The 57,340-nt window shown below is 71.4% G+C and carries 43 protein-coding genes, 2 tRNA genes and 1 pseudogene (1 of these 46 cut by a window edge); 13 read left to right on the forward strand and 33 right to left on the reverse strand.

Translation table 11 applies throughout. The annotated features are described in order from the left end of the window. The coding region (locus AC6H2I_RS00005; RefSeq protein ID WP_497498414.1) for a methyl-accepting chemotaxis protein at nt 1–1,101 on the forward strand (1,101 nt) is incomplete at its 5' end. A 128-nt stretch (nt 1,102–1,229) separates the two neighbouring features. Continuing rightward, nucleotides 1,230–1,305 (forward strand) — tRNA-Ala (locus tag AC6H2I_RS00010). 142 nt (nt 1,306–1,447) lie between these two features. Here AC6H2I_RS00010 and AC6H2I_RS00015 read toward each other — a convergent pair. From AC6H2I_RS00015 to AC6H2I_RS00025, 3 genes are all read right to left on the reverse strand, one after another. Then, nucleotides 1,448–2,269, reverse strand: a complete 822-nt coding sequence (locus tag AC6H2I_RS00015; RefSeq protein ID WP_497498415.1) for a phasin family protein — start codon at nt 2,267–2,269, stop codon at nt 1,448–1,450. A gap of 201 nt (nt 2,270–2,470) precedes the next feature. After that, nucleotides 2,471–3,502, reverse strand: a complete 1,032-nt coding sequence (meaB, locus tag AC6H2I_RS00020; protein ID WP_497498416.1) for a methylmalonyl Co-A mutase-associated GTPase MeaB — start codon at nt 3,500–3,502, stop codon at nt 2,471–2,473. Between the two features lie 10 nt (nt 3,503–3,512). Next, entirely contained in the window at nt 3,513–4,085 is a 573-nt protein-coding gene (locus AC6H2I_RS00025; protein WP_497498418.1) for a biliverdin-producing heme oxygenase, read from the reverse strand. Between the two features lie 154 nt (nt 4,086–4,239). Between AC6H2I_RS00025 and AC6H2I_RS00030 the strand changes: the two genes are divergently transcribed. Continuing rightward, nucleotides 4,240–5,454, forward strand: a complete 1,215-nt coding sequence (locus tag AC6H2I_RS00030; RefSeq protein ID WP_497498419.1) for an MFS transporter — start codon at nt 4,240–4,242, stop codon at nt 5,452–5,454. A gap of 4 nt (nt 5,455–5,458) precedes the next feature. Here AC6H2I_RS00030 and AC6H2I_RS00035 read toward each other — a convergent pair whose 3' ends face one another. Continuing rightward, on the reverse strand, nt 5,459–7,351 hold the full coding sequence (locus AC6H2I_RS00035; protein WP_497498420.1) for an ABCB family ABC transporter ATP-binding protein/permease: 1,893 nt from the start codon (nt 7,349–7,351) through the stop codon (nt 5,459–5,461). Between the two features lie 119 nt (nt 7,352–7,470). Between AC6H2I_RS00035 and AC6H2I_RS00040 the strand changes: the two genes are divergently transcribed. Continuing rightward, complete coding sequence (locus AC6H2I_RS00040) at nt 7,471–7,635, forward strand: hypothetical protein (RefSeq protein WP_497498422.1); 165 nt, start codon at nt 7,471–7,473, stop codon at nt 7,633–7,635. 420 nt (nt 7,636–8,055) lie between these two features. Further along, the gene (locus AC6H2I_RS00045; protein WP_497498423.1) at nt 8,056–9,450 is read left to right on the forward strand and encodes a Do family serine endopeptidase; all 1,395 of its coding nucleotides are present in this window, start codon (nt 8,056–8,058) and stop codon (nt 9,448–9,450) included. 114 nt (nt 9,451–9,564) lie between these two features. Here the strand turns inward: AC6H2I_RS00045 and AC6H2I_RS00050 are convergent, their stop codons facing one another. The 4 genes from AC6H2I_RS00050 to AC6H2I_RS00065 all read right to left on the reverse strand — a co-directional run bounded on the left by AC6H2I_RS00050 (nt 9,565) and on the right by AC6H2I_RS00065 (nt 16,609). Beyond that, nucleotides 9,565–10,500, reverse strand: coding sequence for an NHL repeat-containing protein (locus AC6H2I_RS00050; protein ID WP_497498425.1), 936 nt, complete (start codon nt 10,498–10,500; stop codon nt 9,565–9,567). Nucleotides 10,501–10,814: 314 nt separating this feature from the next. Next, complete coding sequence (gene clpB, locus AC6H2I_RS00055) at nt 10,815–13,445, reverse strand: ATP-dependent chaperone ClpB (protein ID WP_497498426.1); 2,631 nt, start codon at nt 13,443–13,445, stop codon at nt 10,815–10,817. A 169-nt stretch (nt 13,446–13,614) separates the two neighbouring features. Continuing rightward, nucleotides 13,615–15,660 carry a tetratricopeptide repeat protein gene (locus AC6H2I_RS00060; RefSeq protein ID WP_497498427.1) on the reverse strand — a complete coding sequence of 682 codons (2,046 nt, stop codon included), beginning with the start codon at nt 15,658–15,660 and terminating at the stop codon, nt 13,615–13,617. Next, nucleotides 15,647–16,609 carry a hypothetical protein gene (locus tag AC6H2I_RS00065; RefSeq protein ID WP_497498428.1) on the reverse strand — a complete coding sequence of 321 codons (963 nt, stop codon included), beginning with the start codon at nt 16,607–16,609 and terminating at the stop codon, nt 15,647–15,649. Before AC6H2I_RS00065 ends, AC6H2I_RS00060 begins: the two co-directional genes overlap by 14 nt. Nucleotides 16,610–16,814: 205 nt before the next feature. Here AC6H2I_RS00065 and AC6H2I_RS00070 point away from each other — a divergent pair, with 205 nt between their 5' ends. Continuing rightward, nucleotides 16,815–17,342 carry an NUDIX domain-containing protein gene (locus AC6H2I_RS00070; protein WP_497498430.1) on the forward strand — a complete coding sequence of 176 codons (528 nt, stop codon included), beginning with the start codon at nt 16,815–16,817 and terminating at the stop codon, nt 17,340–17,342. 66 nt (nt 17,343–17,408) lie between these two features. Next, a complete protein-coding gene (locus AC6H2I_RS00075; protein WP_497498431.1) occupies nt 17,409–18,167 on the forward strand; it encodes an MOSC domain-containing protein in 759 nt (252 codons plus the stop codon). Between the two features lie 111 nt (nt 18,168–18,278). Here the strand turns inward: AC6H2I_RS00075 and AC6H2I_RS00080 are convergent, their stop codons facing one another. The 10 genes and pseudogenes from AC6H2I_RS00080 to AC6H2I_RS00125 form a co-directional block, all read right to left on the reverse strand. Next, nucleotides 18,279–18,728: a DUF4167 domain-containing protein gene (locus AC6H2I_RS00080; protein WP_497498433.1), complete on the reverse strand. Its 450-nt coding sequence runs from the start codon at nt 18,726–18,728 to the stop codon at nt 18,279–18,281. 253 nt (nt 18,729–18,981) lie between these two features. After that, the gene (gene prmC / locus AC6H2I_RS00085; protein ID WP_497498434.1) at nt 18,982–19,845 is read right to left on the reverse strand and encodes a peptide chain release factor N(5)-glutamine methyltransferase; all 864 of its coding nucleotides are present in this window, start codon (nt 19,843–19,845) and stop codon (nt 18,982–18,984) included. Nucleotides 19,846–19,906: 61 nt separating this feature from the next. Beyond that, nucleotides 19,907–20,980 (reverse strand): peptide chain release factor 1, encoded by a 1,074-nt coding sequence (gene prfA / locus AC6H2I_RS00090; protein WP_497498436.1) that lies wholly within the window; start codon nt 20,978–20,980, stop codon nt 19,907–19,909. After that, nucleotides 20,977–22,341, reverse strand: coding sequence for a glutamyl-tRNA reductase (gene hemA / locus AC6H2I_RS00095; protein WP_497498437.1), 1,365 nt, complete (start codon nt 22,339–22,341; stop codon nt 20,977–20,979). The genes prfA and hemA (AC6H2I_RS00095) overlap by 4 nt, the downstream gene beginning before the upstream one ends. A gap of 29 nt (nt 22,342–22,370) precedes the next feature. Next, nucleotides 22,371–23,510 (reverse strand): flavodoxin-dependent (E)-4-hydroxy-3-methylbut-2-enyl-diphosphate synthase, encoded by a 1,140-nt coding sequence (gene ispG / locus AC6H2I_RS00100; protein ID WP_497498438.1) that lies wholly within the window; start codon nt 23,508–23,510, stop codon nt 22,371–22,373. Nucleotides 23,511–23,740: 230 nt separating this feature from the next. Next, entirely contained in the window at nt 23,741–24,775 is a 1,035-nt protein-coding gene (locus AC6H2I_RS00105; protein WP_497498994.1) for a DUF4115 domain-containing protein, read from the reverse strand. A gap of 183 nt (nt 24,776–24,958) precedes the next feature. After that, nucleotides 24,959–25,243, reverse strand: a pseudogene (locus AC6H2I_RS00110) (helix-turn-helix domain-containing protein); the annotation flags it as partial. A gap of 151 nt (nt 25,244–25,394) precedes the next feature. Further along, a complete protein-coding gene (gene ptsP / locus AC6H2I_RS00115) occupies nt 25,395–27,683 on the reverse strand; it encodes a phosphoenolpyruvate--protein phosphotransferase (RefSeq protein ID WP_497498440.1) in 2,289 nt (762 codons plus the stop codon). A 211-nt stretch (nt 27,684–27,894) separates the two neighbouring features. Then, complete coding sequence (locus AC6H2I_RS00120; RefSeq protein ID WP_497498441.1) at nt 27,895–28,992, reverse strand: NAD(P)H-dependent flavin oxidoreductase; 1,098 nt, start codon at nt 28,990–28,992, stop codon at nt 27,895–27,897. Between the two features lie 18 nt (nt 28,993–29,010). Further along, nucleotides 29,011–30,246, reverse strand: a complete 1,236-nt coding sequence (locus AC6H2I_RS00125; RefSeq protein WP_497498442.1) for an aspartate kinase — start codon at nt 30,244–30,246, stop codon at nt 29,011–29,013. 163 nt (nt 30,247–30,409) lie between these two features. Here AC6H2I_RS00125 and ubiG point away from each other — a divergent pair, with 163 nt between their 5' ends. After that, on the forward strand, nt 30,410–31,153 hold the full coding sequence (ubiG, locus tag AC6H2I_RS00130) for a bifunctional 2-polyprenyl-6-hydroxyphenol methylase/3-demethylubiquinol 3-O-methyltransferase UbiG (RefSeq protein ID WP_497498443.1): 744 nt from the start codon (nt 30,410–30,412) through the stop codon (nt 31,151–31,153). A gap of 7 nt (nt 31,154–31,160) precedes the next feature. On the opposite strand, the gene AC6H2I_RS00135 is transcribed toward ubiG, so the two are convergent. Continuing rightward, nucleotides 31,161–31,709 (reverse strand): Uma2 family endonuclease, encoded by a 549-nt coding sequence (locus AC6H2I_RS00135; RefSeq protein WP_497498444.1) that lies wholly within the window; start codon nt 31,707–31,709, stop codon nt 31,161–31,163. Nucleotides 31,710–31,870: 161 nt separating this feature from the next. Here AC6H2I_RS00135 and AC6H2I_RS00140 point away from each other — a divergent pair, with 161 nt between their 5' ends. Next, entirely contained in the window at nt 31,871–34,078 is a 2,208-nt protein-coding gene (locus AC6H2I_RS00140) for an esterase-like activity of phytase family protein (protein WP_497498445.1), read from the forward strand. Between the two features lie 39 nt (nt 34,079–34,117). Here the strand turns inward: AC6H2I_RS00140 and ptsN are convergent, their stop codons facing one another. The 9 genes from ptsN to AC6H2I_RS00185 all read right to left on the reverse strand — a co-directional run bounded on the left by ptsN (nt 34,118) and on the right by AC6H2I_RS00185 (nt 41,429). Next, a complete protein-coding gene (gene ptsN, locus AC6H2I_RS00145; RefSeq protein ID WP_497498446.1) occupies nt 34,118–34,576 on the reverse strand; it encodes a PTS IIA-like nitrogen regulatory protein PtsN in 459 nt (152 codons plus the stop codon). Nucleotides 34,577–34,614: 38 nt separating this feature from the next. Continuing rightward, nucleotides 34,615–35,217 carry a ribosome hibernation-promoting factor, HPF/YfiA family gene (gene hpf, locus AC6H2I_RS00150; protein ID WP_497498447.1) on the reverse strand — a complete coding sequence of 201 codons (603 nt, stop codon included), beginning with the start codon at nt 35,215–35,217 and terminating at the stop codon, nt 34,615–34,617. 122 nt (nt 35,218–35,339) lie between these two features. After that, nucleotides 35,340–36,899: an RNA polymerase factor sigma-54 gene (gene rpoN, locus AC6H2I_RS00155; RefSeq protein WP_497498448.1), complete on the reverse strand. Its 1,560-nt coding sequence runs from the start codon at nt 36,897–36,899 to the stop codon at nt 35,340–35,342. Nucleotides 36,900–36,915: 16 nt separating this feature from the next. After that, nucleotides 36,916–37,734 carry an LPS export ABC transporter ATP-binding protein gene (gene lptB / locus AC6H2I_RS00160; RefSeq protein ID WP_497498995.1) on the reverse strand — a complete coding sequence of 273 codons (819 nt, stop codon included), beginning with the start codon at nt 37,732–37,734 and terminating at the stop codon, nt 36,916–36,918. Between the two features lie 20 nt (nt 37,735–37,754). Then, a complete protein-coding gene (locus AC6H2I_RS00165) occupies nt 37,755–38,630 on the reverse strand; it encodes an LptA/OstA family protein (RefSeq protein ID WP_497498449.1) in 876 nt (291 codons plus the stop codon). Next, the gene (gene lptC, locus AC6H2I_RS00170) at nt 38,627–39,322 is read right to left on the reverse strand and encodes an LPS export ABC transporter periplasmic protein LptC (protein ID WP_497498450.1); all 696 of its coding nucleotides are present in this window, start codon (nt 39,320–39,322) and stop codon (nt 38,627–38,629) included. The genes AC6H2I_RS00165 and lptC overlap by 4 nt, the downstream gene beginning before the upstream one ends. A 24-nt stretch (nt 39,323–39,346) precedes the next feature. Continuing rightward, on the reverse strand, nt 39,347–40,315 hold the full coding sequence (locus AC6H2I_RS00175) for a KpsF/GutQ family sugar-phosphate isomerase (protein WP_497498996.1): 969 nt from the start codon (nt 40,313–40,315) through the stop codon (nt 39,347–39,349). 285 nt (nt 40,316–40,600) lie between these two features. Beyond that, entirely contained in the window at nt 40,601–41,227 is a 627-nt protein-coding gene (locus tag AC6H2I_RS00180; protein ID WP_497498451.1) for a ribonuclease D, read from the reverse strand. Between the two features lie 115 nt (nt 41,228–41,342). Further along, nucleotides 41,343–41,429: transfer RNA gene (locus AC6H2I_RS00185), tRNA-Leu, on the reverse strand. A 244-nt stretch (nt 41,430–41,673) separates the two neighbouring features. On the opposite strand from AC6H2I_RS00185, the gene AC6H2I_RS00190 reads away from it, so the two are divergent. Then, entirely contained in the window at nt 41,674–42,660 is a 987-nt protein-coding gene (locus AC6H2I_RS00190) for a complex I NDUFA9 subunit family protein (RefSeq protein WP_497498452.1), read from the forward strand. A gap of 99 nt (nt 42,661–42,759) precedes the next feature. Here the strand turns inward: AC6H2I_RS00190 and AC6H2I_RS00195 are convergent, their stop codons facing one another. Further along, nucleotides 42,760–43,560 (reverse strand): undecaprenyl-diphosphate phosphatase, encoded by an 801-nt coding sequence (locus tag AC6H2I_RS00195; protein WP_497498453.1) that lies wholly within the window; start codon nt 43,558–43,560, stop codon nt 42,760–42,762. 392 nt (nt 43,561–43,952) lie between these two features. Here AC6H2I_RS00195 and AC6H2I_RS00200 point away from each other — a divergent pair, with 392 nt between their 5' ends. Then, the gene (locus AC6H2I_RS00200) at nt 43,953–45,407 is read left to right on the forward strand and encodes an NAD(P)-dependent oxidoreductase (RefSeq protein ID WP_497498454.1); all 1,455 of its coding nucleotides are present in this window, start codon (nt 43,953–43,955) and stop codon (nt 45,405–45,407) included. Nucleotides 45,408–45,542: 135 nt separating this feature from the next. Next, nucleotides 45,543–50,090 carry a glutamate synthase large subunit gene (gene gltB, locus AC6H2I_RS00205; protein ID WP_497498455.1) on the forward strand — a complete coding sequence of 1,516 codons (4,548 nt, stop codon included), beginning with the start codon at nt 45,543–45,545 and terminating at the stop codon, nt 50,088–50,090. A gap of 382 nt (nt 50,091–50,472) precedes the next feature. Here gltB and AC6H2I_RS00210 read toward each other — a convergent pair whose 3' ends face one another. Continuing rightward, on the reverse strand, nt 50,473–52,545 hold the full coding sequence (locus AC6H2I_RS00210; protein ID WP_497498456.1) for a methyl-accepting chemotaxis protein: 2,073 nt from the start codon (nt 52,543–52,545) through the stop codon (nt 50,473–50,475). A 250-nt stretch (nt 52,546–52,795) separates the two neighbouring features. On the opposite strand from AC6H2I_RS00210, the gene AC6H2I_RS00215 reads away from it, so the two are divergent. Next, on the forward strand, nt 52,796–53,260 hold the full coding sequence (locus tag AC6H2I_RS00215; RefSeq protein ID WP_497498457.1) for a GNAT family N-acetyltransferase: 465 nt from the start codon (nt 52,796–52,798) through the stop codon (nt 53,258–53,260). A gap of 26 nt (nt 53,261–53,286) precedes the next feature. Here the strand turns inward: AC6H2I_RS00215 and hemA (AC6H2I_RS00220) are convergent, their stop codons facing one another. From hemA (AC6H2I_RS00220) to AC6H2I_RS00230, 3 genes are all read right to left on the reverse strand, one after another. Further along, complete coding sequence (gene hemA, locus AC6H2I_RS00220) at nt 53,287–54,501, reverse strand: 5-aminolevulinate synthase (RefSeq protein ID WP_497498458.1); 1,215 nt, start codon at nt 54,499–54,501, stop codon at nt 53,287–53,289. A 207-nt stretch (nt 54,502–54,708) separates the two neighbouring features. Continuing rightward, nucleotides 54,709–56,163: a TrkH family potassium uptake protein gene (locus AC6H2I_RS00225; RefSeq protein WP_497498460.1), complete on the reverse strand. Its 1,455-nt coding sequence runs from the start codon at nt 56,161–56,163 to the stop codon at nt 54,709–54,711. Between the two features lie 103 nt (nt 56,164–56,266). Then, nucleotides 56,267–57,340 carry the 3' portion of an aspartate aminotransferase family protein gene (locus tag AC6H2I_RS00230; RefSeq protein WP_497498461.1) on the reverse strand. 327 nt of this gene lie beyond the right edge of the window, so only the last 1,074 of its 1,401 coding nucleotides appear in the window; its start codon lies off the right edge, out of view; the stop codon is at nt 56,267–56,269.

Raw genomic sequence — 57,340 nt, forward strand, 5'->3', positions numbered from 1 at the left:
GCCACCGGCCCGGCGGCGGCCGCGGTCCAGCTCGCCGGGCTGGCGCTGCTCGCCCTGTGGTACCGGCGCCGCCGGGCCCGCCCCCTGGCGGCGGCCACCGCGGCCCTCGACGCGCTGGCCCGCGGGGAGACGCCGACCGACCCGCGGGAGGGCCGGCTCGGATGGTCGGTGGACCGGCTGGGCGCGGTCACGACCGACCTCGCCACGGCGCTGGCGGCGGCGGTCGACGACCACCGCCGCCAGGTGGTGGAGCGGCGGCAGGCCATGCTGCGCCTCAGCGACGCCTTCTCGCAGCGCATCGCCGAGGCCATCGCCGCGGTCGAGGCCGACGTCGAGACCCTGTTCGAGCAGGTCCGGGCGATCCGCACCATCGCCGCCGCCATCGACGGCGAGGCCGGCACCATCGACACCGCCAGCGGCAGCGCCACCGCCAACCTCGCGTCGATCTCCGCCGCCGTCCAGCAGACCTCGGTCACCGCCGAGGAGATCCGCCAGCAGGTCCACCGCTCGCTGACCATCCAGCAGGCGGCGTCGCGTTCGGTCGACGCCGCGTCGGGCACCACCGCCGACCTGGAGCGCGCCACCTCCCAGATCGACACGGTGGTCGGGCTGATCGAGAAGGTCGCCACCGAGATCCAGGTGCTGTCCCTCAACGCCACCATCGAGGCGGCGCGGGCCGGCGAGGCCGGGCGCGGCTTCTCCGTGGTGGCCGGCGAGGTGAAGTCGCTGTCCCAGAAGACCATGCAGATGACCGGCGACATCCGCGCGGCGGTGGCCGCGGTCCAGGCGGGCTCGTCCCGCACCGCCGCGGTGGTGGCGGAGTTCCGCAAGGTGGTGGACGACGCCAACACCATCGCCGGGGTGATCGAGACGGCGACCGCCCAGCAGGCCGACGCCACCGGCGACATCGCCCGCGCGACCGCCGGGGCGAACGACGAGGTGAGCGGCGTGGTCGCCGGCATCCGCACCTTCCGATCCGGCGTGGAGCGGGCCCAGACCGCCGCCGGACGGCTGGAGGATCTCGCCGCCGGCCTGTCGACCCGCGCCCGTCATCTGCATGCGGAAACCGACGGTTTCGTCGCCGGCGTGCGGGCGAGCTGACCCTCTCCGCCGGCGCCGGGAGCGCCGCAGCCGGCCGCGCCAGCCGGCGATTTTTCCGCTTGCACCGTGCCGCGAAAGTTCATAAATATGCGCTCCCGCGCGGCACCCCAGGCCGCCGGACGGGTTTCGGGGCCATAGCTCAGCTGGGAGAGCGCTACAATGGCATTGTAGAGGTCAGGAGTTCGATCCTCCTTGGCTCCACCAAAGATTGAAGGGCCCGGCGGGTGACCGCCGGGCCCTTGTCGCATGAGCGGCCCGGCGGGTGACCGCCGGGCCGTTTTGTCGCACGCATGGATCGCGCCGCGCCGCGGGCTGGCGGCCGCAAGGCCGCGCCCGCCCGGGTCGCTCAGCCCGCCTTGGCGGTGTCGGCACCGCCGGCCTTGGTCTCCGCGGCCTCGGCCTTCGCTTCGGAAGCCTTGGCCGCCGGCTTCGAGGCCTGCGCCCTGGCGGCCGCAGCCTTCGGGGCCGGCTTCGGGGCCGGCTTCGCAGCGGCCTTCGGAGCGGCCACCTTGGCCGGCGGCGCCGCCTCGGCGGGCGTTTCCGGCGCCGGCGCAACCGCCGGCTTGGGCGCGTCGGCCACGCTCTGGGCGGGCGTCGCGGGCGAGGACGGCGAAGCCGCCTTCGCCGCGGCCTTGGCAACCGGCTTGCGCGGCGCCGGGGCGGGACCCGGCGCGGCGGCGGCCGGAACCGCGGGGGCGGGCGCAGCAGGGGCGGACACGGCGGAGTCGGGCGTGGCGGGCGTGGCGGGCGTGGGTGGAGTCGGCGTGGCCCGGCCGGTCGCCTTCATCTCCTCGGCCGTCACCTCCGGCGCCTTCAGCACCGTCTTCGGCGCCGCGGCCGGCGGCGGCGCGACGGTGCCGGCCACCAGCTTCGACGACAGGTCGACGAAGGCGCGCACGTCGTGGGCGACGCGGCTGGCGGTGCTGTCCAGCCAGTCCCGCTGGATCGCCACCAGATCGGCCTGGCTGCGCGCCCGGGCCAGGTCCTCGGCGGTGCGGGCGGCCTGGCCGAGGCTGGCGGCGACCCCGTCCACCCACAGGCGGTAGCCGTCCTGCATCACCCCGGCGACCCGGGCGGACCGCGCCGCCACGGCTTCGGCGTTGCTCCTGGCCAGCGTCTGCACCGTGGTGCCGACCGACGCGTAGACATCCAACAAGGTGGCGCTCATCCCCAGTCTCCTGACAGCAGCGGTTCGTTCGGGCGACAGGGCGGCGGGTCGTTGCCCCCAGGCGCGTTCCGGTGCGCTGGCGCGTGCGTGGACACGCGCCAGCGGCGGGAGCGCGCGTGCACCCCGTCACCCGCCGCAGCCTACCCATCGCGGTGCTGCACTGCAACACGACTTTTCGGCGCGCGACCGCCCCGTCGTCCGTCAGTCCGGCGGATCGGCGGGGCGGCCGAGGAAGCGCTCCAGCAGGGCGCGCGACGCCGCGGCGGGGACCACGTCGCCGGCGGTGACCCGGGCCTCGAGGGTCGGCAGGTCGGCGCGCACGCCGGGATGCCGGCGGAACGCGTCGACCAGGCTCTCGCGGATCTCGCTCCACAGCCAGGCGCGGGCCTGCTCGGCGCGGCGCGCGGCGCGGCGCCCCGATCCCTCCATGGCGTCGCGGTGCCGGCCGATGGCCTCCCACACCGCGTCGATCCCGGCCTTGGAGAGGGACGAGCAGCTCAGCACCGGCACCGCCCAGGCGGCGTCGTGGCGCAGCAGGGTCAGGGCGTGGCGGTAGTCGGCCACGGTGTGGCGCGCGGTCGCGGCGAGGTCGCCGTCGGCCTTGTTCACCACCACCAGGTCGGCCAGTTCCATGATCCCCTTCTTGATCCCCTGCAGGTCGTCGCCGCCGGCCGGCAGCAACAGCAGCAGGAACAGGTCGACCATGTCGGCCACCGCCGTCTCCGACTGGCCCACCCCGACCGTTTCGACGACGATGACGTCGAAGCCGGCGGCCTCGCAGATCAGCATGGCCTCGCGGGTGCGCCGCGCCACCCCGCCCAGCGTGCCGCCGGCCGGCGAGGGGCGGATGAAGGCATCGGCCTCGCGCGACAGCTCGACCATCCGGGTCTTGTCGCCGAGGATCGAGCCGCCGGTGCGCTGCGACGACGGGTCGATGGCCAGGACCGCCATCTTGTGCCCCTGGCCGATCACGTGCAGGCCGAAGGATTCGATGAAGGTCGACTTGCCGACGCCGGGGACGCCGGAGATGCCGATTCGCACCGACCGCCCGGTGTGCGGCAGGAGCGCCTCCAGCAGGGCGTCGGCCGCGGCGCGGTGGTCCGGCCGTGTCGATTCGATCAGGGTGATGGCGCGGGCCAGCGCGCGCCGCTCGCCGCACCGCACCGCGGCGGCCAGCGCCGCGGTGTCGCCGGCCCGCCCGGGGAATGATCCGGGGAATGAAGGCGTCGTCATGGCCGCCAGCCTAGCCGGCCGGCTCGAACCCGTCCAGCCACCGCTCCAGGGTGGCGAACAGGCAAACCGCCGCAGCGCAGGCGGCCTCGCGGGCGGGCGGCGGCGCCAGTTCGGCCTCCAGGCGCGCCAGCAGGGCGGGCCAGCCCGCCCCCGGTCCGGCACCCAGGAACCGGGCACCGTGGGCCGCGTCGAAGCCCAGCGCCGCCGCCACCGTCGGGCCCATCGCCGCCCCGCCATGGGCCGAACCGTCGAGCACGTAGCGGGCGGCCAGCGCCGCCGGCCGCGGCGCCAGGTCGGGCAGGCCGCCCGCCTCGCCCAGATCCGCCGCCGCCACGCCGAGGTCGGCCAGGTCGGCGCGCAGCAGCGCCACCCGCCCGCCCGCCCCGCCACCACTCCCGCCGCCGCCGGACGCGTCGAGCGCCCGTTCCACCGGGGCGTGGAAGCCGTGCAGGGCGACCAGGGCGCGGCGGTACCGGGGCAGGTCCAAGCCCGCCTCGGTCAGGGGCAGGAGCACGGGGTGGCCGTGCAGGCGGTGGTGAACGGTGTGCGTGGCGTCGCGCAAGGCGCGGCGGGCGGGTCCCATGGGCGCGTCCGGTCGAAAGGGCATCCGCCCGTTATGGGGGCGCGCCGCGGCGCTGCCAAGTGTCAGGAGACCGCCGGCGGCACCGGCGGCGGCCATTGCAATGCGCGTGCGCACGCCGCACGATCGCCGCCGCACACAGTCCCGGGAGTTGTCCATGGAGCGGCACGGCCGCACAGGCGTTCAGCGGCACGGCCGCACAGGCATTCAGCGGCACGGCCGCACGGGCGCCCTGGCCGCGGTCAACGCGGCCTCGTTCCTGGCGCAGACGGCCCAGGTCGGCGCCCTGCCGACCCTGATCGCCCTGGTGCTGGCCGGACGCGGCTACGATCCCTTCGCCATCGGCGCCCTGGCGACCGCGCCGTGGCTGGCGGTGCTGGCGCTGGGGGCGCGGGTGCCGCGCCTGCTGGTGGGGATCGGCGTGCGCGCGGCAATGGTCGCCAGCGCCGTGGTGTCGGCGGCGGCGACCCTGCTGCTGGCCTTCGCCGGCGACCTCGTGACGCTGTTCTGCCTGAACGCGGTGGTGGGCGCGTCGCTGATCCTGCGCTGGGTCGCCTGCGACCTCTGGGTGGTGGCCCTGGCGCCGCCGGCGGCCCGGGGGCGCCTGATCGGCGTGCACGAGGCGCTGCTGTGCCTGGGCATCGCCGCCGGCCCGCTGCTGCTGTCGGTGACCGGCGTCGAGGGCGTGCTGCCCTTCGCCGCGTGCGCCGTGGTGCAGCTCGCCGCCCTGCCCTGCCTGCTGCCGCTGGCCGCCTGGGACCGCCGGCCGCCCGCCGCCACCGGCCACGGCCTGGCGCCGCTGGCCCGCCTGGCGGCGCGCCTGCCCGTGGCGATGCTCGGCGCCTTCGCCGGCGGCTTCGTGGAGACCTCGGCCGGGGCGCTGATGGCGGTCTACGTCACCGGCGTCGGCCTGCCGACCGTGGTGGCAACCCTGCTGCTGGGCGCCCATGGCGCCGGGGCGACGCTGCTGCAGGTGCCGCTGGGCTGGTTCGCCGACCGCTTCGGCGCCCGCGCCGGCCAGGCCCTGTGCGCCGCCGCCCTGGTCGCCGGCGCCGCGGCCATCCCGCCCGCCCTGGCCTGGCCCTGGCTGGCGGCGTTGCCGGTTTTCCTGTGGGGTGGCGCGGTCGGCGGCCTCTACACCCTGGCGGTGACCCAGGCCGGCACCCGCACCGCCGAGGCCGAGATGGCCGGGGCGCTGGCGACGATGGCCATGGGGTACACCCTCGGCAGCCTGATCGGCCCGGCGGTCAGCGGCGCGGTCATGGAGCACGCCTCGCCGCACGGGCTGATGCTGACGGCCGGGGCGATCGGCGCGGGGCTGCTCGTCCTGGCCGTGGCGTGGCGGCCGGCGGCGCGGGCCCCGGCGGGCTGACGCCTCAGACCGCGGCGGTGTGACGCCGCGCCGGCGCCGCCGCGCCGTCACCGCCCCCGGCACCGCCCCCGGCACCGTGAACGTCGCCATCGCCGTCGTCGTCCCGCGTCGTGTGCTGGCGCGCCCACAGGGCGGCGTAGGCGCCGCCGCCGGCCAGCAGGTCGGCGTGGCGGCCACGCTCGACGATGCGGCCCTGCTCCAGCACCAGGATCTCGTCGGCGTCGACCACGGTGGACAGGCGGTGGGCGATCACCAGGGTGGTCCGGCCGCGGCTGACCTCGCGCAGGTTGGCCTGGATCTCGCGCTCGGTGTGGGTGTCCAGCGCGCTGGTCGCCTCGTCGAACAGCAGGATCGCCGGGTCCTTCAGGATGGTCCGGGCGATGGCCACGCGCTGCTTCTCGCCCCCCGACAGCTTCAGCCCGCGCTCCCCCACCATGGTCTCGTAGCCGTCGGGCAGGCTTGAGACGAAGTCGTGGATGTGGGCCAGGCGCGCCGCCCGCTCCACCTCCTCGCGGGTGGCCCCGGGCCGGCCGTAGGCGATGTTGTAGTAGACCGTGTCGTTGAACAGCACGGTGTCCTGGGGAACGATGCCGATGGCCGCGCGCAGCGAGCCCTGGGTGACCGCCCGGATGTCCTGCCCGTCGATGCGGATGGCCCCCGCCGAGACGTCGTAGAAGCGGAACAGCAGCCGGCTGATGGTCGACTTGCCCGCGCCGGAGGGGCCGACCAGCGCCACCGTGCACCCCGCCGGCACGGTGAAATCGACGCCCTTCAGGATCGGCCGCCGCGGATCGTAGCCGAACGACACACCCTCGAAGCGGACCGCGCCGCCGCTCGCGTCGAGGGGTGGGGCGCCGGGCGTGTCGGCCACCTCCCGTTCGACGTGGAGAAGCTGGAACATCGCCTCCATGTCGGTCAGCGCCTGCTTGATCTCGCGGTAGACCATGCCGAAGAAGTTGAGCGGCTGGTAGAGCTGCAGCAGGTAGGTGTTCACCAGGACGAAGTCGCCGATGGTCAGCGTCCCGGCGACGATGCCGCGCGCCGCCATCGCCATCACCCCCACCAGGCCCGCCGAGATGATCAGGGACTGGCCGGTGTTGAGCAGCGCCAGGCTCTGCTCGCTGCGCACCGCGGCGTCCTCGTAGCGTTTCAGCGCCTTGTCGTAGCGCCGTGCCTCGTGGTCTTCGTTGCCGAAGTACTTGACGGTCTCGAAGTTCAGCAGGCTGTCGATGGCCTTGGTGTTGGCCTGCCCGTCGCGCTCGTTCATCTCGCGGCGGAACTTCGTGCGCCACTCCGACACGGCGAAGGTGTAGCCGAGATAGGCCGCGACGGTGGCCAGCGTCGCCACCGCGTACCAGATGCCCAGCATGCGGGCCAGGATCACCGCCACCAGCACGATCTCCACCAGGGTCGGGACGATGCTGAAGAGGGCGTAGGACAGAATGGTCTTGATGGCGTTGGTGCCGCGCTCCAGCGCCCGGGTCAGCCCGCCGGTCTGGCGCTCCAGGTGGAAGCGCAGAGACAGCGCGTGGAGGTGGCGGAACACCGACAGCCCGGCCTTGCGCACGGCGCTCTGCTCGACGCGCACGAACACCGCGTCGCGGATCTCGCCGAACGCCAGGGAGATCACCCGCGCCAGCCCGTAGGCGAGGATCACCGCCAGCGGCACCGCCGCCACGGTTTGCGGGACCGACAGGGCGTCCACCGCCTCCTTGAACCAGATGGGAATGGTGACCGTCGCCGCCTTGGCCCCCACCAGGAACAGCATCGCCACCACCACCCGCCACCGCAGCCCCGGTTCGTCGCGCGGCCACAGATAGGGCAGCAGGGTGCGCAACGCGCCGGTTTCGCCGAGGCGGGCGCGGGACTCGGCGGGCGGCTGGGGAGGGGCGGTCATGGGCACGGGCGGAGGTCGATTCACGAAACGATAAGGGTTGCCGTTGCTAAGCTGGGGTCCGCGCGGCGTTTGCAAACCCCGTCGCACCGAATGGCAGGCCCGCAACCGGAGTTCGTCGCATGCTGCGCACCCTCGTCCTCACCGCCGCCCTCCTCGCCGCCCCCCTCGCCATGGCCGGCTGCGGTGTGGTTGGCGGCGTCGCCAGCGTCGCCGGCACCGCGGTCGACGTCGCCGGCACGGCCGTCACCACCACCACCGAGATCGTCACCTCCCCCCTGCGCTGACCGGCGCCGGCGGCGGCCGGCGGACCACCACCGCCCGCTCCCCCTACTCACCCGGGGTGATCGGAACCGCCGGCGCGGGCGCATGTTGAGCAGGCGGTGCCGAGGGCCGGCCGCCCGCCCGCAGCGTCGCGCCGACGGCACGCCATCGACCCGAACCCCCGGGCGGGAGCGGCGGCGCGCGGACCCCGCGTGGCGGTCGCGCCCGTGCCCCCGCCCGGCGCCACGAGGGGGAGCCCCATGCGATCCAGATCTTCCGTCGCCCTGACCACGGCCGCCGTCCTGGCGTTCGCGGTCCAAGGGCACGCCCAGACCGCAACGCCACAGCCATCGGCCCCGCAGGCGCCCGCCCCGCAGGCGCAAATCCAGCAGGCGCCGGCCCCGCAACACCCTGGGCCCGGGACCCGGCGCGCCGACCGGTCGATGCCGGGCAGCTTCCATGGCCTGGCCGAGGAGAAGCTGCCGGCCGTCGTCAACATCGCCACGACCCAGAAAGCCCCGCCGGAGGGCGCCGGCCCCGACGGGCCGGAGCTGATGCCGCGCCTGCCGCCGGGGCTGCCCCCGGGGATGGAGGAGTTCTTCGGCCGACCGCGCAACGCCCCGCCGCCCGGCCCGGCGCGCGCCCTGGGGTCCGGCTTCGTCGTCGACGCCCAGGGCTACGTGGTGACCAACAACCACGTGGTGGCCAACGCCGACGAGATCACCGTGATCCTGCAGGACAAGACCGAGCTGCCGGCGGAACTGGTGGGGCGCGACGCCCGCACCGATCTGGCCCTGCTGAAGGTGACCCCGGCGCAACCGTTGGTCGCCGTCACCTGGGGCGACAGCGACGATGCCCTGGTGGGCGACTGGGTGGTCGCCATCGGCAACCCCTTCGGGCTGGGCGGATCGGTGACCGCGGGCATCATCTCGGCCCGCGCCCGCGACATCCACTCCGGCCCCTACGACGACTTCATCCAGACCGACGCCTCGATCAACCGCGGCAATTCCGGCGGGCCGCTGTTCAACACCGGGGGCGAGGTGATCGGCGTCAACACCGCCATCTTCTCGCCCACCGGCGGCAACGTCGGCATCGGTTTCGCCATCCCGTCCAACATCGCCCGGGACGTCATCGTCGCGCTGCGCGAGACCGGCACGGTGCGCCGGGGCTGGCTGGGCGTGCAGATCCAGCCGGTGACGCCGGAGGTCGCCGAGGCCATCGGCATGGACGAGCCGCACGGCGCCCTGGTCGCCATGGTCAGCCCCGGCAGCCCGGCGGCCAACGCCGGTGTCGAGGTGGGCGACGTCATCGTCGGGTTCGCCGGCGACCCGATCGACGACCCCCGCGACCTCAGCCGTTCCGTCGCCCGGACCGACGTGGGCGAGACGACGGAGCTGAGCGTGCTGCGCGACGGCGAGCGTTCCACCCTGTCGGCCGAGATCGCCCTGCTCCAGGACGAGCCCCAGGTGGCCGCCGCCGCGTCGGCGCAGCCGCCGCAGGCCACCGGCCCGCTGGGGCTGGGGCTTACCGGCCTGACGCCGGAGGCCCGCGCCCGCTTCGAGATCGCCGAGGACACCGAGGGCGTCCTGGTCGCCAACGTCGCCCAGGACAGCGTGGCCGCCCGCCAGGGCCTGCGGACCGGCGACGTCATCACCCGCGTCGGCCGCCAAGCGGTGAGCGCGCCGCAGCAGGTGGTGCAGGCGGTCGAGCGGGCGCGGGAGCGGAACCGCCGGTCTGTGCTGTTCCTGCGCCAGCGCGGCGACATGCGCAGCTACGTCGCGGTGCCGCTGACCACCGGCGATCAGGTCGGCGAAGTCCCGGGGGAGCCGCAGGACTGACGGCCGGGGGCTGGCGGGCCAGCCCCCTTTTCCCGAGGCGGGGCCGGCGGGCCGCCCCCCTTTCCCGATGGCGGGGCCGGCCCTCTCCCCGTTCCCGGCAGCGGGATGGCGGGGTCAGGGCACCGGCCGGAACACCTGGACGCGGTTGTTGGCGGTGTCGCCGACGTAGACCCATCCGGTGTCGTCGTCCACCCACACGCCGTGCAGGTTGCCGAATTCGCCCGTCCCGGAGCCGCTGCGGCCCCACATCGCGAGGGGCCGGCCCTGCGGGTCGAACACCTGGACGCGGTCGTTGCCGATCTCCGCCACGTAGACGTTCCCCGCACCGTCGATGCCGACGCCGGACGGCGCCTTGAGCTGGCCGGGGCCGGAGCCGGTTTCGCCCCACATCCGCACCAGCCGGCCCTCGGCGTCGAACACCTGGATGCGGTCGTTGCGAAGGTCGGAGACGTAGAGCAGCCCATCGGGACCGAACTTCGCGGCCTCCGGCACGTTGAGCCGGCCCGGTGCGTCGCCCGGCCCGCCGAAGGCGAACAGGAAGCGGCCCCGGAGATCGAAGACCGAGATGCGGTGGTTGCCCGCTTCCGGCACGTACAGCCGGCCGTCGCGGATGTCCATGAATTCGGCCATGATGGTCTGGCCCGGTGCGCTGCCATAGTCGCTGAAGGTGGCCAGCCAGCCGAACCCCGCATCGTATTTCTTGATGAAGCCGGTGTTGTAGTCGGCGACGTAGATGTTCCCGTCGGGATCGACGGCGATGCCCTCCGGCTTGTCCAGGTTGGCCTCGCCGTCGCCCTTGCCGCCGAAGCGCCCGAGGAACGCTCCCGACGCCTTGTCGAAGACCTGGACATAGGCGTGGGCCGCGTCGGTCACGAGGAGGCGCCCGTCGCGGGTTTCCGCGAAATCCTCGACGTACTTGAACTGGCCCTCGCCGGTCCCCTCCGAACCGAACGTCATCACGTGCTCGAAGCGCAGCCCGCCGGCCCACGCCGGCCCGGCGACGAGCGCGCAACACACCGCCGCCATGCGCAGCAGAACGCCGGATGTCATCATCGTGTCTCCCGAAACGGGCCCCCCGGCGTGTCCGCCATCGCCAGGCCGGCGCAGAAGCCGGTGCAGATACCATCCCTCGCCGCCGTCGGGAACCCCGCCTCATGCTTCCGTAGGAGGCACCCCATACCTGTGCGGGCATTCCGTGGCGCCCCGGCCGACCGCGACCGCCAACGGTGCATGATCACCGTCGCACGGACGGAGACCGCCGGTCCAGGGCCGGTCCAGGGCCGGTCCAAGGCCGGTCCCCAGGGCCGGTCCCCAGGGCCGGACCGGGGCCGGCCCGCCTCTCACCGGCCCGCCGGCCGCCGCGGTCAGTGCACGGAAACGCCGCCGGCCGGGCCCGGCTTGTGCATGTGGGCGGCGACGGGCAGGCCGTTCAGGGTCAGCGCCCCGCCCTCCGCCGACACGGTGACGGTCTGGCCGTCGGCCACCTTGCCCTCCAGGATCATGGTGGCCATCGGGTTCTGCAGCTCGCGCTGGATCACCCGCTTCAGCGGCCGCGCACCGTAGACCGGGTCGTACCCGGCCTCGGCCAGCCACCGCGTGGCCGCGGCGTCGATGTCGAGCGCGATGTCGCGGTCGCCCAGCATGGCCTTGAGGCGGCCCAGCTGGATGTCGACGATGCCGCCCATGTGGGCGCGCGTCAGCCTGTGGAACAGCAGGATCTCGTCCAGGCGGTTGAGGAACTCCGGCCGGAAGTTGGCGCGCACCACATCCATCACCTGCTCGCGCACCACGTCCACGTCCTGCCCCTCGGGCAGCGAGGCGATGACCTCCGCCCCCATGTTGGAGGTCATGATGATGAGCGTGTTGCGGAAATCCACCGTCCGCCCCTGCCCGTCGGTGAGGCGGCCGTCGTCGAGCACCTGCAGCAGGACGTTGAAGACGTCGGGATGGGCCTTCTCGATCTCGTCGAACAGCACGACCTGATAGGGCCGGCGGCGCACCGCCTCGGTCAGCGCCCCGCCCTCGTCGTACCCGACGTAGCCCGGCGGCGCCCCGATCATGCGGGCCACCGAGTGCTTTTCCATGTACTCCGACATGTCGAGGCGGACCATCGCGGTCTCGTCGTCGAACAGGAATCCGGCCAGCGCCTTGGTCAGCTCCGTCTTGCCGACGCCGGTGGGGCCGAGGAAGAGGAACGAGCCGATCGGCCGGTTGGGGTCCTGGAGGCCGGCGCGGGCCCGGCGCACCGCGTTGGCGACGGCGACGATCGCCTCCTCCTGGCCGACCACGCGCGTGCGCAGCCGGGCCTCCATGGCCAGCAGCTTCTCGCGCTCGCCCGCCAGCATCTTGTCGACGGGGATGCCGGTCCAGCGGCTGACCACGGCGGCGATGTCGCTGTCGCGCACCTCCTCGTTCAGCATGCGCCCGGCCGAGGCCTGCTCGGCCTCCTGCAGCCGGCGCTCCATGTCGGGAATGACGCCGTAGGTGAGTTCGCCGGCGCGCGCCCAGTTGCCCTGGCGCTGGGCGTTGTCCAGCTCGACCCGGGCGTGATCGAGGTCCTCCTTGATTTTCTGGGCGCTGTTGAGCTTGTCCTTCTCCGCCTGCCAGCGCGCGGTCAGGGTCGCCGACTCCTGCTCCAGCTCCGCCAGTTCACCCTCCAGGTCGCCGAGGCGGTCCTTGGAGGCGGTGTCGGTCTCCCGCTTCAGGGCCTCGCGCTCGATCTTGAGCTGGATGACGCGGCGGTCCAGCTCGTCGATCTCCTCCGGCTTGGAATCCACCGCCATGCGCAGGCGCGAGGCCGCCTCGTCGACCAGGTCGATGGCCTTGTCCGGCAGGAAGCGGTCGGTGATGTAGCGGTTGGAGAGCGTCGCCGCGGCGACGATGGCGCCGTCGGCGATGCGCACGCCGTGGTGCACCTCGTAGCGCTCCTTGAGGCCGCGCAGGATGGAGATGGTGTCCTCCACCGTCGGCTCGGGCACCACCACCGGCTGGAAGCGCCGGGCCAGTGCGGCGTCCTTCTCCACGTGCTTGCGGTACTCGTCGAGGGTGGTGGCGCCGACGCAGTGCAGCTCGCCGCGGGCGAGCGCCGGCTTCAGCATGTTGGAGGCGTCCATCGCGCCCTCCGCCTTGCCGGCGCCGACCAGGGTGTGCATCTCGTCGATGAAGACGATGATCTCGCCGGACGCGGCCTGGATCTCCTGGAGCACGGCCTTCAGGCGCTCCTCGAACTCGCCGCGGAACTTCGCCCCGGCGACCATCGCGCCGAGGTCGAGCGCCAGCAGCCGCCGGTTCTTCAACCCCTCGGGCACGTCCCCCTTGACGATGCGCTGGGCCAGCCCCTCGACGATGGCGGTCTTGCCGACGCCGGGCTCGCCGATCAGCACCGGGTTGTTCTTGGTGCGCCGTGCCAGAACCTGGATGGTGCGGCGGATCTCCTCGTCGCGGCCGATCACCGGGTCGAGCTTGCCCTCGCGGGCCGCGGCGGTGAGGTCGCGGGCGTACTTCTTCAGCGCGTCGTAGCCCTGCTCGGCGGACGGGCTGTCGGCGGTGCGCCCCTTGCGCACCTCCTCGATGGCGGTGTTCAGCGCCTGGGCGGAGACCTCGGCCTGTCGCAGCGCGCGCCCCGCCGGGGTGCCCTCGGCCAGCGCCAGGGCGAGCAGCAGCCGCTCGGCGGTGACGTAGCTGTCGCCGGCCTTCTCCGCGACCTTCTCGGCCTGCTCGAAGACCCGCGCCAGCTCCGGTGCCAGGTAGACCTGGCCGGCGCCGGCCCCTTCCACCTTGGGCAGCTTGTCCAGCTCCGCCTCGACGGCGGCCAGCGCGCGTGCGGCGTCGCCGCCGGCGGCGCCGATCAGGTTGGCGGCCAGCCCTTCCTTGTCGTCGAGCAGCGTCTTCAGCAGGTGTTCGGGCGTCAGGCGCTGGTGGCCACGGCGGACCGCCAGGGTTTGCGCTGCCTGGACGAAGCCGCGGCTGCGCTCGGTGTATTTCTCGAAATCCATCACGACCTCTCCCACGTGCGACCCGGCGCCCGCGAGGCAGCGCGCCCGGTCTGTGACCCACGATGTGCGATCCAGGAGGATGCTGACCGTAGATGTGGGAGCGTCCCCATGGGTTGCAAGACCACCGGCGTTTCGGGGTTTTGCATGGGAGGCCGGCCGGAAAAGCGAATCAGCCGTGCAGGACGGGGGCCTGCTCGTTCACCGCCATGCGCCTCGCCGCGGCGAGCGTGGCCTCCAGCTCCGGGTCCTTCGCGGCGGCCAGCGCCGTCACGTCGCTGGGCGTCGGCACCTCGCCCAGCCGCGTACGGACACGGCCGTGCACGTAGGCCAGCACCGCATCCCCGGCCGGCGCCTCCCCGGCCAGCCAGTCGGCGACGCGGCCGGCGTCGTTGGCGTCGCCCAGCCCGGCGGCGAGCCCGGCCAGCCGCGTCAACGGGTCGCGGTCCCGGAAGTCCGCCAGGATGGCATCGCGGGCCGCGGCGTCGCGGCGGCTGCGGGCGAAGGCGAGGCGCAGGCCGTAATTGTGCGGGAACGCCGGTTCGAGCCCGGCCCAGCGCCCGGCCCCGTCCGCCAGCCGCTCCATGGCGACGAGGATCGCCCCGGCGTGGTTCGGCCGCCGGCCCAGCACGGCGTCGAGGTCAGCCGTCGCCTCGGCGCGCAGCCGCGCCCGCGCCTCCTCCGGCAGGACGTCCAGCGCCGGCCCCAGCCGGAAGTCGGCCCGCAGCACCCGCCCATCGGCGTCGAGCGCGCGGGCGTCGGCGTCATCGACCGCCGGCCGGCGCGGCGTTGCGGCGGTGCCGTGCTCGGGAAACGGCTCCTCGCCGCGGTGCCTGCGCTCCAAGGCGGCGGACAGGGAGCGGGCGCTCACTGGGTCGAGCCGCCGCAACTCGGCGATCACCGGCCCGGCATCGCCACCGCGGCGGATGAGCAGGACAGCGAAGGCGGTGCGGCTGACGACGTTGTCCGGGAAGCGATGCACCGTCTCACGGTACAGGGCCTCCGCCTCGTCCTCCCGGTCGGTTCGCGCCAGAAGCTCCGCCAGGGCGGTGCGGCTGACGACGTCGTCCGGGAAGCGACGGAGGGTCTCCCAGAACACGATCTCTGCAAGGTCTTCCTGCCCACCGGCGGCAAGCGACCGCGCCCAGAGGGTCCAGCCGTAGGGGTTTCCGGGCTCCCACTGCACGGCGATGCGGGACAGGTCGTGCGCCAGATCCGGGTCCTCGGTGAGAACAAGGTCACCGATGTTGCACGCTGTCCGGACGACGTAATGGCTGTCGCCGGCCGATTCAGCGTAGCGGAGGTGGCCGGAAATCAAGGAATCAATGTCGGGCCGAACCGCCGCTACGGTCTCATGCCGCAATCGCGCGCTTACAGCTTCGAGACGATCGCGTGCCGGGGGATGCACAAGGACAACAGGCTTGCGTCCGGCCGGCTTGCCGCCTTGCACGTTCGCTGCCCACCACGTCGCACATGGATAGGCGCCATATCTCCTGATGTAAGGCTCCAGCCGCTCCCGCCATTTCGGCGGCGTGCGTGGGTAGAGCGCCTTCAGGGACTCCCATTGCATGAGGAACTCGTCCTCGTCGTCGGGGCCGAGGTGGCGTGCCCAGCGGGCGAAACCCGACAGCACGGCGTCCGCCGGCTCGCGCTCCGCTGCGGGGAGCCCGATGAGACCGAGCAGGGCGATGTCGAAATAATGCTCCGGTTCGGTACGGCCGGCCGTCTCGCAGAACGCATACCAGTCGCTGAGATAGGAGAGGTCCGACTGCGTGACGGCGAGAACGCGCCACAGTTCGGCCCGGGGGTCATGGGCCGGGTCGACCACCAGATCGGTGACCCAGGGCAGCAGTTCGTTGATCGCGCCGTGCAGATAGGCCGCGGTTTCCTTCAGGGCCAGCTGCGGCAGCAGGGAGAGCACCTCGACCAGTTCACCGGCGTAGCGTGCCGGCCCATAGCGCAAGCGGACGTCCGGCGGGTCGCCGGGGCGGGCAGCGACCCATGCCCTGACCGTCCGGTCGAGCAAGCGACGCAGCGGGTCTTCGGCCGACAGATTGCCGAACAGACTGGCGAGCACATCCGCTGGCCGGCCGCGGCCATAGGGGAACGGCAGGGCGATGCCACGGATCAGGTCGTCGAAACGGCGCTCCGGCGCCGCTTCGAAGGCGTCGAGCCAGGGGTGATCGGGCCGTGGGCGCCGGGGATCAATCGCGGACATGGTCAGGCATCGGTTCGCCGAAGTCGCTCCGGTATTCCCTCAGACACGCAAGATGGGCGTTGCGCAGGCGTTTCAAGGAGGGCTCCGGCATCGGCGTCGCGATGGACGCCATTTTTGCCATATGCTCCACCTTATAGTCTATACGCCGGTGCAGGATCTCCGCAACCAGACGCTCGCACGCCGCATCTTCCCGCAGGTCGAGCGTCCGCCCGCAGGGCAGTTCCGCCGGGGCGGGAAAGAAAAAGGGGTTGAGCGGCCCGTCCAGCACCGTCGGGACGGCAAACGCACGGTCCCGCTCGCCATGGGGCGTGGCGTCCAGCACCTCACCCACGGTGTAGACCATGGCGACCACCGTGTACTCCTTGGCAAGCCGCGGCACGTGGAAGTGGCCGAGCCCGAGCCGGTCGCGCAGGCGCAGGAACCAGTTGCCGTCGGCCAGATCGGCTTCCACCTCGTTATGGAAGGCGGCGAAGCTCGGCCGCTGGTCGCGCCGGCGGTTCCATTCACGGACGAACGCCTCCAGCCGCCGGCGCTGGGCACGGCGCACCGGATCGTGTTCACCGCGTCCATTGTTCGTCGCCAGCGTGAACGCCTGGACGATCGCGGTCTTGGAGAACCGCCCGAAAGGATCGAACATCCAATCGATGCTCTCCAGCCGCACGATCCGTTGCGGCGCCAGTCTGGCGATCAGCGCGCCTGCGTTCTCCGGAGCGAACGTGGCGGGTACGCCACCCGTCGGCGCATTGACACGATTGGCGACGTAGTCCGCGTGCTTGACCGACACCGTGCACCGCGGACGGCCCGGCGGCGGGACGAAGTCGTGGTCGTCGTAAGACACCCACCGGTTGTCGGCGACCCGTTCCTCGAAGCGGAAGTTGTCACAGACGGCCCGCGCCACGGACGTCCGGGCCCAGTGATGACCATTGCCGATGCGGCGGCGATTGAGCATGTGCACATGAATGCCAGTTGCGGCAGGGGGCTGCGACTGTAACAACCTTCCTCGCGACCAGCCAATTGGAAATGCCCGCACAGCGCGCGTCCCTACCACTTTGGGACACCGCACGCCCGCGCCGCCCTTCAACCGGATGCATCGTTTCCAGCACGCCGAAAGGGCAGTTACAGTCGGAAGGCCCGACCACGATTTCGCACGGACGATGACCGACGCCACCCTGCCCAACGCCCGCGACGCCACCATGCCGCACCCCCTGCACCCGCTGCGCCTCGCCTGGCTGGCGCGCAACGCGTGGCATCGCGTCGCGCGCCCCCTCACCATGGGGGTGCGGGCCATCGTCCTGCGGCCCGCCACGCGGCCCGGCGCCGCGCCCGACGTGCTGATGATCCGCCACAGCTACGTCGGCGGCTGGCACCTGCCGGGCGGCGGCGTGGCCAAGGGCGAGACGCTGGCCGAGGCCATGCGCCGCGAGGTGCGGGAAGAGGTCGGCCTGACGGTCGAGAGCGGCGCCCAGCCGCTGGGCGTGTACGCCCGCTTCCGCCACGGCGCCAGCGACCACGTCGCCGTGTTCGTGGCCGAGCGCTGGTCGGGCACGCCCACGCCCGACGGCGTGGAGATCGCCGAGGCCGCCTTCTTCCCCGTGGACGCGCCGCCGCCCGGCACCTCGCCTGCGACCCGGCGCCGCCTCGCCGAGTTCCGCGACGGCACCCCCCCGGCGGAGCGCTGGTAGCACAAGAAGTGGAATGATTCGGCCGGGACGGTTGACAGATCCTATCCGCGGGGATGACATAGCCCGATGTCGTGCACCCTCGCCAAGATCGTGCGCTACCCCGTCAAGGGGCTGAGCGCCCAGGAGCTTCCCGCGGTCGAACTGGAGCCGGGCAAGGCGCTGCCCGGCGACCGGCGCTACGCCCTGCTGCACGGGCCGGCGGCGCTGGACATGGACCAGGAGGGATGGCGGCCCAAGACCGACTTCCTGACGCTGATGCGGCACGAGAAGCTGGCGACCCTGGACACCACGTTCGACGAGGAGACGCAGACGCTGGTCGTGCTGCGCGGCGGCCGGCCGGTCGCCCGCGGCCGCCTCGACCAGCCCACCGGGCGCATGCTGCTGGAGCAGTTCTTCGCCGCCTACATGGCCGGCGCGGCACCGGGCGCCCCGAAGATCGTCGAGGCGACGGGATTCGCCTTCACCGACACGGACCCGCCGACGGTGTCCCTGCTGAACCTCGCCAGCGCCCGCGACCTGGAGCGGGTGACCAAGCAGCCGGTGCACCCCGGCCGGTTCCGCGCCAACCTCTGGCTCGACGGCCTGGACCCATGGGAAATGCGCCATTGGATCGGCCGTGGTCTGGCCATCGGCGCCGCCCGGCTCGAGATCCGCAGCACCATACCGCGCTGCACGGCGACCGAAGTGAACCCCGACACCGGCGCCCGCGACATGGGCGTGCTGCAGGCGCTGCAGCGCGGCTACGGCCACGTCCAGTGCGGCCTCTACGCCGCTGTGGTCGATGGCGGCCGGGTCGCCTCGGGCGATCCGGTCACCCTTCTCTGACGGTGGTCCCGCGGTTCTGAATCAAACACCGACGCCGACGCCGGGCGCCCGGTGACCAGATCCTGATCATCGGGCGCCCGGCGTCGCACACCCGGCGTCACGCACCCCTCGTCACGCGCTCATGGCCGCGCGATCGTCGGCGCCTTCCGTCATGTCATCGCCGTCCTGGTCGTCGTCCGGCCCACCGCCGCCCGGGCGGTCGTGGCCGTTGCCGGGCGCGCGGTTCTCGCGCTGGCGGTTCTCCGATTCCTGGATCTGGTTGATGATGCGGAAGTAGTGTTCCGCATGCTGCTGGTAGTTCTCCGCCATGATGCGGTCGCCGGACGACGCCGCGTCCCGGGCCAGCGCCTGGTACTTCTCGTGGACCTGCCACGCGTTGCCGCGGATTCGCACGTCCGGGCCGTTGCTGTCGAATGTCTGGTGACGCAGCGGAACGTTCTGCCGGCGGCCGCTGCCGCCGGCTCCGCCGCCGCCACCACCGCCACCACCACCGCCACCACTGCCGCCACCACCACTGCCGCCACGGCCGCGCGAACGCCTGTTGTTCGGTCCTTGTCTCATCCGGCTCTTGAGGCCCCATGTTCGAGAATCGCAATCCCCACAACGCCCCGGCGGCTCTGTTGGCCACCGGGCCCGCCGTGGGGACACCACGGATCGGTTCGCGGGGAGTCAAAAATCGACGTCGGTGCCGTGTGCAGGCAGGCCGGGCTCACTCGTGCCCCGGGCGCCCGATCAGTTTCGGCTCCCACAGGATCGTCGATGGTTGGAACCCTAGCGGCTCAACGCCGGCAATCCAACTGTTTTCTTGCGTGCTTTACCGGAATCCGGGGTCGTTTCGCCCCCGGACGCACCGCTCGATGCCGCCGAGGTCGCGGAAGACGCCGGTGGCCGCCAGCCCGTGGCGCACCAGCAGCGCCGCCACGTCGGCGGCCTGCCCGGCGCCGACCTCCAGGGCTGCGGTGCCCCCGGGGGCGAGAAGACCCGGCAGCTGGGCGGCGATGATCCGGTAGGCGTCGAGCCCGTCGGCCCCGCCGTCCAGGGCCCGCAGCGGGTCGAACGAGCGCACGTCGGGCTGCAGCGACAGGATGTCGCGGCTGGGGATGTAGGGGGGGTTGGACACCACGAGGTCGAAGCGCTCGCCCAGCCCGGCGCCCCAGTCGCCGACGCGGAAGGCGGCGCGGGGCGCCAGGCCGTTGGCGGCGGCGTTGGCGGCGGCGGCGGCCACGGCACCCGCGCTGATGTCGACGCCGAGGCCGCTCGCGTTGGGCAGCTCGTCCAGCAGGGCCAGCAGGATGCAACCGCTGCCGGTGCCGAGGTCGAGGACGCGCAGCGGGGCGGAGCGGTCCGGCACCGCGCCCAGCGCCGCCTCCACCACCGTCTCGGTGTCGGGACGCGGGTCGAGGGTGTCGGCGGTGAGCGCCAGGTCGAGGGTCCAGAAGCCGCGGCTGCCGAGGATGCGCGACACCGGCTCGCGCGCCGCGCGGCGGGCGAGCAGCGCGTCGAGGCGGACGGCGGCGTCCGCCGGCACCGCGTCCTCGCCGCGGGCGAGCAGCTGGTCGCGGGTGAGACCCAGCGCGTGCTCCACCAGCAGCCGCGCGTCCAGCTCCGGCGTGTCGACCCCGGCGGCGCGCAGCCGCGCCGCGGCGGCCCGGCGGAGGGCATGGACGGTCGTGGTCATGGCGCGCCGCGGTGGTTCGGAAACGGCCGCATCCCCGCACCGGCGAGACCGGCGGCGGCGCTCACCGCAGCTCGCTGAGGCGCAGCGCCTCGTCCTCGGCCACCAGGGCGTCGACGACCTCGTCCAGGGCCTCGCCCAGCATCACCTTCTCGATCTTGTAGAGGGTCAGGTTGATGCGGTGATCGGTGACCCGGCCCTGGGGGAAGTTGTAGGTGCGGATGCGCTCCGACCGGTCGCCGGAGCCGACCTGGCTCTTGCGGTCGGCGGCGCGGGCGGCGTCCTTGGCGCTGCGCTCCCGCTCGTAGAGGCGGGCGCGCAGCACCTTCATCGCCTTCGCCTTGTTCTTGTGCTGGCTCTTCTCGTCCTGCTGGCTGACGACCAGCCCGGTCGGCAGGTGGGTGATGCGCACCGCGCTGTCCGTGGTGTTGACCGACTGCCCGCCGGGGCCCGAGGACCGGAACACGTCGATGCGCAGGTCCTTCTCGTCGATCTGCACGTCGACCTCCTCGGCCTCGGGCAGGACGGCCACCGTGGCGGCGGACGTGTGGATGCGCCCCTGCGCCTCGGTGGCGGGCACGCGCTGCACGCGATGCACCCCGGATTCGAACTTGAGCCGGGCGAAGACGTTGCGGCCGGTGATGTTGGCGATCGCCTCCTTGTAGCCGCCGATGCCGGTCTCGCTGACCTCCATCGCCTCGAAGCGCCAGCCGTGCAGGCCGGCGTAGCGGCGGTACATCTCGAACAGCTCGGCCGCGAACAGGGCCGCCTCGTCGCCCCCGGTGCCGGCCCGCACCTCGAGGATCGCGTTCTTCTCGTCGGCCTCGTCCTTGGGCAGCAGCGCCACCTGCACCGTGCGCTCCAGCGCCGGCAGGCGGTCGTCCAGCGCCCGCAGCTCGTCCTCGGCGAGGCCGCGCATCTCCGGGTCGGCGGCCGGGTCGGCGGCCATCGCGGCGAGCTCCGCCGCCTCGGTCCGGACCTTCGTCAAGGCGGCGATCGCCTCGGCGACCGGGGTGAGGTCGGCGTACTCCTTGGACAGGCGGGCGAACTCCCCGGCCTCGACGCTGCCGGCGGACAACGCGTCGCGCAGCTCGTCGTGGCGGGCCAGAACCCTGCCGAACTTCTCTTCCAGGCTCACGTTCGCTCTTCCTCGTTGCGTCGGCCGGCCGCCCCGTCGGCGGGGTCGGAGACCGCATTGCCCAGATCACCGTTGCTGTCGCCGCCGCCGCCGTCGCCGTCGACCCCGTCGTCCAGCCGGAACAGGCGGAACAGCAGGCGCTCCGCCGCCGCCCGCTCCGCCCGTTCGCCCCCCTCGGCGGCGGCCAAGGTGCGCAGCATCGCCGACGGGCGGTGCAGCAGCCGGTTGACCAGCAGCCGCGTCGCCGCGTCGGCGTCGAGCGCCCCGTGCTGGTCCAGCAGGCGCCGCCGCTCCGCTTCGAAATGGGCGCGCAACGCCGCCACCGCCGGCACCGCGGCCCGCTCGGCGCGGGTGCGAACGAAGCCGGCCACCGCACCGTCGACGATGGCGCGGGCCGCCTGCAGCGCGCCCTGCCGCCCCACCCGCCCTTCCAGCGCGACGCGCTCCAGGTCGGCCAGGTCGTAGACATAGGCGTCGTCGAGGCCGCCCACCGCCGGGTCGACATCGGCCGGGATCGCGGCGTCGACGACGAACATGGCGCGGTAGCGCCGCCGCTTCAGCGCCGCCCCCATCGCCTCGGCGGACAGGATATAGCGCCCCTGGCCGGCCGCGGTCACCACGATATCGGCGCCCTCCAGCGCGCCGTCGACCTCGGCCCAGGGCACGAAATGCGCGTCCAGGCGCCGCGCCGCCGCCGCCGCCCGCCGGTCGACCGGGGCGGCGACGGTCACCCGGGCAAGCCCCGCCTCGCGCAGACCCTCCACCACCAGCGCCCCCATGTCACCCAGACCCAGCAGCAGGGCGCCGGTGCGCTTGAGGTTGCCGTGCAGGTCGCGGGCGACCTGGACCGCGGCGGCGACGATGGAGGTCGCGCCCTCGGCGATCGCGGTCTCGCTGCGCACCCGCTTCGCCGCGGCGTAGGCCGCCTGGAGCGCCGCCTCCAGCTCCGGCCCGGTGCAGCCGGCGGTCACCGCGATGCGGTGCGCCGCCTTGAGCTGGCCGAGGACGTGCGGTTCGCCGACGATCTGGCTGTCGAGGGACGAGGCCACGTCGAAGACGTGGCGCACCGCCGCCTCTCCGGTCAGGGTGACGAGTTGCCCGGCCAGCGCGCCGGTGTCCTCCAGCCCCAGCCGCTCCCCCATCAGAGCGGCGACCCGCAGCGCCGCCTCGAGCGGCCGGGGATGAACCCCCTGCACCTCGACCCGGTCGCAGGTGCTGAGCCACAGCGCCTGCTCGAAGCCCAGGCCCTTCAGTCGGTCCAGGATCTCCGGAACCTCCGCCTCGTCGGTGGCAAGGCGGTCGCGCAGGCTGCCCGAGCAGGTGCGGTGGCTGGCGCCGACGACGAGGTAGGAGGCGATCACCGATCCGATCCGAGCTCACACGCGGCGGATCACTCCGCCGCTTCCGCAGCCGTTGCGGCGCTCGCGGCGGCCGCGGCCTCGATGGCGGCCGCCTTCTCCTCGACCATCGCGACGAGATGGTCGACGATGTCGCGGTCCTTCAGGCGGTGGTCGGGCTGGCCGGCGACGTAGATCTGGTGGGTGTTGTTGCCACCGCCGGTGAGCCCGATGTCGGTCTCCCGCGCCTCGCCGGGACCGTTGACGACGCAGCCGATGACCGACACCGTCAGCGGCGTGGTGATGTGGGTCAGGCGCTGCTCCAGCACCTCCACCGTCTTGATCACGTTGAAGTTCTGCCGTGCGCAGGACGGGCAGGACACGACCGTGACGCCGCGCCGGCGCAGCCCCAGCGACTTCAGCAGGTCGTAGCCGACCAGGACCTCCTCCGCCGGGTCGGCCGACAGCGACACGCGAATCGTGTCGCCGATGCCGGCCCACAGCAGCATGCCCAGGCCGATGGAGGACTTCACGGTGCCGGCGCGCAGGCCGCCGGCCTCGGTGATGCCGATGTGCAGGGGATAGTCGCACACCTCGGCCAGGCCCTGGTAGGCGGCCACGGCCAGGAACACGTCGGACGCCTTGACCGAGATCTTGAACTCCCGGAAATCATGGTCTTCCAGGATCTTGGCGTGGTCGAGCGCGCTCTCGACCATGGCCTCCGGGCAGGGCTCGCCGTACTTCTCCAGCAGGTCCTGCTCCAGCGACCCGGCGTTGACGCCGATGCGCATGGAGCAGCCATGGTCCTTGGCCGCCTGCACCACCTCGCGCACCCGCTCGGCCGAGCCGATGTTGCCGGGGTTGATGCGCAGGCAGGCCGCCCCGCTCTCGGCCGCCTCGATGGCCCGCTTGTAGTGGAAATGGATGTCGGCGACGACAGGGACCTTGACCTGCCGCACGATGTCCTTCAGCGCCAGCGCCGAGTCCCGGTCCGGGCAGGAGACGCGGACGATGTCGACGCCGACCCGCTCCATGGCCTGGATCTGCTCGACCGTCGCCTTGACGTCGGCGGTCGGCGTGTTGGTCATGGACTGGACCGAGATCGGGGCGTCGCCGCCCACGGGAACGGAGCCGACGTGGATCTGGCGGGACACGCGGCGCTGGATCTGCCGGTAGGCGCGCACACTGCTCATCGGAACCTGGCCTTCGATTCGGAACGGGGCGGTCCGCCCTTATAGCGCACCCGCCGCTGCCCCTGAAGTGCGCACGCGGGTTCGCGTTGCCAAGGGAAAGGGACGGAGCCCGACCTTAGGCGGGTTTCACCGGCTCGGGCCACGGGCCCGGCCCGGCGAAACCTGCGGACTCCAGGGTATTGCAGGGTCTCCCAGCCCGCCCATGGGTGGGCGGGGTACGGAAAACCGGCCTAGCGCAGGGCCGGCGCGTCGAGGGCGATGTCCCGCAGCACCTGGCCGCTGGCGCCGAGCGGCGTGCCGGCCACCCCGTCGACCACGACGACGAGACCGCCGGCGTTGCCGGTGCGCAGGCGCACCCCGGGACGGTCCGGAACGCGGTAGACCTCGCCCGGCCGCAGGACCCGCGTGAAGAGGAGGTCGCCGCCGCCATCGCGGACCTGCACCCAGCTGTCCTGGGTGGCGCGGAGCTGGACCCGCGATTCCTGGTTCTGGCTGCCATACACGCGGGTCGGCGGTGTCGCCACCGCGGCCGCCGCATCGGCCACCGCGGTGCTGCCCGGGGCGGCGGCGACCGCCGGCAGCGGCGGTGCCTCCGGCGTCAGCGGCGTCGGCTCCTGGGCCGCCTCCTCGGTGTCCTCCTCGGTGGCCGCGGCCTCGGCCTCGGCCGCCGCGTCCGGCTTCACCGGCGGCACGGCGTCCGCCGCCGGCGTGTCCGGAAGGGCCGCCACCGCGGCCGGGGCGTCGGCGGGCGGCAAGGGCGCGGGCGCGGCCGGTGCGGCGGCGGGCGCCCCGGACGCCGTCCCGGGCGCGGGCGCCGGCGCGGCCGGAGCGACGGCTTGTGACGGCGGCGACGGCGGGGGCGGCGACGGCGGGGGCGGCGACGACGGGGACGCCGACGACGGGGACGCCGACACCGGCGGCGCGGCGGCCTGCGGGGCGGCCGTCACCGCGGCACCGCCCCCGGCGGATGGGGCAAAGCCCCCGGCGGATGGGGCGGTGCCCCCGGCGGATGGGGCGGTGCCCCCGGCGGACGGGCTCGCGGACGCCGTGGTCGAGGGCGCCTCGGCCACGGCGGCCGGCGGCGCCGGATCGGCCGGCGCGCTCTCCGCGACCTCCGGCCCGGGCGCGTCGGGGGACGGCGCCGGCGGCGCCTGGGCGGCGGACTCGTCCGGGGCCGGGAGCGACGGCTGGGTGGTGGCGCTGAACGGCAGGTTGTCGAGCAGCGACACCAGGCGGTCCGGCAAGGCCGGCACCAGATCGACCATCGACCGGTCGGTGGCCGACAGATAGTACCAGCCGCCATAGACCGAGCCGGCGATGACCAGCGCCGCCAGCAGGACCGCACCGCCCGGCACCCGGCCTTCCGGCACCGGCGTGGGGAAGTACAGCTCCTGCTTCGCGGTGCGGCCGGCGACCTCGTCCTTGAAGCGGCGGACCACGGCGTCGGCGTCGAGGCCGAGGTATTCCGCGTAGGAGCGCAGGAAGCCGGCGGCGTACGCGTTGCCCGGAAGGTCGCCATAGCGGCCGTCCTCGATCGCCTGCAGGAACACGTAGCGGATGCGCAGCATCTCCGCGACGTCGCGCAGCTCGACGCCGACGCGCTGGCGCGCCTCGCGCAGGCTGGCGCCCACGCCGGCGACCGGCGCGTCGCCGCCGCCCCAGCCGGGGTGATGGCCGGGAGAATGGGAGGAGGCGTCCATGCCGTCGTTCACCTTGCGAATGCTGTCGCCCATGGGGTCGGTCGTGTCGTCGCTGCGCGCGCCGATGGCAAATCGTTGCGCCGGGATGGCGTCCGCCGACGCGGTGGCGCGGCGCCATGGCCGGCACGGTACACGTCCTTCGGCATGGCTCTTGTAACAAAGGCGTGCGGCAAGGGGCAACCGCTCAAATCAGGATGCCGTGATCCTTGGCAAAAGCGCCGAGCTTGCTGCGCGCGCTGTGGTCGGCGCGGCTGTAAAGCCCGCCCATGTATTGGCGCAGACTGCCGACATCAAGGGAACGCAGCATCGTCTTCACCGGCCCGACCGCCGGGGGTGCCATGGACAGGGTGCGGAAGCCCAGGCCGATCAGGGCCATGGCGTCGAGCGGCCGGCCCGCCATTTCGCCGCAGATGGACAGAGGCACACCCGCGTCGTCGCAGGCCTCGACCAGCCCCTTGAGCAGGCTGAGCATGGGCGGCGACAACGGGTCGTAGCGCATCGCCGTGCGCGGGTTGCCGCGGTCGCAGGCGAAGATGTACTGCATCAGGTCGTTGGAGCCGACCGACAGGAAGTTCACCCGTCGCAGCAGGGCGGGAAGCTGGAACAACAGCGACGGCACCTCGATCATCGCGCCGACGCGCAGCCGGCCGGGCAGCGCGTAGCCTTCCGCCTGGACGCGCGCGCACTCCATGTCGAGCAGGCGCCGGGCGGCGTCGAACTCGGCCACCTCGGCGATCATCGGGAACATCACCGACAGGGCCGGCCGGCCGGCCGCCGCGCGCAGCAGCGCCCGCAGCTGCTGGCGCAGCAGCATGGGATGGTCCAGGCCGATGCGGATCGCCCGCCATCCCAGCGCCGGGTTCTCCTCTTCGCCGGCCACGATGTAGGGCAGGATCTTGTCGCCGCCGGCGTCCAGCGTGCGGAACACCACGGGCTTGGCCCCGGCCTCGTCGAGGATGCGGGCGTAGAGGTCGGTCTGCGCCGCCACGTCGGGATAGGTCGAGCGCACCATGAACGGGATCTCGGTGCGGTAGAGGCCGATCCCCTCGGCCGCGCTGGCCTGGAGGTGCGGCAGATCGATCAGCAGCCCGCAGTTGAGCTGGATGGAGATCGGCACGCCGTCGCGGGTCAGCGACGGCAGCGCCCGGACCTCGGCGTACATCTGCTCCTTGCGGGTGCGCAGGGCGACGCTGTCGGCGAAGGCCATCTGGATGTCCTCGGCCGGGCGGACGAAGACGGTGCCATGGTCGCCGTCCACGATCAGGGGATCGAGCGGCTCGATCCGGTTCATGGCGTCGGCGATCTGCACCACCGGGATGTCGAGGGCCCGGGCGACGATGCAGACATGGGACGACGGCGACCCCTCCTCCAGGATCAGCGCGCGCAGGCGGCGCTGGTCGTAGTCCAGAAGCTCGGCCGGGCCCATGGTGCGGGCGACGATGACGATCTCGTCGGGCAGGGTCGCCGCGTCGCCGTCGCCGTGCTTGCCGGCGAGGTGCTGGAGCAGGCGGTTGGTCAGGTCCTCCAGGTCCAGCAGGCGCTCGCGGATGTAGGGGTCGGTGAGATGGCTCATGCGGGCGCGGTTGTCGTTCTGCACCTGCTGCACCGCGGCGTCGGCCGTCAGCCCCTTGGCGATGGCGTCGCGGATGCGGGTCAGCCAGCCGCGGTCCTCCGCGAACATGCGGTAGGTCTCCAGGATGTCCCGCGGCTCACCCTGCGCCGCCAGGGACGGCGAGGCCAGCAGGGCGTCGAGGCGGCTGTGCATGGCGGTCAGCGCCTCGGCCAGGCGCTGCTGCTCGCGGTCGGAGTCCTCGGCCACCATCTGGCGGATGGTCAGCTGGGGACGGTGCACCACCGCCAGGCCGGTCGCCAGGCCGCCGCTGAGGGAGACCCCGGACAGGCGCGCCGGCATCAGCGCGGCGTCGCCGGTGGAGAACACCTCCTGCGGGTTGATCAGCTCGCCCGCCGCCACCAGCTCGGCGACGACCATGGCGATGGTCTGCAGGGTCTCGACCTCCTCCTCGGCGTAGTGGCGCCGGGCGGCGTGCTGGATCACCAGGACGCCGCGGACCTTGCCGCCGCGCAGGATGGGCACGCCCATCAGGGACTGGAACGGGTCCTCGCCGGTTTCCGGGCGGTAGGCGAAGCTGGGGTGGGCCTGGACGTTGTCGAGGGCCAGGGCGCGGGCCTGGGCGGCGATGTCGCCGACGATGCCCTCGCCGACCCGCAGCCGGGTCTTGTGCACGGCCGCCTTGTTGAGGCCCTCCGTGGCGAACAGCTCGAGCACCTCGCCGGCGCGCATGACGTAGCAGGAGCAGACGTCGGCCCCCATCTCGGCGCCGATCAGGGTGACGATCTTGTCCAGCCGGTCCTGCCCGGTGCCCGACCCGGCCATGATGTCGCGCAGCCGCGCGAGGAGGCGGCGCGAGGCGCGGCCGTCGAAGGGGGCGGTGTGCTGCTTGACGCTGTCCATGGCGCGCTCAATTCCACGCGGCGGCGGCAAAAGCAAGGGGGGAGACGGGTGCCTCCGCCCCATGGGCGGCAACGCCGCGCGGCGTTGCCGCCGCGGGGGCGCCGGCCGCCCGGTGCGACAGGAGAGTCAACGGCATGGGGATCCCGCGCAATGGCCTTCGCCCATCAATGTGGTGCGCCGGCCCCTTGCGCGAAAGAGGCACCCCCCGTTCTCAGGCCGCTCCTTCCTCCACGGCCCGCGCGCGCAGGGGCAGCGAGGCGAAGCGGCGCAGCAAGGCGGCCTCCGCCTGACCCAGCAGTTCGGCGATGATCTCGATGGTCGGCTGCTCGCGGGTCACCATGCCGACGCTCTGGCCCGCCATCAGCGACCCGTTCTCCACGTCGCCGTCGATGACCGCACGGCGCAGCGCGCCGGCCCAGTAGTGCTCGATCTCGAGCTGGGCGGCCTCGCGGGAGATCGCGCCGGCGTCGACGCGCGCGATCAGCGCCCGCTGCGTCTCCTGGAACCGCTTGGTGCCTTCGTTGGCAAGCGCGCGCACGGGGATCACCGGAAAGCGCGGGTCGATCTGCACCGACGGCTGGGCATCGCGGGCGGAGGCGCGGATGAACGCCTTCTTGAAATTGGCGTGGGCGATGGATTCCGCCGCGCAGACGAAGCGGGTGCCGATCTGCACCCCGGCGGCGCCCACTTCCAGCGCCGACACGATGGCCTCGCCGCGGCCGATCCCGCCGGCGACGAACACCGGCACCTCCCGCACCTCGGGCAGGATCTCCTGGGCCAGCACGGAGGTGGCGACCGGACCGATGTGGCCGCCGGCCTCCGACCCCTCGATGATCAGCGCGTCGACGCCCATCCGCACCAGCCGCTTGGCGATCACCGCGGCCGGGGCGAACGCCACCACCTTGGCGCCGCCGTCCTTGATCCGCTTGATGGTGACCGCCGAGGGCAGCCCGCCGGCGACCACGACGTGGCCCACCCGCTGCTCGACGCAGACCGTCACCAGGCTGTCGAGCTGGGGATGCAGGTTGATGAGGTTGACGCCGAACGGCCGGTCGGTGAGGGCGCGGGTCGCCGCGATCTCCTCGGCCAGGCGGTCCGGCGCCATGGAGCCGCAGGCGAGCACGCCGAAGCCGCCGGCGTTGGAGATGGCGGAGACGAGGTGGCGTTCCGACACCCAGGTCATCGCGCCGCCCATGATGGCGGTGGGTGAGCCGAGGAAGGCGCACCCCCGGCTCCACAGCCGGTCGAGCCTCAGACGGGCCGCCGGGGCGGACGCCGCGCTCGCGGACATGGCCGGGGGGTGTTTCATGGGGCTGGCGGTTCCCGATCAGGTCGCGTCGAGGCCGTAGACCGTGTGCAGCGAGCGCAGGGCCAGTTCCGTGTACTCCTCGGCGATCAGAACGCTGATCTTGATCTCCGAGGTGGAGATCACCTGGATGTTGATGCCCTTGTCGGCCAGCGCCTTGAACATGCGCTGTGCGACGCCGGCGTGGCTGCGCATGCCGACCCCGATCACCGACACCTTGACCACGTCGGGGTCGGAGACGATGCGCTGGTAGTTCAGCTCCGCCCTCTTGTCCTCGAGCACCTTGACGGCGCGGTCGATGTCGGCCTTGCCGACGGTGAAGGTGAGGTCGGTGGAACGGCCGTCCTCCGAGACGTTCTGGACGATCATGTCCACGTTGATCGCGGCGTCCGACAGCGGGCCGAAGATGCCGGCGGCCACGCCCGGCCGGTCGGCGACGCCGACCAGGGTGATCTTCGCCTCGTCGCGGCTGTAGGCGATGCCGCTCACCACTTCCTTTTCCACGATCTCGTCCTCGTCGACTACCAGAGTTCCAGGGAGTTCACTGCCGGGGGCCGGCTCGAAACTGGACAGCACCTGCACGCGCACGCGATGGTTCATCGCCATCTCGACGGACCGCGTCTGCAGCACCTTGGCGCCCTGGGAGGCCAGTTCCAGCATCTCCTCGTAGGTGATGCGGTCGAGCTTGCGGGCCTTGGTGACGATGCGCGGATCGGTGGTGTAGACACCGTCCACGTCGGTGTAGATGTCGCACCGCTCGGCCTTCAGCGCCGCCGCCAGGGCCACCGCAGAGGTGTCGGAGCCGCCGCGCCCCAGCGTGGCGATGCGCCCGTCCGGTGCCACCCCCTGGAACCCGGCGACCACCGCGACCTCGCCGGTCGCCATGCGCTTGTCCAGCTCGGTGGTGTCGATGGAGACGATGCGCGCCTTGGCGTGGGTGTCGTCGGTGCGGATGGGGATCTGCCAGCCCAGCCAGGAGCGCGCCGGGATGCCGATGGACTGCAACGCGATGGCCAGAAGGCCGGTGGTCACCTGTTCGCCCGAGGCCACGACGGCGTCGTACTCGCGCGCGTCGTGCAGCTTGTCAATGTCGGTGCAGTGCTTCACCAGCTGGTTCGTGGTGCCCGACATGGCCGAGACCACGACCGCCACCTGATGGCCCGCCTTGACTTCCTGCTCGACCTTGCGAGCCACGTTCTTGATCCGCTCGATGTCGCCGACCGACGTGCCGCCGAACTTGAGGACGATCCGCGCCATTATCCCCACACCATCTGAAGCCGGCCCCGGTGCGGGGGGTCCGGCATGACGCCCCCGCTCCACCGTTGCCGGCGCGGGGCGGCGTATCCATACTCTCTCGGCCGGGACGAAGGCAAGAACGCCCGGGCCTGTTTTCACGCGAACATTTTATGGGATCTCACCGATGAACGCGACCGCCGGCACCGTCGACCCAGACGAAATCGCCCGTTTCTCGGCGATCGCCGCGGAGTGGTGGGACCCCGCCGGCAAGTTCCGCCCGCTGCACAAGCTGAACCCGCTGCGCCTCGCCTACATCCGCGACACGGTCTGCGCGCGCCTCGGCCGGGATCCCCACACCGGAACGGCCCTCGCCGGCCTCGACGTCGTCGACATCGGCTGCGGCGGCGGCCTTCTGGCCGAGCCCCTGGCGCGCATGGGCGCCACGGTGCTGGGCGTCGACGCGGCGGAGCGCAACGTCAAGACCGCCGCCGCCCACGCCGCCGAGACGGACACCGCGGTCGCCTACCGCGCCACCACCGCGGAGACCCTGGCCGCCGAAGGGCGCCGCTTCGACGTGGTGGTGGCCATGGAGGTGGTGGAGCACGTGGCCGACGTGGACCTGTTCCTCAAGGCCTGCACCGACCTGGTGGCACCCGGCGGCGTCCTGTTCCTGGCCACCTTGAACCGCACCCCGAAGAGCTTCGCCCTGGCCATCGTCGGCGCCGAGTACATCCTGCGCTGGCTGCCCCGGGGCACCCACAACTGGCGCAAGTTCCTGCGGCCGTCGGAGCTGGCCGCCGGCCTGCGCTCCCGCGGCTTCGCCATGAAGAACCTGACCGGCGTCACCTACAACCCGCTGACCGACGCCTTCCGGCTGCACCCGCGCGATCTCGACGTCAACTACATGGGATGGGCCGAGCGCGGGTAGCCGCCACTCAGGTGCCGGCGTAGACCTCGTCGAGGTCCAGCGCGAGGTCGAACGGCGGCAGCGGAACGGCGCCGCCGGTGACGACCTCGTGCACCCAGCCCTCACCCTCGCGGCGGTAGACCTCCACGCGGCGCTCCTCCTGGGCCACCACGAGGTAGGCGGCCAGGCTGGGAACGGTCAGATAGTGGATGCGCTTCTCCCGGCGGTCCACGGCTTCGGTGGACGGCGACAGCACCTCGACGACCAGGGCCGGCGCATGAACGACGTAGTCGTCGCGGTCGGAGGGATCGCAGGTGACCACGAGGTCGGGATAGTAATAGGCGTTGGCCGCCTCGACCCGGACCTTCACCTCGCTTGCATAGGCATCACAGCCCCGCCGCTGCGATGCCTGCTGCAACGCGACGAACAGGTTCCCTACGATGCGGGCGTGGCGGCGGCTGGCGCCGACCATCGCGAACACTTCACCGTCGACGTATTCGTGCCGCACCTCGGCGGTCCGTTCGCGCGCCAGATACTCGTCCGGCGCCATCCAAGGGGTGCGCAATGCGGTCGGCATGGCATCCAGCATACCGCAGCTTTTTCGCCGCCACCATCGCCCGTTGGGGCGGGTGTGGAAAACACCACCGCCGTCATCGTTTGTTCTTCGAACCGTCAGATCACCGTCACGCCGGCACGGCTACAACAGGCGCGAAACGGTCCACTGGAGGTAACGAACCCATGTTGTCCCGCACCGCGCACGCGCTGATGGCCTCGGCGGCGCTCGTCGCCCTGGCCGGCGGCCCCGCCTCGGCCGCCTCGCTCCAGCGCATCGCCACCTGGCCGGTCTATACGAGCCTGCCCGAGGGCACGCCGGTGGAGACCGAGACGGCGGCCGAGATCATGTCCTACGGCAAGGACGGCAACCTTCTGGTCTTCACCGACTCCCCCTTCGGGTCGCTGGGCTTCATCGACATCACCGATGCGGCGGCGCCCAAGGCCGCTGGCCGGGTCGACCTGGGCGGCGAGCCGACCAGCGTGGCGGTGGCCCGCGACGTGGCGCTGGTGGGCGTCAACACCTCCAAGAGCTATGCGGAGCCGTCGGGTCACGTCGCCGTGGTTCCGCTGGACGGCCGCACCGTCGCCAAGACCTGCGACGTCAAGGGCCAGCCGGACTCCGTCGCGGTCAGCCCGGACCACCGCTTCCTGGCCGTCGCCGTGGAGAACGAGCGCGACGAGGAGCTGAACAAGGGCGTGATCCCGCAGATGCCGGCCGGCCATCTGGCGATCCTGACCCTGGGCGAGGACGGCGCGCCGACCAACTGCGACAGCGCGACCATCGTGCCGATGACCGGCATGGCCGGCGTCGCCCCCGACGATCCCGAACCCGAATACGTCTCGATCAACGGCCAGAACGTCGTCGCGGTGACGCTCCAGGAGAACAACCACGTGGTGCTGGTCGATCTGGCGACCGCCACGGTGACCAGCCACTTCCCGGCCGGATCCGTCGACGTCGAGCGGGTGGACGCCACCACCGACAAGGTGGTCCAGCCGACCGCCGGGCTGAAGGGCTTGAAGCGCGAGCCCGACGCCATCGCCTGGCTGGGCGACGACCGCGTCGTCACCGCCAACGAGGGCGACTACGAGGGCGGCTCGCGCGGCTTCACCGTGTTCGACACCAAGGGCACGGTCCTCTTCGACTCCGGCGCTGCGATCGAGCACCTGGCCACCCGCATCGGCCATTACCCGGAGAAGCGCGCCGGCAAGAAGGGCAGCGAGCCCGAGGGCGTCGCCGCCGCCACCTTCGGCGACGAGCGCCTGCTGTTCGTGGGGGCGGAGCGCGCCAACCTGATCGCCGTCTACCGTGACCGCGGCGCCGACGCGGCACCGGAGTTCGTGCAGGTGCTGCCGACCGGCATCGCCCCCGAAGGCATCCTGCCGATCCCCGGCCGCGGCCTGCTGGCCGTCGCCAACGAGGCGGACAGCGCCGAGGACGCGGTGCGCTCCACGGTCACCCTCTACCGCCTGACCGAGGACGCCCCGTCCTACCCGACCATCGAGTCGGCCGAGGTCGACGGCGCGCCGCTGGGCTGGGGTGCCCTGTCCGGGCTTGCCGCCGATCCCAAGTCGCCCGGCACCCTCTACAGCGTGCCCGACAGCGCCTATGCCCAGTCGCGCGTCTTCACCATCGACGCCACCGCCACCCCGGCCAGGATCACCCGGGCCACGGTCCTGATGAAGGACGCCAAGACGGTGGACTACGACCTGGAAGGCGTCGCGGTCGCCGCCGATGGCGGCTTCTGGCTGGTGTCCGAGGGCAACCCGGAGAAGGGCAAGGCCAACCTGCTGATCAAGGCCAAGGCCGACGGCACCGTGGAGCGCGAGATCGCCCTGCCCGAGGCGGTCGCCGCCCAGGCCAGCCGGTTCGGCTTCGAAGGCGTGGCGGCGGTCGGCACCGGCGCCGACGAGCAGGTCTACGCCGTGGTCCAGCGCGAATGGAAGGGCGACGCCAAGGGCCAGGTGCGGATCGGCCGCTACACCCCGGCCGACGACGCCTGGACCTTCGTGCACTACCCGCTGGACAAGGTGGAGTCGCCGGCCGGCGGCTGGATGGGGCTGAGCGACATCACGCCGATGCCCGACGGCCGCTTCGCCATCCTGGAGCGTGACAACCAGGGCGGCCCGAACGCCGCCGTGAAGCGGATCTACGCGGTCGACCTCGCCGCCGCCGCCTTCGCCCCGGCCGGTGGCGAGGCCCCCGTCGTCGCGAAGACCCTGCTGCGCGACGTCCTGCCGGTGCTGACGGCCCCGGCCGGCTGGACCCCGGACAAGGCCGAAGGGCTGGCCATCGCCGCCGACGGCACCGCCTACCTGGTGACCGACAACGACGGCGTCGACGACGCCAGCGGCGAGACCCAGTTCCGGGTTCTCGGCTCGCTCGCCAAGTAAGTCGCGACGGCGGACGGCGGGCCCCCGGGTGGCCCGCCGTCAGGCCGCGTGGCTGGCTTCCTGCTGGGTCAGCAGGGCGTAGATGGCGTCGGCGCTTTCCGAGCCGCGCAGCTTCTCGCACATGGCCTGGTCGCGCAGCAGCCGCGACACCCGGGCCAAGGCCTTGAGGTGATCGGCCCCGGCGTGCTCCGGCGCGATCAGCAGGAAGATCAGATCGACGGGCTGTTCGTCGATGGCGTCGAAGTCGATGGGCCGCTCGAGCCGGGCGAACACGCCGTACACCCGGTCGAGGCTGGGCAGCTTGCCATGGGGAATGGCGATGCCATGCCCCACGCCGGTGGTGCCCAGGCGCTCGCGCTCGAGAAGCACGTCGAAGATCGCCCGCTCGTGCTGGTCCGTCAGCTCCGCGGCCTTGCGCGCCATTTCCTGCAGGGCCTGCTTCTTGCTGCCGGCCTTGAGGCTGGGGAGGATGGCGTGCGGCGTGATGAGATCGAGCATGACAGCGTCAACCGTTTGTCGAACCGGGGTCCGGGGCCTCAGGCCCCGGTCTGCGCCGCTTCCTGCGGATCGACCCAACCGATGTTGCCGTCGGCGCGACGGTACACCAGGTTCAGGCCGCCATGGGCGCGGTTGCAGAACAGCAGAGCGGGCTTCTCGGCCAGCTCCATGCGCATCACCGCCTCGCTGACCGTCAAGGTCTCGACCGAGGTCTGCATCTCGGCGACCACGATCGGGGCCTCGCCGCCGGCGTTCTCGGCGTCCTGGCCATCCACATGGTGCTCTTCGCGCTCGGCTTCCAGGATCTGATAGCGCGCCGGCAGGCCCTCTTGGGCGTCCCCGTTGGTGTGATGGCCGCGCAGCCGGCCCTTGTAGCGGCGCAGGCGCTTGGCGATCTTGTCGCACGCGGTGTCGAACGCGGGGTAAGGCTCGCTCGCCTCGGCCGTGCTCTGCAGGGTGATGCCCCGCCCGACATGGACCTGGATGTCCGCCTTGAAGAGGTGCGCGTCGCGCGAAAACACGACGTCCGCGTCCATCGGGTTGGTGAAGTACTTCCCGACGACGGTGTTCAGGCTGTCGGCGACGTGGGTGCGCAGGGCATCGCCGACGTCAAGCTGCTTGCCTTTGACGGTGAGTTCCATTGGGAGATGTTTCCGAAAGTGGCCCGCGAAAAAATCGGTGCAACGGCGCTGCCGCGCGCGGACGGGCACCATAGTGGCGGGCACCGGGGCTGTCAACGAAACCCGGCGGTGCCGCCGTGAGGCTACATGCGTGACATCTTGGCACGGCGGCGCTGCACGGAGGATGGAATACGCATCGCTTCACGGTACTTCGCGACCGTGCGCCGCGCAATGTCGATTCCTTCCTTTTGAAGAATTTCGACGATCTTGTCGTCGGAGAGAACATCATTCGCGGGCTCGGCGTCGATCATCTGCTTGATGCGGTGCCGCACAGCCTCGGCGGAATGGGAGGCCTGGCCATCGGAACCGGCGATGGCCGAGGTGAAGAAGTACTTCAGCTCGAACACGCCGCGCTGCGTGGCGATGAACTTGTTGGTGGTGACGCGGCTGACCGTGCTTTCGTGCATGCCGATCGCCTCGGCGATGTCGCGCAGGATCAGCGGCTTCAGGTGCGACACCCCGTGCAGGAAGAAGGCGTCCTGCTGGCGCACGATCTCCGTCGCCACCTTGAGGATGGTGGTGGCGCGCTGGTGCAGCGACTTCACCAGCCAGTTGGCGGAGTGGAAGCGCTCGGCCAGATAGTCCTTCTCCGCCTTTTTGCGGATCTCACCGGACACGCGGGCGAAATAGCGCTGGTTGACCAGCACCCGTGGCAGGGTGTCGGGGTTGAGGTCGATCAGCCAGCCGCCGCCGGGGCTCGCCCGCATCAGGATGTCGGGGGTGACGAGCTGGGCCGGGGTGTGGTCGAACGCGAGCGCCGGCTTGGGATTGAGGGTGCGGATCTCCGCCACCATGTCGGTGATGTCCTCGGCGTCGACGCCGCACACCTTGATCAGCGCCGGCAGGTTGCGCGCCGCCAGCAGTTCGAGGTTGTCGAGCAGCGCCTGGATGGCCGGGTCCAGGCGGTTGCGCTCGCGCAGCTGGATCGCCAGGCATTCCTTGAGGGAGCGTGCGAACACCCCCGACGGATCGAAACGCTGCACGCGGGCCAGCACCCGCTCAACATCGGCCAGCTCGGTGCCGAGCTGCTCGGCCAGCGCCGCGAGGTCGGCGGTGATGTAGCCGGCCTCGTCCACCAGGTCGATCAGCGCCAGCCCGATCAGCCGGTCCGCCGGCGCCGGCACGTCGATGTTGAGCTGCTCCACCAGGTGCTCGCGCAGGCTCTTGTCGCCCGACAGCGTGGCCTCGAGGTTGGGGTTCTCCTCGTCGAACCCGCCACCGCCGCCGCGCTCGTTCCACGACCCCATGGCCTCGGAGCTGCCATCGCCGCCGTCGGAAAAGCGGTCGTCGCCATAGTCGTTCTCGAAATCGGTGTCGAGCGGCGCGTCGGCGGCGGAGCCCATGGTGTCCGAGGTCGTCAGTTCGACCGTGTCGCGGGTGCGCGCGTCGGCGGCCGGCGGGGCCGCATCCTCCGCACCCTCGGCCGGCGCCGCCTCGTTCGCGCCGCGCTCGCCCGCCCCGGCCTCGCCGCTCCCCGGTTCGCCCTCTTCGCGCTCAAGCAGCGGGTTCTGCTCGATCTCGCGGTCGACGAAATCGGACAGCTCCATGTTCGACAGTTGCAGCAGCTTGATTGCCTGCTGCAACTGCGGCGTCATCACCAGGGTCTGGGATTGTCGAAGATCGAGACGTTGCGTGAGCGCCATGAGCCAACGGTATGGTCTAGAGGCTGAATCGGTCGCCCAGGTAGACCCGGCGCACATCCTCGTGCGCAACGATCTCCTGCGGCTCGCCCTCCATTAGTACCATACCGTCGTGCAAAATGTATGCCCGATCGACGAGGTCCAACGTTTCTCTCACGTTGTGGTCGGTGATCAGCACGCCGATGCCGCGGTCGCGCAGGTGCCCGACCAGTTCGCGGATGTCGTTGACGGCGATCGGATCGATGCCGGCCAGCGGCTCGTCCAGCAGGATGAAGTGGGGCTGCGAGGCCAGCGCCCGGGCGATCTCCACCCGGCGCCGCTCGCCGCCGGACAGGGCCAGCGCCGGGGCCCGGCGCAGGTGGGTGATGGAAAACTCGGCCAGCAATTCGTCCAGCATGGCCTCGCGGGTGTCGCGGTCGCTCTCCACCACCTCCAGCACGGCGCGGATGTTGTTCTCCACCGACATGCCGCGGAAAATGGAGGATTCCTGCGGAAGATAGCCGATGCCCAGGCGGGCTCGCCGGTACATCGGCAGGCCGGTGATGTCCTGTCCGTCGAGCATGATGGCGCCGACGTCGGCGGCGATCAGTCCGGTGATCATGTAGAAGCAGGTGGTCTTGCCCGCCCCGTTGGGGCCGAGCAGCCCGACCGCCTCGCCGCGCTGCACCGACAGCGACACGTCGCGCACCACCGGCCGCTTCTTGAAGGCTTTCCCGAGGTTGAGGGCGACCAGCCCCTCCGTGGGAACCGGTCGTTCCTCGGCGGGATCGCCGGCGGGGCCGGCACCGGCCCCGGGGTCCGGGGTCGCGCCGGCGCGGGGATCGAGATCGACGGCCATGGTGTCGGGCGGCGTCCGCGTCACCGCGCGACCGCCGTCCCGGGAGCCGCGGCGCCCGGCGCGGGCGAGGCCGCGGCGGCACGCTCGGACCCGGGAATCAGCAGGGCCTTGACCCGGCCATCGCCGTCGGCACCGGCGATCACGCGGTTGACGCGGGTCTTCATGTTCATTTCCGCCGCTTCGCCGTTGAGCTGGTTGTCGCCGCGGGTGAGACGGACATCGCCCAGCAGCACCGCCACCTCGTCGGCGGTGGAGTAGATCAGCTTGTCGGCGCGCCCCACGTCGGTGGGGGTTGCGACCACCACACCGCCGGACCCGTCGATCCGCTGCATCCGGGTCGCTCCGTCCGGTCCCTTGACGAGCTGGCCGATCAGCACGTCCGCGCGCATGCGGTCGGTGCCCCGGGTCGCCATGGCGTCGCCGCGGGCCACCGCCAGGCCGCGGTCCTCATAGTACTCCAGGCTGTCCTCGGCGGTGACCACGTGGTCGGGGGTCACCAGCCGCAGATCGCCGCCCGTGACAACGAGGAGGCGCCGGTCGGCGTCGTAGACCGCGCGGTTGCCGAAGACCTGCTGCCCCGGCCCGACGATGCGCACGCCGCCCTCGGCGACGAGCTGGAACACCTGGTTGCCCTGGCCCGGCACCTCGCGGTAGTAGGCGGTCAGCACGTCGCCGTGGACCGTGGTGTCGCCACGCACCGCCGAGGCGTTGCCGCGGGCGACGTAGGCCTTCACATCCTGATGCCACTCGATCGCCCGGTCCGCGTCGATGGCCACCGGCAGCCCGTCGGCGCCCTCGGGCAGCAGCTGGGCCGCCGCGGGGCCGGCTGCGAGAGCCGCCGCCAGCAGCCCCGCGGCGGCAAGGGCGCGGCCGGCCGCCGCCACACGGCGCCTCACTGGGCGGCCCCTTGGCGATCCGCCGCCTGAACGGCGGCGGTGCTGGGCTGCGCCGCCTGAACGGCGGCGTTGGACTGCGCCGCCTGAACGGCGGCGTTGGACTGATTGATGAACACCACGTTCTTGCCACGGTCGCTCATGCGGAAGCCTTGCGCCTGGATTTCACCCTGGGGCCCCTGGCCGGCCACCGACACGTCGCCCCATGCGGTGCCGGCGTTGACGTCGGCGAAGGCCTCGTCGGTGGTGAACTCGTTGCCATCGTCGCGGATCACCCGAACACCGCCGCGCATCTTCAGGATTCCGGTCTCCTGGTCGTACCAGCCGCGGTCGGAGCGCATGGTGACCCACGTGCCGTCCAGCTCGGTCATCTCGGCCTCGGGCTGATCGAGGAGCACCACGTCGGGCTGGTCCTCCGAGCGCTCGGCCCGGTCGGCCACCACCGAGAAGGGTTGGTTCTGCTCGTCAGCGCTGAAGTAGCGGGGCCGGATCATCTCCAGATGCCCCTTGTCGGCGTCGATCTTCGGCTGCGGCGGCTCGGTCAGGGACGGCCACGCCGCGATCAGCGCCAGCATCGCCAGCGCCACGGCCGGCAGCACCACCTTGAGGAGCGCCACCAGGCGGCTGTGGGCACGGCTCACCGGCCGCGTGGTGCGGCGCCGATGGACGTCGGTGTTGAGGTGGTGCACGGTCATGCTGTGCCTCCCGTCTCCTGCCGCTCAGGCCACCCCGGCGCGCAGGCAGTCATGGATGTGCACCACGCCCGTCGGCCGCCCGGCCGGCCCTTCGGCGTCGAGCACGAAGAGCGTGGTGATCTGGCGCTCGCCCATCACCCGCACCGCCTCGGCGGCCAGGGCCTTGGCGCGGATCGTCTTGGGCCGCCGCGACATGATGTCGCCGGCCCGCTGCGCCAGCAGCTCCGGCATGAGGTGGCGGCGCAGGTCGCCGTCGGTGATCACGCCGACCAGGGCGCCCGCCCCGTCGACGATGCCGACGCAGCCCAGCCGCTTGCGCGTCATCTCCAGAATGACGTCCGACAGCGCCGTCTCGGTGGTGCACAGGGGCAGGTCGTCGCCCTTGTGCATGAGGTCGCCGACCGTCAGCAGGGCCCGCCCGAGCTGCCCGCCGGGATGGAGCTGATGGAAGTCGGCCGCCGAGAAGCCCCGCCGTTCCAACAGCGCGATGGCGATGGTGTCACCCAGCGCCAGCATCATCGTGGTGGAGGTGGTGGGCGCCAGCCCCAGGGGGCAGGCCTCCGGCGCCGACGGCAGCACCAGCGCCACGTCCGCCTGCTCGGCCAGGGTCGATCCCCTCCGCCGGGTGACCCCGATCAGCGGGATGCCGAAGCGCCGCGTGTAGGCGACGATGTCGCTGAGCTCGTGGGTCTCGCCGGAGTTGGACAGCGCGATCACCGCGTCGCCATGGCCGATCATGCCGAGATCGCCGTGGCTGGCCTCGCCGGGATGGACGAACAGCGCCGGCGTTCCGGTCGAGGCCAGGGTGGCGGCGATCTTGCGGGCGATGTGGCCGCTCTTGCCCATGCCGGTGACGACGACGCGCCCGGCGATGCCCGCCAGCCGGTCCAGGGCGCGGCTGAAGGCGCCGTCCAGGCTGTCGGCCAGGGTCTGCAGCGCCTCCGCCTCCATCCGCAGCACCCGGGCTGCGCTGGCGCGGTCGCGATCGGGCATGGCCGCCGCTCCGGCCTCCGGGGCCAGCGGATCGGGCGTCGCGGATGCGGCCGCGGGGGAGGAGGGGGAGGCGTCCGACCCGTCGGCGGGGCGGCATTCCATCAGGCTGGTCAAGGGTGCAATCCGTGCCGTTCGTGGGTGGTCCAGGCGCCCGCACCGCGGTCGTCCTGCCGCCGCCGGCGGCAGTATGCCCACCGGCGCGGCGCCGGTCAAACGGGCCCGCGCGGTGGGCGGGTGGATGGGCCGGGTGGATGGACCGGGTCGGCGGGCCCGATCCGTGCCGGATCAGTGAGCAAGGATGTCCGGGGCGTCCCAGCCACCGAGGTCGAGCGCCGCGCGCGCCGGCAGGAACCGGAAGCACGCCTCGGCCAGGTCGCGGCGTTGCTCGCGCGCCAGCAGGGCGTCGAGCTTGGCCTTCAGGTCGTGCAGATGCAGCACGTCGGAGGCGGCGTAGCGCAGCTGGTCCGGCGTCAGCTCCCCGGCGCCCCAGTCGGAGGACTGCTGCTGCTTCGACAGCTCCACGCCGATCAGCTCCCGGCACAGGTCCTTGAGGCCATGCTTGTCGGTGAAGGTCCGCACCAGCTTGGCCGCGACCTTGGTGCAGTAGACCGGGCGGCAGACCACGCCGAGATAGGCCTGCATGACCGCCAGGTCGAAGCGGGCGAAGTGGAACAGCTTGACCAGTTCGGGGTCGCTCAGCAGGCGCTTCAGATTGGGCGCGTCATAGGCGCCGCGGCGGAACTGCACGAGATGGGCGGTGCCGTCGCCGGCCGACAGCTGCACGAGGCAGAGGCGGTCGCGGGCCGGGTTGAGCCCCATGGTCTCGGTGTCGATGGCGATGGCGCCGTCGCGGGCCCCGGCCTTGAGGTCCAGCCCGTCGGGCAGGTCACCCTCGTGCAACTCGATGGGCATGGGCACGCTCCCCGCATCACGGGCCCCGGCCGCAAGCCCCGGAAACGACAAACGCCGCGGAGCATGTCCCTTCCCCTGCGGAAGGTCCTAGCACGCGGCGCGGCCGGTAATGAAATGGTGCCCAGGAGAAGACTCGAACTTCCACGACATTTCTGCCACAGGTACCTGAAACCTGCGCGTCTACCAATTCCGCCACCTGGGCTCTCGGTGGGCCGCCTATGTATCGCCGGGCGGACCGCCTGTCAACGCGTTTTTTCGCGGCCCGCGCGATCGGCGGCGGGCGCCGCTTCCGCCCTGCGGAAATCGCCGCACCGGGGCGGCACGGACTGGCCCTGCCGGCCGGCATTGGCTATAAGCAAGCACCGGCCGGCGGACCGCCGCCGGCGCCGGCGGCGGCTGGTTCGCCGCCCCCGGGAACGGGTGCAGATCGGCACGGGAGAAGGTCGATGTCGTTTCGTTACAAGGTGGTCACGGTGTTCGGCGGGTCCGGTTTCATCGGCCGCCACCTGATCCGCCGCCTCGCGCGCACCGGCGCCGTCGTCCGCATCGCCGTGCGCAGCCCCAGCCGCGCCCAATACCTCAAGCCGGCCGGGGCGGTCGGGCAGATCGTGCCGATCGCCTGCGACGTCCGCAAGGACGAGTCGGTGGCGCTGGCCCTGAAGGGCGCCGACCTCGCCGTCAACCTGATCGGGACGCTGTACGAACGGGCCCCCTGGACCTTCCAGGCCGCCCATGTGGACGCCCCCGCGCGGATCGCCCGCATCGCCAAGCAGGCCGGCGTGCAGCGCCTGGTCCACGTCTCGGCGATCGGCGCCGACGCCACCGCCGTGGCGGCCTACGCCCGGTCCAAGGCGGCCGGCGAGCAGGCGGTGCGCGACGCCTTCCCCGAGGCGACGATCCTGCGCCCGTCCATCGTGTTCGGCCCCGAGGACCACTTCTTCAACCGCTTCGCCGCCATGGCCCAGCTGTCGCCGGTGCTGCCGCTGATCGGCGGCGGGCAGACCCGGTTCCAGCCGGTCTACGTCGGCGACGTCGCCGCCGCCATCGACGCCGCCCTGCACGGCGATGCGGCGCCCGGCAAGACCTACGACCTGGCCGGCCCCGGCACCTACACCTTCAAGCAGCTGATGGAGCGCATGCTGGCCGAGATCCGGCGCAAGCGCTGGCTGGTGGCGCTGCCCTGGGGCCTGTCGGAGACGGTGGGCGGCGTGCTGGAGAAGGTGCCGCTGCTGGACCCGCTGCTGACCCGCGACCAGGTGGAGATGCTGAAGCGCGACAACGTCGCCGCCGCCGGCGCGCCGGGCCTCGCCGACCTCGGCATCACGCCGACGGCGCTGGAGGTGATCCTGCCCACTTATCTCTTCCGCTTCATCGTCGGCGGCCGCACCGGCGGGTCCGGCCCGGTGGCGCTGCGCCAGCAATACCCGGAGTGACCGGCCGCACCGGCGGCGCGCCGACAGGACGAAGGGGCCCCCGGGCGACCGGGGGCCCCTTCGTGCGTTTCCGGCAGGGCCACCAGGGTCAGGTCAGGGTCAGGTCAGGTACAGGATGGCCAGCATCACCGTGCCCAGCACGATCCGGTACCAACCGAACGGCGTGAAGCCGTAGCGGCCGACGAAATCGACCAGGGTCCTCACCACGACGGCGGCCGACAGGAAGGCGGTGACGAAGCCGACGGCGATCAGCACCGCGCCGTCGGAATCCAGGTACTCCCAGTTCTTGTAGAGGTCGAGCACGGTGGCGCCGAGCATGGTGGGGATGGCCAGGAAGAACGAGAACTCCGCCGCGGTGCGGCGGTCCACCCCCATCAGCAGCGCCCCCAGGATGGTGGCGCCGGAGCGGGACACGCCGGGGATCATGGCGATGCTCTGGAACAGGCCGATCTTCAGGGCCAGCCCCGGGGAGAAGCGTTCGATCTCGTGGAACCGGGGATGGCTGAGGAAGCGTTCGATCACCAGGATGGCGATGCCGCCGAGGATCAGCGCCACGCACACCACCGTCGGCTGGAACAGCGTCGACTTGATGAAGTCGTGCAGCAGCAGCCCGAGCACCGCCGCCGGCAGGAAGGCCAGGACGATGGCGACGACGAACCGCCACGCCCGGGGGTCGCCGGGCAGCCCCGCGGCCACACGCCACAGCCTGCCAAAATAGACGATGCAGACGGCGAGGATGGCGCCGAGCTGGATCGCCACCTCGAACACGCGCCCGGGCGGCCCGGCGAACCCCAGCATCTCGACGAAGAGGATGAGGTGCCCCGTGGAGGACACCGGAAGGAATTCGGTCAGCCCTTCGACGAGTCCGAGAAAGGCGGCTTGCAGGAGCTGTTCGGCCATGGCGGGAGTGCGGGGATCCGGAGGTGGCGTGGGGTGCGGCGCTTATAGCAGCGCACTATCGCCTTGGCGACGGGGCATGGACTTTACCCCCGAAGAAGGCGATAGGTCCGGATTGGGACTAATTTTCGCTCCCGAATGGCCCATTCGCTGAGCAGGTCGCCCGCGCCGCAGGCGACCGCGACGGTTCGGTCAGCCAACATGACCTACCGGCTGTTTTTTGCTCGCCAGCCCCGTGGCGTTGCGTTATATGACTGTGCGACCGCGCGTCACGTCGTGTCCCGACGCGTGTCCGGTCATTACCCACAGCCGCGGCGGCACCGGCACGCGTCCGGACCCGCGCGGCTGAGCACAGCATCCCGCCGGCGGCGGGTCCAGGTCAAGGAGTTGGCGAGATGGCGCAAAAGCAGAAGATGTTGGGCTTCGTGCACACCGCGCAGCAGATGCCCCGCAAGCGCACCGCCGAGGAGCGCCGCCAGGATTTCCGGGAGATCTACGCCCGCTTCACCGACGAGGGCGCCACCCAGCAGGCCAACCGCTGCTCCCAATGCGGCGTGCCGTTCTGCCAGGTGCACTGCCCGGTCCAGAACAACATCCCGGACTGGCTGAAGCTCACCGCCGAAGGGCGGCTGGAGGAGGCCTACGAGGTGTCCCAGGCGACCAACAACTTCCCCGAGATCTGCGGCCGCATCTGCCCCCAGGACCGCCTGTGCGAGGGCAACTGCGTGATCGAGCAGTCGACCCACGGCGCCGTCACCATCGGCACCGTGGAGCGCTACATCAACGACACCGCCTGGGAGAAGGGCTGGGTGAAGCCGCGCACGCCGCGGCGCGAGCTCGGCCGGTCCGTGGGCATCATCGGCGCCGGCCCGGCCGGCATGGCCGCCGCGGAGGAGCTGCGCGCCAAGGGCTACGAGGTCCATGTCTACGACCGCTACGACCGCGCCGGCGGCCTGCTGGTCTACGGCATCCCCGGCTTCAAGCTGGAAAAGGACGTGGTGGCGCGCCGTGCCAAGCTGCTGGCCGACGCCGGCGTGGTCTTCCACTGTAATTTCGACGTCGGCCGCGACGCCTCGCTGGCCGAGCTGCGCCGCCGCCACGCCGCCGTGCTGATCGCCACCGGCGTCTACAAGGCGCGCGACATGGAGGCGCCGGGCGCCGACCTCGGCAACATCGTGCCGGCGCTGGCCTACCTCACCGCCTCCAACCGCGTCGACCTCGGCGACCACGTGCCGGCGTTCGAGAGCGGCGCCCTGGACGCCCGGGGCAAGCACGTGGTGGTGGTCGGCGGCGGCGACACCGCCATGGACTGCGTACGCACCGCGGTCCGCCGCGGCGCGGTGTCGGTCAAGTGCCTGTACCGCCGCGACCGCAAGAACATGCCCGGCTCGCAGCGCGAGGTGGCCCACGCCGAGGAGGAGGGCGTGGAGTTCGTCTGGCAGGCCGCCCCCGACGCCTTCCTGGGCGAGGGCACGGTGGAGGCGGTGCGCGCCGTGCGCATCCACCTCGGCGTCGCCGACGCCACCGGCCGCCAGACCCCGCAGGTGATGAAGGGCTCCGAGTTCGAGGTGCCCGCCGACCTCGTCATCAAGGCGCTGGGCTTCGAGCCGGAGGACCTGCCGGTGCTGTTCGGCGAGCCGGAGCTGAAGGTGACCCGCTGGGGCACGGTGACCGCCGATCCCCGCACCAAGATGTCGAGCGTGGACGGCGTGTTCGCCGCCGGCGACATCGTCCGCGGGGCCAGCCTGGTGGTGTGGGCGATCCGCGACGGCCGCGACGCCGCCGAGAGCATGCACCGCTACATCAAGGCCAAGGTCGCGGCCGAGGGCATGGCGGTCGCCGCAGAGTGACCGGCCGGGGCGTCCCCGGGACGTCCCCGCCAGCAACCAACAATTCCGGGCCGCGGACCACGCAGCCCAACCGGAAGAGACCGGCACGGGGCCGAAACGGCGACCGGTGCCTTCGACCATCGAAAGGGTCCACCCATGACCGAGATGCTGAACCAGGGTGAGCAGTTCGTCGCCGAGTATCGCGCCAACGTGGAGCGGCTGACCGGAGCCAACGCCTACGACCCGGCCGACGAGCGCGACAACTGCGGCGTCGGCTTCATCGCGGCCATCGACGGCAAGCCGCGGCGCTCGGTCGTGGAGAAAGGCATCGAGGCCCTGAAGGCGGTGTGGCACCGCGGCGCCGTCGACGCCGACGGCAAGACCGGCGACGGTGCCGGCATCCACGTCCAGGTGCCGCAGAAGTTCTTCAAGGACCACGTCCGCGTCGTCGGCCACACCCCGCCCGACAACAACCTGGCGGTCGGCCAGGTCTTCCTGCCGCGCATCAGCCTGGACGCGCAGGAGGCCTGCCGCTGCGTCGTCGAGACCGAGATCCTGAACTTCGGCTACTACATCTACGGCTGGCGCCAGGTGCCGATCAACGTCGACATCATCGGCGAGAAGGCCAACGCCACCCGGCCGGAGATCGAGCAGATCATCGTCGGCAACGCCAAGGGCGTGTCGGACGAGCAGTTCGAGCTGGACCTCTACATCATCCGCCGCCGCATCGAAAAGGCGGTGGCGGCGGAGCAGATCACCGACTTCTACATCTGCACCCTGTCGTCCCGCTCCATCGTCTACAAGGGCATGTTCCTGGCGGAGCAGCTCACCTCCTTCTACCCCGACCTGCTGGACGAGCGGTTCGAGTCCAACTTCGCGCTCTACCACCAGCGCTATTCGACCAACACCTTCCCGACCTGGCCGCTGGCCCAGCCCTTCCGCATGCTGGCCCACAACGGCGAGATCAACACGCTGAAGGGCAACGTCAACTGGATGAAGGCGCACGAGACCCGGATGGAGCATCCGGTGTTCGGCGCCCATGTCGACGACATCAAGCCGGTGATCGGGGTGGGCATGTCGGACAGCGGCGCGCTCGACAGCGCGTTCGAGGTGCTGACCCGCGCCGGCCGCTCGGCCCCCATGGTCAAGATGATGCTGGTGCCCGAGGCGCTGACCCTGACCGCGACCATGCCCGAGAGCCACCGCTCGCTGATCCAGTACTGCAACTCGGTGATGGAGCCGTGGGACGGCCCGGCGGCGCTGGCCATGTACGATGGCCGCTGGGTGGTCGGCGGCATGGACCGCAACGGCCTGCGGCCGATGCGCTACACCATCACCACCGACGGGCTGATCATCGGCGGGTCCGAGACCGGCATGGTGAAGATCGACGAGACGCGGGTGGTCGAGAAGGGCCGCCTCGGCCCCGGCGAGATGATCGCCATCGACCTGGCCGAGGGCCGGATGTACCGCGACGGCGAGGTCAAGGACCGGCTGGCCGCCGAGAAGCCGTGGGGCCGCTGGGTGGCCGCCACCACCCAGCTCGACACCCTGGTGAAGAACGCCTCCACCAAGGGCGAGCCGGTGGAGATGGACAAGGCGCACCTGCGCCGCGCCCAGATGGCCTTCGGCATCTCCATGGAGGACATGGAGCTGATCCTGCACCCCATGGTGGAGGACGCCAAGGAGGCCATCGGCTCGATGGGCGACGACAGCCCGATCGCCGTCCTGTCGGAGAAGTACCGCGGCCTGCACCACTTCTTCCGCCAGAACTTCAGCCAGGTCACCAACCCGCCCATCGACAGCCTGCGCGAACGCCGGGTGATGAGCCTGAAGACGCGCCTGGGCAACCTCGGCAACATCCTCGACGAGGCCGAGGTGCAGTGCAAGCTGCTGCAGCTGGACTCGCCGGTGCTGACCACCGCCGAGTTCCGCGCCATGCGCGCCCACATGGGCGACACCGCGGCGCTGATCGACGCCACCTTCCCGGTGGACGGCGGCCCCGACGCCCTGCGCGACGCCCTGCGGCGCATCCGCCAGGAGGCCGAGGACGCGGTGCGCGGCGGCGCCGAGCACCTGATCCTGAGCGACGAGGGGATGGACCCGGCGCGCGCCGCCATCCCGATGATCCTGGCCACCGGCACCGTGCACACCCACCTCGTGCGCAACAACCTGCGCACCTTCACCTCGCTCAACGTCCGCTCGGCGGAGTGCCTGGACACCCATTACTTCGCGGTGCTGATCGGCGTCGGCGCCACCACGGTCAACGCCTACCTCGCCCAGGAGGCGATCGCCGACCGCCAGCGCCGCGGCCTGTTCGGGCAGACCAGCGTCGAGGACGGCGTGCAGCGCTTCAAGAAGGCGGTCGACGAGGGGCTGCTGAAGATCATGTCCAAGATGGGCATCTCGATCATCAGCTCCTACCGCGGCGGCTGCAACTTCGAGGCGGTGGGGCTGAGCCGCGCCCTGGTGGCCGAGCATTTCCCGGCCATGGTCAGCCGGATCTCCGGCATCGGCCTCAAGGGCATCCAGAAGAAGGTGCTGGAGCAGCACGCCATCGCCTTCTCCGAGGACGTCGTCACCCTGCCGGTCGGCGGCTTCTACAAGTACCGCAAGTCGGGCGACCGCCACGGCTGGGAGGGCGGCATCATGCACACCCTCCAGAAGGCGGTGACCGAGGACAACTACACCCTCTTCAAGAAGTACTCGGAGATGGTGCACGGCCGCCCGCCGATGCAGCTGCGCGACCTGCTGGCCTTCCGCTCCAACAAGGGGGCGGTGGCGATCGACGAGGTCGAGTCGATCACCGCCATCCGCAAGCGCTTCGTCACCCCGGGCATGTCCCTGGGCGCCCTGTCGCCCGAGGCGCACGGCACCCTCAACGTCGCCATGAACCGCATCGGCGCCAAGTCCGACAGCGGCGAGGGCGGCGAGGACCCGGCGCGGTTCCGCCCCGACAAGAACGGCGACAACTGGAACTCCTCGATCAAGCAGGTGGCATCGGGGCGCTTCGGCGTGACGGCGGAGTACCTGAACCAGTGCCGCGAGATCGAGATCAAGGTGGCCCAGGGCGCCAAGCCCGGCGAGGGCGGCCAGCTCCCCGGCTTCAAGGTGACGGAGATGATCGCCCGGCTGCGCCACTCGACGCCCGGCGTGACCCTGATCAGCCCGCCGCCGCACCATGACATCTACTCGATCGAGGATCTCGCCCAGCTCATCTACGACCTCAAGCAGATCAATCCCGAGGCCAAGGTCTGCGTGAAGCTGGTGGCGCGTTCGGGCATCGGCACCATCGCCGCCGGCGTGGCCAAGGCCAACGCCGACGTGATCCTGATCTCCGGCGGCTCCGGCGGCACCGGCGCCAGCCCGCAGACCTCGATCAAGTACGCCGGCGTGGCCTGGGAGATGGGCCTGTCGGAGGTCCATCAGGTGCTGACCCTGAACCGCCTGCGCCACCGCGTCCGGCTGCGCACCGACGGCGGGCTCAAGACCGGGCGCGACATCGTCATCGCCGCCATGCTGGGTGCGGAGGAGTACGGCATCGGCACCGCCAGCCTGATCGCCATGGGCTGCATCATGGTGCGCCAGTGCCACTCCAACACCTGCCCGGTCGGCGTCTGCGTCCAGGACCCGACCCTGCGTGAGAAGTTCACCGGCACGCCGGAGGCGGTGGTCAACCTCATCTCCTTCCTGGCGGAGGAGGTGCGCGAGATCCTGGCCCAGCTCGGCGCGCGCTCGCTGAACGAGGTGATCGGCCGCACCGACCTGCTGCACCAGGTCAGCCGCGGCGCCGCCCACCTCGACGACCTCGACCTCAACCCGCTGCTGGCCCAGGTCGACCCCGGCGAGAACGCGCGCTACTGCACCATGCAGGGCCGCAACGAGGTGCCCGACACGCTGGACGCCCGCATCGTCGCCGACGCCCGGCCGCTGTTCGAGGAGGGCGAGAAGATGCAGCTCTCCTACACCATCCGGAACACGCACCGCGCCATCGGCACGCGGCTGTCGTCGATGATCACCCGCAAGTTCGGCATGTTCGGCCTGCAGCCCGGGCACATCACCGTCCAGCTGCGCGGCACCGGCGGCCAGTCGCTGGGCGCCTTCGCGGTCCAGGGCATCAAGCTGGAGGTGTCCGGCGACGCCAACGACTACGTCGGCAAGGGCCTGTCGGGCGGCACCATCGTCGTCCGGCCGACCACCTCCTCGCCGCTCAAGACCAATGAGAACACCATCATCGGCAACACGGTGCTCTACGGCGCCACCGCCGGCAAGCTGTTCGCCGCCGGCCAGGCCGGCGAGCGGTTCGCCGTGCGCAACTCCGGCGCCCAGGTGGTGGTCGAGGGCTGCGGCTCCAACGGCTGCGAGTACATGACCGGCGGCACCGCCGTGATCCTCGGCCGGGTCGGCGACAACTTCGGCGCCGGCATGACCGGCGGCATGGCCTTCGTCTACGACGAGGAGGCGGACTTCGCGCGCCGCGTCAACGACGAGAGCGTCACCTACCAGCGCATCGAGGTGCCGCACTACGAGGACCAGCTGAAGCGCCTGGTCGAGGAGCACGTGGAGGAGACCCAGAGCCTCTTCGCCCGCGAGCTGCTCAACGACTGGGAGCGCGTGCGCCAGCGCTTCTGGCAGGTGGTGCCCAAGGAGATGCTGAGCCGGCTGGAGGTGCCCGTCACCCTGCCGAAGGCCATTCCGGCGGAGTGACGGGAGGGCCGGGGCGCGACGAGCGGCGGTCAGGGAGCCCTGGCCGCCGACGTTGCGCCTGTTGCCGGACCGGACGGCGCGGCCTCGGCATCCGCATCCGCGTTCCCCGTCGGCGCGCCATCCACTCCCCGACCGCCGATCCCTGCCGCGCGGCACGGCATCGGCAATCGGCCGCTTCGCGAGTCGCTTCCCCGCCTGACCGGCCCGATCGACGGACCCGCGCTGCCCGCACCCCCCGGATTGCGCGTTCGACGTGCGCGGCCGCTGGGTGACAGCGCCCGAGGAACGCCGCCACCGCCGACTCGCTCGTCCGCCGCAACGCCGACCGCTCGACCACGGAGCCCATGCCCCGTCACGATCCGGCGATCCGGTGATCCGGCGATCAGGCCGCGCGGATCTCGGCGAGAAAGCGCTCAACCTCCGTGCGAAGCTGATCGGATTGCCGGGAAAGCTCGGAAACCGCCACACCCACCTCGTTCGCCGCCAGGCCGGTCTGGGCGGAGGCTTCGTTCACCTGGGCAATGTTGTTCGAAACCTCCTGGGTTCCGGCGGCCGCCTGCGACGCGCCCCGCGATATCTCGCCGGTCGCGGCAGTCTGCTCTTCGACGGCGGCGGATATCGTCGTGGTGATGTCGTTGATGGATTCGATGGTGGTTCCGATTCCCCGAATGGCACTGACGGCCTCACCGGTCACCGACTGCATCGACGAAATCTGTGCGGAGATTTCGTCGGTGGCCTTGCTGGTCCGGGAGGCGAGGCTCTTCACCTCGGACGCGACGACGGCAAACCCCTTCCCCGCTTCACCGGCACGCGCCGCCTCGATCGTTGCGTTGAGCGCCAGCAGATTGGTCTGGCTGGCGATGTCGGCGATCAGGTCGACGACCTCGCCGATCCGGGTCGCGGCGTCGGCCAGACCCTGAACGGTGGCGTTCGTCTGCCCGGCTTCGGTCACGGCCTGGCCGGCAGTGCGGCTCGAACTGATGACTTGGCGGGCAATCTCCTGGAGCGAACTGCTCATCTCCTCGGCGGCCGATGCCACGTTCTGGACGCTGGCCGACGTCTGTTCCGCTGCGGTTGCCGTGGCCGCGGACTGCCGGCTGGTCTCCTCGGAGATCGCCGCCATGTTCTGCGCCGTGCCGTTCAGCTGGTTCACGGCGGCACCCACCGAACGCAGGATGGCGCCGACGGCGCTGTCGAAGCCGGCGACCAGCCGGTTGACCGTTTCCATCCGCGTCTCACGGGCCGCCTGCTCCGTGCGCTGTTGTGCCTCCAGCGCCCGCCGGCGCTCGGCGTTGTCCTTGAACACCTGGACGGCCTTGGCCATCGCGCCGATCTCGTCGCGACGCTCGCGGCCGTCCACGTCCACGCTCAGATCGTCGTCGGCAAGCCGGGTCATGGTCCCGGTGATGCCGACCAGAGGAGCGGCGACGCCCCGCTCGAAGAACCAGGTGACGTACGCCATCGCCGCAACGACCATAAGAATCGCTGCGATCATCATGTTGCGGGTGAATGCATAGAGCTCGTCACCATATTCGCTTGCCTCCTGACCATAAGCTTCGTCCAGCGCGACGAGATCCGCGAGAGTTGCCGAGAAAGAGTCGAATTTATCCTTTTCTTTGATGAAAACCTGAGAAGCAGCTTCATTTTCATTGTTTTTTGACAACTTCATCATTGCAGCGCTGGAGTGGAGATACTCACTCCACTCCCGCTGCACCTTGACGATCCCGCTGTGCTCTTTCTCATCGAGGTCAAATCCGGCGTACATGGCGAGTTTGCTCTCGACGTCCCTTTGTATCCTCTCGATGTCGCCTTCCACCGCCGCCATTGTGGCCGGTGCGGTCGCCAAGATGTGAGTCGCTTCGGCAAGGCGATGGTCCGAGGTCGCCGTGTTGGCAGCGCCCAGAATCGTCCCCTTCTTCATCCACACCCCGGCCAGTATTGTTGACTGTTCGTTAATGACCGACATCCTATTGATCGCAAACAAACTCATCGCCAAAATTACGGCCATCAGCACACAAAGAGCCAGCCGCATGCGAGTCCGCAGAGTCCACCACCCCATACCATTTACTCCCCAATAATCAATGGAAGTCCCACCAACCTTTTTATTGTATGTATCTGTAAATAAATAATGAACGTCGATTTTTTGACCGGGAGGGGCCCCGTAACTTTTGTTTCTCCAACATGAAATTTTGAGAATGATGATTTGTAAGATGTTTAGTCGTTTCAGAGATAAGCATCCAATGTGCGGACGGCGGCCCTGCCTGCCCCCAAAGGCGGGGCCGCGCGGCGGATGGCCGCTCAGGCCATGGCGTGGCTCGCCGGTCACCTGCGGGCTGCCCGTCGCCGGCATCGTGGCTCGGTGCCCGTCCCCGACTCTCCCGAGATCGGCTGATCGTTGCCAAGGCAATGATCGCGCCCCGCGGGTCCAAGCCCCCGGACACGATCTCGAATCCATTGGCGGCCCGGCAGCGCCGCATCACGGTCCGGCGTTGCGAGAACCGGCTCAAGCGCCCGGCCGACGAGCGCGCCGAGGGGTCGCAGAGCCACGTCGCCCGCAAGCCTCTCAATTGGGGACGTTCCCAATCACGGCGGCGCGGAAGGCCGGCCGCGGATTTCCTCGGTGGTGCCATCCTTGCGGCCTACACAGCCGCCGCCGTCCCGGATAGTGTTGGTGGGGTGGGAGAGATCGGTCGCGGAGAAGGCGCATGGGGCTGTCGCTCGCACGGGGATCGCAGTTGCGCACGCGTCCGGCGACCTGGGGCGACGGGCCGCGCTGCGCCGAGATCTTCCTGCACGGCCGCCGGGCCGCCTCGCCCTGGCAGCCGCCGGAGCGCTTCCGCCTCGACGATTATTTCGATTGTGTGGAGGATGACGAGGTCGTGGTCGCCGAGGTCGACGGGTGGGTCGTCGGCTTCGCCTCGCTCGATCCGCGCCACCGCACCTTGCACACCCTGTTCATCGACCCGCGCTGGCGCCAGCGCGGCATCGGCAGCGCGCTGCTGGCCGAGGCGCTGGCCCGCCTCCCCACCCCCGCCGAGCTGACCTGCGCGGCCCGCAACGCCGCGGCGCGGGCGTTTTACGAACGCCACGGCTGGGTCGTCGTTCCCGAGGCGACGGGAGCGGCCGACCCCCACGTGGTGTACCGCCGCACCGCGCCGCCCACCCCGTGACCGCCCCCCGGTGACCGCCCGGCACCTCAGGCCGCCAGCTTCAGCTCCAGCGCGTCCCAGACATCGCGCAGCGCGGCGACGAGGTGGGCCATCATGGCGTCGTCGTGCAGTGGCGTCGGGGTGAAGCGCAGACGCTCGGTGCCGCGCGGCACGGTGGGGTAGTTGATGGGCTGGACGTAGATGTCGTGGCGCTCCATCAGCAGGTCGGACGCCCGCTTGCAGCGCTTGGCGTCGCCCACCATGACCGGCACGATGTGGCTGACGCTGTCCATCACCGGCAGGCCGGCCCCGGCCATCAGCCGCTTCAAGGTGGCCGCGCGCTCCTGGTGGCGGGTGCGCTCGGCCTGGCTGGCCTTGAGGTGGCGGATCGAGGCCAGCGCCCCGGCTGCCAGCACCGGCGCCAGCGAGGTCGAGAAGATGAAGCCATTTGCGTAGGAGCGCACGCAGTCGATCAGCGCCGACGACCCGGTGACGTAGCCGCCCTGGACGCCGAACGCCTTGCCCAGGGTGCCCTCGACGATGGTCAGCCGGTCCATCGCCCCGTCGCGCTCCGCCACCCCGGCGCCGCGCGGCCCGTACATGCCGACCGCGTGCACCTCGTCGATGTAGGTCATGGCGCCGTGGCGGTCGGCAACGTCGCAGATGGCGTGGATCGGCGCGATGTCGCCGTCCATGGAATAGACGGATTCGAACGCCACCAGCTTGGGACGCTCCGGATCCGCCTGGGCCAGCAGCTGCTCCAGGTGCTCCGGGTCGTTGTGGCGGAAGATGTGCTTCTCGGCGCCGGAGTTGCGGATGCCGGTGATCATCGAGTTGTGGTTCAGGGCATCGGAGAAGATGATGCAGCCCGGCAGGATGCGGCCGATCGTCTGCAAGGTGGCGTCGTTCGACACGTAGCCGGAGGTGAACAGCAGCGCCGCCTCCTTGCCGTGCAGGTCGGCCAGCTCGCGCTCCAGCAGCACGTGGTAGTGGTTGGTGCCGGAGATGTTGCGGGTGCCGCCGGCGCCGGCGCCGCATTCCTCCAGCGCCCGGTGCATCGCCTCCAGCACCGTCGGGTTCTGCCCCATGCCGAGGTAGTCGTTCGAGCACCAGACGGTCACCGTCCGCTCGCGCCCGCCGCCGTCGCGGAAGGTGGCACGCGGAAACTCACCGGCGTGCCGGGCGAGATCGGCGAAGACGCGGTAGCGCCCCTCCTGCTTGAGGGCGTCGATCTGGGTGCGGAAGAAACGCTCGTAGTCCATCGGGCAAATCCGTTCGACATCGTCGGCGCCGCCGCCGCCGGCCGGGCCATGGTGGGCCGGCGGCGAAGGAGCCACAGAGAATGCATGATCGTTGCGGGACTGCCAACCGGCATTGACCTCGGTCAAAGCCGGGCGGACCCGCTGACATCAGCGTTACCTACTATACGCGACCCGAACCGATCGCGCCACCCGTGTGGCGGTGCCGGTTCACTGCCGCCAGAAGGTCGGGTTGAAGAGCACCAGGACCGTGAAGAACTCCAGCCGGCCCAGCAGCATGCCCGCGGACAGCAGCCATTTGGCGGCGTCGGGCAGCGGCGCGAAGTTGCCGGCCGGGCCGATGATCGGACCCAGGCCGGGGCCGACGTTGCTGATGGCCGTGGCCGCCCCGGTCAGCGCCGTCACCAGGTCGAGGCCCAGCGCCGCCAACAGGATCATGAAGATGAAGATCAAGGCGATGTAGACGAAGCCGAAGCTCATCACCGATACCATGCTGTCGGCGTCCACCGGCTTGTTGTTGTAGTGGAGCGGCAGCACCCGGTGGCGGCTGAACAGGCGGACCATCAGCACCCGCATGACCATGAAGAGGATCTCGAAGCGGAAGATCTTGATGCCGCCGGCGGTCGAGCCGGTGCAGCCGCCGACCAGGGTGAGGGTGAAGAACACGGCCAGCGCCAGCGGCCCCCACAGGCTGTAGTCGGCCGAGGCGTAGCCGGTGGTGGTCACCACCGAGACGACGTTGAAGGCGGTCAGCCGCAGCGCGTCGCCCAGCGGGATGTCGCCGGCCCGGGCCAGCCACAGCCCCAGCGCGAGCGACACCGCCGCCAGGAAGGCGACGTACCAGCGCACCTGGGTGTCGCGCCACAGCGGCCCGGCGTCGCCACGGGCGAGGCTGATGAAGCGCACGAAGGGCATGCCGCCGGCCGCCATGAAAACCACCAGCACCCACTCCACCGCCGGGTTCTGCCAGCCGGCGACCGAGGCGTCGCGGGTCGAGTAGCCCCCCGTCGACACCGCGGTCATGGCGTGGTTGACGGCATCGAACACCGACATGCCGGCCAGAGTCAGGGCGGCGACGCAGGCCAGCGTCAGGGTGACGTAGACCCAGGCCACGGCGATCGCCAGGTCGCCGGCCCGCGGCACCACCTTGTCGGAGCGGTCGGAGGATTCGGAGCGGAAGAGCTGCATGCCGCCGACGCGCAGGAACGGCAGGATGACGATGCCCATGCCGATGATGCCCACCCCGCCCAGCCATTGCAGCAGCGAGCGCCACAGCAGCAGCCCCGGCGGCAGCCCGTCCAGGCCAACGATGACGGTGGAGCCCGTGGTGGTCAGCCCGGACATCGCCTCGAAGAAGGCGTCGGTCACCGAGAGCTGGGTCTTGGAGACGATGAAGGGCGCCGCGGAGAACGCGCTGACCACGATCCACGCCAGCGTCGTCAGCAGGAAGGCCTGGCGCAGCGACAGGGCGACCTCCGACGTCCGGTTGGTCAGCACCAGCAGCACGCCGAAGAACAGGGTCAGCGCGGCGGTGGTGGCGAAGACCATCCAGTCGGAGTTGCCGACCGCGAAATCGACCGCCATCGGCAGCAGCATGGCCAGGGCCACGATGCTGACGAGGGCGCCGACGATGTAGAGGACCGGGCGAAGATCGATGCCGACCACGAAGCCATCCCGCGGTTGCGTGGCAACCTGTATCCCAGCCGCGGCGGCCAGGGTCAAGCCGGCGCCTGCACGGCGCCCGCTCGTCCCCGCCGCCGTTGGCCGGTCAGCCCTTGAGCAGCGGCAGCGCCGCGTCGAGCGAGCGGCCCATGCGCTCGAACATGGCGTCGATGTCGTCCTCGCCGATGATCAGCGGCGGGCAGAACGCCACCGTGTCGCCCATGGCCCGGGTGATCAGCCCGTGCTCCTGGTTCAGGGCGTTGACCCTGGCCCCGGCCGCGCCCGCCGGGTCGAAGGGGGCGCGGGTCTCCTTGTCGGCCACCAGCTCCACCGCGCCGATCAGCCCGATCCCGCGCACCTCGCCCACCAGCGGATGGTCGGCGAAGCGGCGCAGGCCGGCCTGGAAGCGCGGGGCCACGGCGCGCACATGGCCCAGCACGTCGCGCTCCCGGTAGATCTTCAGCGTCTCCAGCGCCACCGCGGCGGCCACGGGATGGCCGGAATAGGTGTAGCCGTGGCCGAAGGTGCCGATCTTCTCGCTCTCCGCCACGCAGGCCTGGTAGATCGCCTCCGACACCATGACCGCGGAGATCGGCACGTAGCCCGACGACAGCGCCTTGGCGCAGGTCAGGATGTCGGGCTTCAGGCCGAAGGTCTGGCTGCCCCAGTCGTTGCCGGTGCGCATGAAGCCGCAGATCACCTCGTCGGCCACCAGCAGCACGTCGTGCTTGCGCAGCACCGCCTGGACCTTCTCGAAGTAGGTCGCCGGCGGGACGATGACGCCGCCCGCCCCCATCACCGGCTCGGCGAACAGCGCCGCCACCGTATCCGGCCCCTCGGCCAGGATGAACCGGTCCAGGCTGTCCGCCAGGCGGGTGGCGAAGTCCTCCTCGCTCTCCCCGGCCTCGGCGAAGCGGTAGTGGTGCGGGCAGTCGGTGTGCAGGACGCGCGCGATCGGCAGGTCGAAGTCGCGGTGGTTGTTCGGCAGGCCGGTCAGGCTGGCGGTCGCCACGGTGACGCCGTGATAGCCCTTCTGGCGCGCGATGATCTTCTTCTTCTCCGGCCGGCCCAGCGCGTTGTTGTAGTACCAGATCAGCTTGATCGCGGTGTCGTTGGCCTCCGAGCCCGAGTTGGCGAAGAACACCTTGGACATGGGCACCGGGGCCATGGCGATCAGCGC

This window comes from Azospirillum sp. NS33 (assembly GCF_059703765.1).

Bases quoted from the DNA above. Each gene is read 5' to 3' on its own strand.
- AC6H2I_RS00025 (WP_497498418.1), bottom strand. From the start codon at position 4,085: ATGGGACCCGCCCGCCGCGCCTTGCGCGACGCCACGCACACCGTTCAC.
- AC6H2I_RS00030 (WP_497498419.1), top strand. From the start codon at position 4,240: ATGGAGCGGCACGGCCGCACAGGCGTTCAGCGGCACGGCCGCACAGGC.
- meaB (WP_497498416.1), bottom strand. From the start codon at position 3,502: ATGACGACGCCTTCATTCCCCGGATCATTCCCCGGGCGGGCCGGCGAC.
- AC6H2I_RS00070 (WP_497498430.1), top strand. From the start codon at position 16,815: ATGACCGACGCCACCCTGCCCAACGCCCGCGACGCCACCATGCCGCAC.
- AC6H2I_RS00045 (WP_497498423.1), top strand. From the start codon at position 8,056: ATGCCGGGCAGCTTCCATGGCCTGGCCGAGGAGAAGCTGCCGGCCGTC.
- AC6H2I_RS00080 (WP_497498433.1), bottom strand. From the start codon at position 18,728: ATGAGACAAGGACCGAACAACAGGCGTTCGCGCGGCCGTGGCGGCAGT.
- AC6H2I_RS00135 (WP_497498444.1), bottom strand. From the start codon at position 31,709: ATGCCGACCGCATTGCGCACCCCTTGGATGGCGCCGGACGAGTATCTG.
- AC6H2I_RS00195 (WP_497498453.1), bottom strand. From the start codon at position 43,560: ATGGCCGAACAGCTCCTGCAAGCCGCCTTTCTCGGACTCGTCGAAGGG.
- rpoN (WP_497498448.1), bottom strand. From the start codon at position 36,899: ATGGCGCTCACGCAACGTCTCGATCTTCGACAATCCCAGACCCTGGTG.
- AC6H2I_RS00040 (WP_497498422.1), top strand. From the start codon at position 7,471: ATGCTGCGCACCCTCGTCCTCACCGCCGCCCTCCTCGCCGCCCCCCTC.
- hemA (WP_497498458.1), bottom strand. From the start codon at position 54,501: ATGGACTACGAGCGTTTCTTCCGCACCCAGATCGACGCCCTCAAGCAG.
- hpf (WP_497498447.1), bottom strand. From the start codon at position 35,217: ATGGAACTCACCGTCAAAGGCAAGCAGCTTGACGTCGGCGATGCCCTG.
- AC6H2I_RS00175 (WP_497498996.1), bottom strand. From the start codon at position 40,315: ATGCCCGATCGCGACCGCGCCAGCGCAGCCCGGGTGCTGCGGATGGAG.
- AC6H2I_RS00140 (WP_497498445.1), top strand. From the start codon at position 31,871: ATGTTGTCCCGCACCGCGCACGCGCTGATGGCCTCGGCGGCGCTCGTC.
- AC6H2I_RS00035 (WP_497498420.1), bottom strand. From the start codon at position 7,351: ATGACCGCCCCTCCCCAGCCGCCCGCCGAGTCCCGCGCCCGCCTCGGC.
- ispG (WP_497498438.1), bottom strand. From the start codon at position 23,510: ATGAGCAGTGTGCGCGCCTACCGGCAGATCCAGCGCCGCGTGTCCCGC.
- ubiG (WP_497498443.1), top strand. From the start codon at position 30,410: ATGAACGCGACCGCCGGCACCGTCGACCCAGACGAAATCGCCCGTTTC.
- AC6H2I_RS00200 (WP_497498454.1), top strand. From the start codon at position 43,953: ATGGCGCAAAAGCAGAAGATGTTGGGCTTCGTGCACACCGCGCAGCAG.
- lptB (WP_497498995.1), bottom strand. From the start codon at position 37,734: ATGGCCGTCGATCTCGATCCCCGCGCCGGCGCGACCCCGGACCCCGGG.
- AC6H2I_RS00060 (WP_497498427.1), bottom strand. From the start codon at position 15,660: ATGTCCGCGATTGATCCCCGGCGCCCACGGCCCGATCACCCCTGGCTC.
- AC6H2I_RS00180 (WP_497498451.1), bottom strand. From the start codon at position 41,227: ATGCCCATCGAGTTGCACGAGGGTGACCTGCCCGACGGGCTGGACCTC.
- AC6H2I_RS00015 (WP_497498415.1), bottom strand. From the start codon at position 2,269: ATGAGCGCCACCTTGTTGGATGTCTACGCGTCGGTCGGCACCACGGTG.
- AC6H2I_RS00215 (WP_497498457.1), top strand. From the start codon at position 52,796: ATGGGGCTGTCGCTCGCACGGGGATCGCAGTTGCGCACGCGTCCGGCG.
- AC6H2I_RS00125 (WP_497498442.1), bottom strand. From the start codon at position 30,246: ATGGCGCGGATCGTCCTCAAGTTCGGCGGCACGTCGGTCGGCGACATC.
- ptsP (WP_497498440.1), bottom strand. From the start codon at position 27,683: ATGGACAGCGTCAAGCAGCACACCGCCCCCTTCGACGGCCGCGCCTCG.
- AC6H2I_RS00210 (WP_497498456.1), bottom strand. From the start codon at position 52,545: ATGGATTCGAGATCGTGTCCGGGGGCTTGGACCCGCGGGGCGCGATCA.
- gltB (WP_497498455.1), top strand. From the start codon at position 45,543: ATGACCGAGATGCTGAACCAGGGTGAGCAGTTCGTCGCCGAGTATCGC.
- prmC (WP_497498434.1), bottom strand. From the start codon at position 19,845: ATGACCACGACCGTCCATGCCCTCCGCCGGGCCGCCGCGGCGCGGCTG.
- AC6H2I_RS00065 (WP_497498428.1), bottom strand. From the start codon at position 16,609: ATGCTCAATCGCCGCCGCATCGGCAATGGTCATCACTGGGCCCGGACG.
- AC6H2I_RS00050 (WP_497498425.1), bottom strand. From the start codon at position 10,500: ATGACATCCGGCGTTCTGCTGCGCATGGCGGCGGTGTGTTGCGCGCTC.
- AC6H2I_RS00120 (WP_497498441.1), bottom strand. From the start codon at position 28,992: ATGAAACACCCCCCGGCCATGTCCGCGAGCGCGGCGTCCGCCCCGGCG.
- AC6H2I_RS00105 (WP_497498994.1), bottom strand. From the start codon at position 24,775: ATGGTCGATCTGGTGCCGGCCTTGCCGGACCGCCTGGTGTCGCTGCTC.
- clpB (WP_497498426.1), bottom strand. From the start codon at position 13,445: ATGGATTTCGAGAAATACACCGAGCGCAGCCGCGGCTTCGTCCAGGCA.
- ptsN (WP_497498446.1), bottom strand. From the start codon at position 34,576: ATGCTCGATCTCATCACGCCGCACGCCATCCTCCCCAGCCTCAAGGCC.
- AC6H2I_RS00075 (WP_497498431.1), top strand. From the start codon at position 17,409: ATGTCGTGCACCCTCGCCAAGATCGTGCGCTACCCCGTCAAGGGGCTG.
- lptC (WP_497498450.1), bottom strand. From the start codon at position 39,322: ATGACCGTGCACCACCTCAACACCGACGTCCATCGGCGCCGCACCACG.
- AC6H2I_RS00190 (WP_497498452.1), top strand. From the start codon at position 41,674: ATGTCGTTTCGTTACAAGGTGGTCACGGTGTTCGGCGGGTCCGGTTTC.